The 55325-nt window shown below is 69.8% G+C and carries 58 protein-coding genes and 1 pseudogene (1 of these 59 running past the window's edge); 25 read left to right on the top strand and 34 right to left on the bottom strand.

The window, feature by feature from the left end; translation table 11 throughout:
- Positions 1-833: the 5' portion of a serine hydrolase domain-containing protein gene (locus C2865_RS35930; protein ID WP_232835999.1), read on the bottom strand. It extends 499 nt beyond the left edge of the window; the window shows 833 of its 1332 coding nt (coding positions 1-833); it begins with the start codon at positions 831-833; its stop codon lies beyond the left edge, outside the window.
- A 238-nt stretch (positions 834-1071) separates the two neighbouring features.
- Between C2865_RS35930 and C2865_RS39765 the strand changes: the two genes are divergently transcribed.
- A complete protein-coding gene (locus C2865_RS39765) occupies positions 1072-1299 on the top strand; it encodes a hypothetical protein (protein WP_157964043.1) in 228 nt (75 codons plus the stop codon).
- Between the two features lie 83 nt (positions 1300-1382).
- Here the strand turns inward: C2865_RS39765 and C2865_RS35920 are convergent, their stop codons facing one another.
- The 3 genes from C2865_RS35920 to C2865_RS35910 form a co-directional block, all read right to left on the bottom strand.
- Entirely contained in the window at positions 1383-2177 is a 795-nt protein-coding gene (locus C2865_RS35920) for an NADPH-dependent F420 reductase (protein WP_269802772.1), read from the bottom strand.
- 120 nt (positions 2178-2297) lie between these two features.
- Positions 2298-3044 carry an NADPH-dependent F420 reductase gene (locus C2865_RS35915; RefSeq protein ID WP_106403122.1) on the bottom strand — a complete coding sequence of 249 codons (747 nt, stop codon included), beginning with the start codon at positions 3042-3044 and terminating at the stop codon, positions 2298-2300.
- Between the two features lie 77 nt (positions 3045-3121).
- A complete protein-coding gene (locus tag C2865_RS35910; protein ID WP_106403121.1) occupies positions 3122-3403 on the bottom strand; it encodes a hypothetical protein in 282 nt (93 codons plus the stop codon).
- Positions 3404-3630: 227 nt separating this feature from the next.
- Here C2865_RS35910 and C2865_RS35905 point away from each other — a divergent pair, with 227 nt between their 5' ends.
- Complete coding sequence (locus tag C2865_RS35905; protein ID WP_106403120.1) at positions 3631-4236, top strand: TetR/AcrR family transcriptional regulator; 606 nt, start codon at positions 3631-3633, stop codon at positions 4234-4236.
- A gap of 288 nt (positions 4237-4524) precedes the next feature.
- Here C2865_RS35905 and C2865_RS35900 read toward each other — a convergent pair whose 3' ends face one another.
- Positions 4525-5130, bottom strand: coding sequence for a TetR/AcrR family transcriptional regulator (locus tag C2865_RS35900; protein WP_106403119.1), 606 nt, complete (start codon positions 5128-5130; stop codon positions 4525-4527).
- A gap of 118 nt (positions 5131-5248) precedes the next feature.
- Entirely contained in the window at positions 5249-5869 is a 621-nt protein-coding gene (locus C2865_RS35895) for a TetR family transcriptional regulator (RefSeq protein ID WP_106403118.1), read from the bottom strand.
- A 223-nt stretch (positions 5870-6092) separates the two neighbouring features.
- Here C2865_RS35895 and C2865_RS35890 point away from each other — a divergent pair, with 223 nt between their 5' ends.
- Together C2865_RS35890 and C2865_RS35880 are read left to right on the top strand one after the other, a co-directional pair.
- Positions 6093-7517 carry an aldehyde dehydrogenase family protein gene (locus C2865_RS35890; RefSeq protein WP_106403117.1) on the top strand — a complete coding sequence of 475 codons (1425 nt, stop codon included), beginning with the start codon at positions 6093-6095 and terminating at the stop codon, positions 7515-7517.
- A gap of 308 nt (positions 7518-7825) precedes the next feature.
- Positions 7826-8572, top strand: coding sequence for a Mut7-C RNAse domain-containing protein (locus C2865_RS35880; protein ID WP_198653842.1), 747 nt, complete (start codon positions 7826-7828; stop codon positions 8570-8572).
- 243 nt (positions 8573-8815) lie between these two features.
- On the opposite strand, the gene C2865_RS35875 is transcribed toward C2865_RS35880, so the two are convergent.
- Positions 8816-9382, bottom strand: a complete 567-nt coding sequence (locus C2865_RS35875) for an RBBP9/YdeN family alpha/beta hydrolase (RefSeq protein WP_198653841.1) — start codon at positions 9380-9382, stop codon at positions 8816-8818.
- 105 nt (positions 9383-9487) lie between these two features.
- Between C2865_RS35875 and C2865_RS35870 the strand changes: the two genes are divergently transcribed.
- Positions 9488-9943, top strand: a complete 456-nt coding sequence (locus tag C2865_RS35870) for an Lrp/AsnC family transcriptional regulator (protein WP_106403384.1) — start codon at positions 9488-9490, stop codon at positions 9941-9943.
- 117 nt (positions 9944-10060) lie between these two features.
- Here C2865_RS35870 and C2865_RS35865 read toward each other — a convergent pair whose 3' ends face one another.
- Positions 10061-10900: an SAM-dependent methyltransferase gene (locus tag C2865_RS35865; protein WP_106403114.1), complete on the bottom strand. Its 840-nt coding sequence runs from the start codon at positions 10898-10900 to the stop codon at positions 10061-10063.
- Positions 10901-11405: 505 nt separating this feature from the next.
- Here C2865_RS35865 and C2865_RS35860 point away from each other — a divergent pair.
- Complete coding sequence (locus tag C2865_RS35860) at positions 11406-12980, top strand: acyl-CoA carboxylase subunit beta (protein ID WP_106403113.1); 1575 nt, start codon at positions 11406-11408, stop codon at positions 12978-12980.
- 148 nt (positions 12981-13128) lie between these two features.
- On the opposite strand, the gene C2865_RS35855 is transcribed toward C2865_RS35860, so the two are convergent.
- Positions 13129-13587, bottom strand: a complete 459-nt coding sequence (locus tag C2865_RS35855) for a nucleoside triphosphate pyrophosphohydrolase family protein (RefSeq protein ID WP_157964042.1) — start codon at positions 13585-13587, stop codon at positions 13129-13131.
- A gap of 35 nt (positions 13588-13622) precedes the next feature.
- Here C2865_RS35855 and C2865_RS35850 point away from each other — a divergent pair, with 35 nt between their 5' ends.
- From C2865_RS35850 to C2865_RS35840, 3 genes are read left to right on the top strand one after another with little or no spacing between them, the layout of a single operon-like run.
- On the top strand, positions 13623-14159 hold the full coding sequence (locus C2865_RS35850; RefSeq protein WP_157964041.1) for a hypothetical protein: 537 nt from the start codon (positions 13623-13625) through the stop codon (positions 14157-14159).
- Between the two features lie 48 nt (positions 14160-14207).
- Positions 14208-14903, top strand: a complete 696-nt coding sequence (locus C2865_RS35845) for a serine/threonine-protein kinase (RefSeq protein ID WP_232835998.1) — start codon at positions 14208-14210, stop codon at positions 14901-14903.
- A 46-nt stretch (positions 14904-14949) separates the two neighbouring features.
- Positions 14950-15630 (top strand): hypothetical protein, encoded by a 681-nt coding sequence (locus tag C2865_RS35840; RefSeq protein WP_232835997.1) that lies wholly within the window; start codon positions 14950-14952, stop codon positions 15628-15630.
- A gap of 165 nt (positions 15631-15795) precedes the next feature.
- Here C2865_RS35840 and fxsT read toward each other — a convergent pair whose 3' ends face one another.
- The 4 genes from fxsT to C2865_RS35820 all read right to left on the bottom strand — a co-directional run bounded on the left by fxsT (position 15796) and on the right by C2865_RS35820 (position 22191).
- Positions 15796-18828: an FxSxx-COOH system tetratricopeptide repeat protein gene (gene fxsT, locus C2865_RS35835; RefSeq protein ID WP_198653840.1), complete on the bottom strand. Its 3033-nt coding sequence runs from the start codon at positions 18826-18828 to the stop codon at positions 15796-15798.
- 164 nt (positions 18829-18992) lie between these two features.
- Positions 18993-19631: a hypothetical protein gene (locus C2865_RS35830; RefSeq protein WP_106403109.1), complete on the bottom strand. Its 639-nt coding sequence runs from the start codon at positions 19629-19631 to the stop codon at positions 18993-18995.
- Complete coding sequence (locus tag C2865_RS35825) at positions 19628-20305, bottom strand: response regulator transcription factor (RefSeq protein ID WP_106403108.1); 678 nt, start codon at positions 20303-20305, stop codon at positions 19628-19630. The genes C2865_RS35830 and C2865_RS35825 overlap by 4 nt, the downstream gene beginning before the upstream one ends.
- On the bottom strand, positions 20296-22191 hold the full coding sequence (locus C2865_RS35820) for a sensor histidine kinase (RefSeq protein ID WP_106403107.1): 1896 nt from the start codon (positions 22189-22191) through the stop codon (positions 20296-20298). Before C2865_RS35820 ends, C2865_RS35825 begins: the two co-directional genes overlap by 10 nt.
- Before the next feature lie 744 nt (positions 22192-22935).
- On the opposite strand from C2865_RS35820, the gene C2865_RS35810 reads away from it, so the two are divergent.
- The 3 genes from C2865_RS35810 to C2865_RS35800 are packed head-to-tail and all read left to right on the top strand — an operon-like array spanning position 22936 to position 24941.
- Positions 22936-23766, top strand: coding sequence for a DUF6193 family natural product biosynthesis protein (locus C2865_RS35810; RefSeq protein WP_106403105.1), 831 nt, complete (start codon positions 22936-22938; stop codon positions 23764-23766).
- On the top strand, positions 23756-24307 hold the full coding sequence (locus tag C2865_RS35805; RefSeq protein ID WP_198653839.1) for a hypothetical protein: 552 nt from the start codon (positions 23756-23758) through the stop codon (positions 24305-24307). Before C2865_RS35810 ends, C2865_RS35805 begins: the two co-directional genes overlap by 11 nt.
- Positions 24297-24941, top strand: coding sequence for a hypothetical protein (locus C2865_RS35800; RefSeq protein ID WP_198653838.1), 645 nt, complete (start codon positions 24297-24299; stop codon positions 24939-24941). The genes C2865_RS35805 and C2865_RS35800 overlap by 11 nt, the downstream gene beginning before the upstream one ends.
- A 182-nt stretch (positions 24942-25123) precedes the next feature.
- Here the strand turns inward: C2865_RS35800 and C2865_RS35795 are convergent, their stop codons facing one another.
- Positions 25124-25693, bottom strand: a complete 570-nt coding sequence (locus tag C2865_RS35795) for a helix-turn-helix domain-containing protein (protein WP_106403104.1) — start codon at positions 25691-25693, stop codon at positions 25124-25126.
- Positions 25694-25740: 47 nt separating this feature from the next.
- Between C2865_RS35795 and C2865_RS35790 the strand changes: the two genes are divergently transcribed.
- Both C2865_RS35790 and C2865_RS35785 read left to right on the top strand, forming a co-directional pair.
- A complete protein-coding gene (locus C2865_RS35790) occupies positions 25741-26526 on the top strand; it encodes a class I SAM-dependent methyltransferase (RefSeq protein WP_106403103.1) in 786 nt (261 codons plus the stop codon).
- Positions 26527-26822: 296 nt separating this feature from the next.
- On the top strand, positions 26823-28172 hold the full coding sequence (locus tag C2865_RS35785; protein ID WP_106403102.1) for a WD40 repeat domain-containing protein: 1350 nt from the start codon (positions 26823-26825) through the stop codon (positions 28170-28172).
- Positions 28173-28828: 656 nt separating this feature from the next.
- Here C2865_RS35785 and C2865_RS35780 read toward each other — a convergent pair.
- The 7 genes from C2865_RS35780 to C2865_RS35755 form a co-directional block, all read right to left on the bottom strand.
- Positions 28829-30766: an ABC transporter ATP-binding protein gene (locus C2865_RS35780; RefSeq protein WP_106403101.1), complete on the bottom strand. Its 1938-nt coding sequence runs from the start codon at positions 30764-30766 to the stop codon at positions 28829-28831.
- A 595-nt stretch (positions 30767-31361) separates the two neighbouring features.
- Positions 31362-31874, bottom strand: a complete 513-nt coding sequence (locus C2865_RS35775; RefSeq protein ID WP_106403100.1) for a flavoprotein — start codon at positions 31872-31874, stop codon at positions 31362-31364.
- Positions 31875-32077: 203 nt separating this feature from the next.
- Entirely contained in the window at positions 32078-33301 is a 1224-nt protein-coding gene (locus C2865_RS35765) for a helix-turn-helix domain-containing protein (RefSeq protein WP_106403098.1), read from the bottom strand.
- Between the two features lie 183 nt (positions 33302-33484).
- Positions 33485-34114, bottom strand: a complete 630-nt coding sequence (locus C2865_RS35760; protein WP_232835996.1) for a M15 family metallopeptidase — start codon at positions 34112-34114, stop codon at positions 33485-33487.
- 14 nt (positions 34115-34128) lie between these two features.
- Positions 34129-34800: a hypothetical protein gene (locus tag C2865_RS39760; RefSeq protein ID WP_157964039.1), complete on the bottom strand. Its 672-nt coding sequence runs from the start codon at positions 34798-34800 to the stop codon at positions 34129-34131.
- 282 nt (positions 34801-35082) lie between these two features.
- Positions 35083-35229: a hypothetical protein gene (locus C2865_RS39755; RefSeq protein ID WP_157964038.1), complete on the bottom strand. Its 147-nt coding sequence runs from the start codon at positions 35227-35229 to the stop codon at positions 35083-35085.
- A gap of 195 nt (positions 35230-35424) precedes the next feature.
- Positions 35425-35640: a hypothetical protein gene (locus C2865_RS35755; RefSeq protein WP_106403096.1), complete on the bottom strand. Its 216-nt coding sequence runs from the start codon at positions 35638-35640 to the stop codon at positions 35425-35427.
- Positions 35641-36399: 759 nt separating this feature from the next.
- Here C2865_RS35755 and C2865_RS35750 point away from each other — a divergent pair.
- The gene (locus C2865_RS35750) at positions 36400-36618 is read left to right on the top strand and encodes a hypothetical protein (protein WP_106403095.1); all 219 of its coding nucleotides are present in this window, start codon (positions 36400-36402) and stop codon (positions 36616-36618) included.
- A gap of 114 nt (positions 36619-36732) precedes the next feature.
- Here the strand turns inward: C2865_RS35750 and C2865_RS35745 are convergent, their stop codons facing one another.
- Positions 36733-37116, bottom strand: a complete 384-nt coding sequence (locus C2865_RS35745; protein ID WP_232835995.1) for a BlaI/MecI/CopY family transcriptional regulator — start codon at positions 37114-37116, stop codon at positions 36733-36735.
- A gap of 537 nt (positions 37117-37653) precedes the next feature.
- Here C2865_RS35745 and C2865_RS35740 point away from each other — a divergent pair.
- Positions 37654-38208, top strand: coding sequence for an AAA family ATPase (locus C2865_RS35740; RefSeq protein WP_198653837.1), 555 nt, complete (start codon positions 37654-37656; stop codon positions 38206-38208).
- A 164-nt stretch (positions 38209-38372) separates the two neighbouring features.
- On the opposite strand, the gene C2865_RS35735 is transcribed toward C2865_RS35740, so the two are convergent.
- Entirely contained in the window at positions 38373-40499 is a 2127-nt protein-coding gene (locus C2865_RS35735) for an oxidoreductase (RefSeq protein WP_198653836.1), read from the bottom strand.
- Between the two features lie 351 nt (positions 40500-40850).
- Between C2865_RS35735 and C2865_RS35730 the strand changes: the two genes are divergently transcribed.
- Positions 40851-41141, top strand: coding sequence for a hypothetical protein (locus tag C2865_RS35730; RefSeq protein ID WP_106403091.1), 291 nt, complete (start codon positions 40851-40853; stop codon positions 41139-41141).
- Positions 41142-41179: 38 nt separating this feature from the next.
- On the opposite strand, the gene C2865_RS35725 is transcribed toward C2865_RS35730, so the two are convergent.
- The 4 genes from C2865_RS35725 to C2865_RS35710 form a co-directional block, all read right to left on the bottom strand.
- Positions 41180-41812 (bottom strand): hypothetical protein, encoded by a 633-nt coding sequence (locus C2865_RS35725; protein ID WP_157964037.1) that lies wholly within the window; start codon positions 41810-41812, stop codon positions 41180-41182.
- A 414-nt stretch (positions 41813-42226) separates the two neighbouring features.
- Positions 42227-42610: a VOC family protein gene (locus C2865_RS35720; RefSeq protein ID WP_106403089.1), complete on the bottom strand. Its 384-nt coding sequence runs from the start codon at positions 42608-42610 to the stop codon at positions 42227-42229.
- The gene (locus tag C2865_RS35715; protein ID WP_106403088.1) at positions 42607-42969 is read right to left on the bottom strand and encodes an ArsR/SmtB family transcription factor; all 363 of its coding nucleotides are present in this window, start codon (positions 42967-42969) and stop codon (positions 42607-42609) included. The genes C2865_RS35720 and C2865_RS35715 overlap by 4 nt, the downstream gene beginning before the upstream one ends.
- Positions 42956-43390: an SRPBCC domain-containing protein gene (locus tag C2865_RS35710; protein ID WP_106403376.1), complete on the bottom strand. Its 435-nt coding sequence runs from the start codon at positions 43388-43390 to the stop codon at positions 42956-42958. Before C2865_RS35710 ends, C2865_RS35715 begins: the two co-directional genes overlap by 14 nt.
- A gap of 158 nt (positions 43391-43548) precedes the next feature.
- Between C2865_RS35710 and C2865_RS35705 the strand changes: the two genes are divergently transcribed.
- Positions 43549-43884 (top strand): ArsR/SmtB family transcription factor, encoded by a 336-nt coding sequence (locus C2865_RS35705; RefSeq protein WP_106403087.1) that lies wholly within the window; start codon positions 43549-43551, stop codon positions 43882-43884.
- Positions 43884-44570 (top strand): cation efflux transmembrane domain-containing protein, encoded by a 687-nt coding sequence (locus C2865_RS35700; protein ID WP_198653835.1) that lies wholly within the window; start codon positions 43884-43886, stop codon positions 44568-44570. Before C2865_RS35705 ends, C2865_RS35700 begins: the two co-directional genes overlap by 1 nt.
- A gap of 263 nt (positions 44571-44833) precedes the next feature.
- On the opposite strand, the gene C2865_RS35695 is transcribed toward C2865_RS35700, so the two are convergent.
- Both C2865_RS35695 and C2865_RS35690 read right to left on the bottom strand, forming a co-directional pair.
- Entirely contained in the window at positions 44834-45769 is a 936-nt protein-coding gene (locus tag C2865_RS35695; RefSeq protein ID WP_106403086.1) for a M56 family metallopeptidase, read from the bottom strand.
- Positions 45769-46122, bottom strand: coding sequence for a BlaI/MecI/CopY family transcriptional regulator (locus C2865_RS35690; protein ID WP_106403085.1), 354 nt, complete (start codon positions 46120-46122; stop codon positions 45769-45771). The genes C2865_RS35695 and C2865_RS35690 overlap by 1 nt, the downstream gene beginning before the upstream one ends.
- Positions 46123-46437: 315 nt before the next feature.
- Here C2865_RS35690 and C2865_RS35685 point away from each other — a divergent pair, with 315 nt between their 5' ends.
- The 4 genes from C2865_RS35685 to C2865_RS35670 all read left to right on the top strand — a co-directional run bounded on the left by C2865_RS35685 (position 46438) and on the right by C2865_RS35670 (position 50182).
- A complete protein-coding gene (locus tag C2865_RS35685) occupies positions 46438-47619 on the top strand; it encodes a cytochrome P450 (RefSeq protein WP_106403084.1) in 1182 nt (393 codons plus the stop codon).
- 109 nt (positions 47620-47728) lie between these two features.
- Entirely contained in the window at positions 47729-48454 is a 726-nt protein-coding gene (locus C2865_RS35680) for a DsbA family protein (RefSeq protein ID WP_232835993.1), read from the top strand.
- The gene (locus tag C2865_RS35675) at positions 48435-49076 is read left to right on the top strand and encodes a vitamin K epoxide reductase family protein (RefSeq protein WP_106403083.1); all 642 of its coding nucleotides are present in this window, start codon (positions 48435-48437) and stop codon (positions 49074-49076) included. The genes C2865_RS35680 and C2865_RS35675 overlap by 20 nt, the downstream gene beginning before the upstream one ends.
- Positions 49077-49174: 98 nt before the next feature.
- Complete coding sequence (locus tag C2865_RS35670; RefSeq protein WP_106403082.1) at positions 49175-50182, top strand: RNA polymerase subunit sigma-70; 1008 nt, start codon at positions 49175-49177, stop codon at positions 50180-50182.
- A 207-nt stretch (positions 50183-50389) separates the two neighbouring features.
- Here C2865_RS35670 and C2865_RS35665 read toward each other — a convergent pair whose 3' ends face one another.
- The 3 genes from C2865_RS35665 to C2865_RS35655 all read right to left on the bottom strand — a co-directional run bounded on the left by C2865_RS35665 (position 50390) and on the right by C2865_RS35655 (position 52804).
- Complete coding sequence (locus tag C2865_RS35665) at positions 50390-50974, bottom strand: dihydrofolate reductase family protein (protein ID WP_106403081.1); 585 nt, start codon at positions 50972-50974, stop codon at positions 50390-50392.
- Between the two features lie 695 nt (positions 50975-51669).
- The gene (locus tag C2865_RS35660) at positions 51670-52305 is read right to left on the bottom strand and encodes a hemerythrin domain-containing protein (RefSeq protein ID WP_198653834.1); all 636 of its coding nucleotides are present in this window, start codon (positions 52303-52305) and stop codon (positions 51670-51672) included.
- Between the two features lie 37 nt (positions 52306-52342).
- A complete protein-coding gene (locus C2865_RS35655; RefSeq protein ID WP_106403080.1) occupies positions 52343-52804 on the bottom strand; it encodes a carboxymuconolactone decarboxylase family protein in 462 nt (153 codons plus the stop codon).
- Positions 52805-52964: 160 nt separating this feature from the next.
- Between C2865_RS35655 and C2865_RS35650 the strand changes: the two genes are divergently transcribed.
- A complete protein-coding gene (locus C2865_RS35650) occupies positions 52965-53909 on the top strand; it encodes a LysR family transcriptional regulator (RefSeq protein WP_232835992.1) in 945 nt (314 codons plus the stop codon).
- A gap of 72 nt (positions 53910-53981) precedes the next feature.
- Positions 53982-54260 carry a hypothetical protein gene (locus tag C2865_RS39750; RefSeq protein WP_157964036.1) on the top strand — a complete coding sequence of 93 codons (279 nt, stop codon included), beginning with the start codon at positions 53982-53984 and terminating at the stop codon, positions 54258-54260.
- 334 nt (positions 54261-54594) lie between these two features.
- Here C2865_RS39750 and C2865_RS35645 read toward each other — a convergent pair whose 3' ends face one another.
- Both C2865_RS35645 and C2865_RS35640 read right to left on the bottom strand, forming a co-directional pair.
- Complete coding sequence (locus tag C2865_RS35645; RefSeq protein WP_106403079.1) at positions 54595-54840, bottom strand: ferredoxin; 246 nt, start codon at positions 54838-54840, stop codon at positions 54595-54597.
- Positions 54837-55325, bottom strand: a pseudogene (locus C2865_RS35640) (3-ketosteroid-9-alpha-hydroxylase); the annotation flags it as partial. The gene C2865_RS35645 and the pseudogene C2865_RS35640, both read right to left, overlap by 4 nt.

Here is a 55325-nt window from a genome sequence, read left to right as displayed (position 1 = left end):
CCGAACACCGGACCGCCCGGCAGGTCGTAAAGCGCCCAACCCAGGCCCCAGGCCGTCCCCCAGCCGATGTCCGGCAGGGCGACCTGCGGCTCGCGCATGGCCCGCAGCTTCTCCTCGGCCAGATGCGCCCGAGCGAAGGTCAGCAGGTCGCGCGCCGTCATGGCGAGCATCGACCCGGCGGGCGCGTTCGAGCGCGCCATCGCCCAGACCGGGACGGGCCGCCCGCCCAGGTGCCCCACCGCCGCGCGATGCAAGATCGCCTCGTACGGGTCGTTCGCCGCGTGCGTCATGCCCAGGGGCGTGAACAGGTAGTCCCGCATGCACCGGTCGAACGGCTCGCCCCGTACGACCTCGACGATCCGCCCGAGCACGCTGTAACCGGCGTTGTTGTAGGAGAACATCTGTCCGGGCTCGAAGGTCTGCGACACGTCGGCCAGCAGTTCCACGTACCTCTCCAGGCAGTCGTCCCCCTTGCCCGTGTCGGTGAACACATCCCCCTCGAACCCGGCCGTGTGGCACAGCAACTGCCGGACGGTCGCCTCCCGGAACCCGGGAAGGTACCTGGCCACCGGCGCGTCGAGCTCCACCAGCCCGTCGGCGACGAGCCCCATCACCAGCGTCGCCGTCAGCACCTTGGTGACCGACCCGATCTGGAACACCGAGTCGACCGTCGCCTCCACCCCCGTCGCCGTGCTCAGCACTCCCGCCGCCGCCTCGACCACCCGCCCCCCGGTTCCGACGGCGACCGCCGCCCCCGGCACCCCGTGCTCCTCCGCCAACCCCGGCAGCCGCTCCCGCAGCCACCCCTCGAGCTCGTCGATCTCCATCCTCATCCGCCCCAACGTAGACGGCTGAGTGCGGTTTGCGGCCTTCCGGCCAAGTGCGCCGATCCTGGACTACGAACGCGGCGATCAGACCGCGAGCTGCGGACGATCGCTCCGGCGCTCCACGAAGGCCACCAGGTGCCGCCACGCGAAGTCCCGGTCGAACACCCGCCCAGGCTTGACCACGCCGCCCTCAGAGCAATGACCACAGTCCTTATAACCGCATATCCAACAAACAGGACCACCGTTGGCGACGCCCGACTCGATCTTCGCGGCCTGGAGCGGCGGCATCACCGCTCCCCCGTACGGCGCCACCATCGATGCCGAGCGTTTCCACGGCCTGGACGGTGGTGGTCCCGAACCCCGCGTAGTCCACGATCAGCTGGAGGCCCTCGCCGACGAACCCGGTGATCGGCTCGGCCATGCCCACCGGCCCGATCTCGGCGGGCATGGCCGCCACCCGCTCCGCACTTGATCTCGCGGCGTTCGGATGTGCTCGAAAGGATGCCGCCGACGGCACCCGCGCGTGTTCGTCGTGCGGGCGTGGTGGCCCGGGTGTCAGCGGTGGGCGGCGCGGTTCATCTCGACGACGTCCTCCAGCGAGGGGGCGTCACCGAGGGCGGCGAAGCGCTCCATCATGCTGTCGCGGACGCGCACGTCTTTGTCCCGGTCGGCGGCGGCCAGCGCCAGCCCCATCTCCTCCAAGGTCAACTCGGTGCAGTAGGCCGGGCTCATGGGCTGCTGGCGCCAGGAGTCGGCGAGCACACCGGCATCGAAGGGGTCGAAGCCCGTATCGTCCACCAGCTGCATGGCCACTCGCCGCGCCCGCGGCGAATCGGCTGCGACGGGGATGGCGATGCGCCCCGGGGTTCCCGCCGGGACGCCCTTGGTCCGCTGTGTTTCGGCCAGGGCGGCGTTCCATGCCTTGACCAGCGGCCTGCCCAGCAGCTCGGCGTTCCGCACGCTCTCCACCTGCCCGTTGTCCACCGCCTCGATACGGCCGCCGAGATGGGGGTAGTAGTTGGAGGTGTCGATGACCACCGTCTCATCAGAAACCGAGGACAGCGGTGCGGCCAGCTCCGGGACCCGGTCGAACGGAATCGACAGGATGATCACGTCCCTGTCCCGCGCGGCATCGTCCAGGGCCACAGCGCGGGCGCCGGAGTCCAGCACGTCGGCCGGGACGCTCTCCGGCCCCCGGGCGTCGGCGATCTGCACGTCGTGACCGACCGCGCTGAGCTTGCGGGCCAGATTCCCCCCGATCGCCCCCGCACCGATGACCGTGATCTTCATGTTGTTCCCTTTCTGAGTCGTGCCGGCGGGCCCGTCCTTCTTGGCAGCCCGTTCCTCGATGCCCGCCGAGCTCGGGCGTCCCGGGTCGGTTGCGGCGGTTGCTCGGCCTGCCGCGCGTCGCGGTCCTCCTTGACCGTGCAGCGCGGCGATCGGGATGCTGCGTCATCGTGGGTCTTGTGCTCACATGAACAGGGCACGACTCAGGCGGACGCCGTATTCCGCATCCGGATTCGTTGTGGCGTCCCCGACTCTTTCCTGGATCGCAGCGACCGCCAGATCCCGTCGCTTCGGCGATCGCGTCGCGTCCGCCGCCGCCAGTGCGCCCGGCAGCTCCTCGCGAGTGAGGTCTGTGCCGTAGCAGGGTGTGCCGGGTTGCTGCCGCCACGATTCCGCGAGCGTCCCGGCGTCGAATGCGTCGAACCCGGTGTCCTCGACGAGCGCCATCGCCAGGTCGCGATCTCTTGGGCTGTCGGCTGCAACGGGCAGAGCGATGCGATCCGTGCTTCCCGCGGGTTTGCCTTTGTTCGCGAGCGAGTCGGAACCGATGGTGTTCCATGCCTTGGCGACAGGCCGGCCCAGCTGTTCGGCGACCCACAGGCTCTCGACCTGGCCGGCGTCGACGGCCTCGTTCCTGCTGTCTCGCATCGGATAGTAGTTCGACGTGTCGATGACGACTGTGTCGGCCGGCACGCCGGTGATCAGCGGCGCGACCTGCGGGAGATTACTGAAGGGGATCGAGAGGATCACGGCGTCGACGTCCGCCACGACCTCAGCCGCCGTGACCGCTCGTCCGCCCGAGGCCAGCACATCGGCCCCGATCGTCTCCGGGCCGCGCGAGTTGGCCACCTTCACCTCATGTCCGGCCGCGCTCAACCGCTGAGCCAAGGTTTTGCCGATATGCCCGACACCCAGAATGCCGATCTTCATTGGAGTCTCCTTGTACTGGTAAGGGCGCACTCGACTGCAGGGTGCGCGCGTGCGACGGAGGCCGTCCGGATCCTGATCTACAGCCGGTATTCGAACTTGATCTTGTCGGTGATGTCCCGGTTCTCGGATTCGAGAGCGCAGCCACGAGGTGTCAGGTCCGCCAGCGCCCATCGCTCGTCCGCAGGATCAAGGTCCGCGTGGCCATCCGGCGCGTCCAGCCGCTTGAAAGCTGCGTGATCGTACTTGGATCCATGCCCAGGCGTGCATCGAGGCATGCCGACCGCCGACGCCACGGCCGTGACCAGCTCCATCATCCGACCGTGGCGGGCGGCGGGGAACAGGCGCATGGCCGCGGTCATCAGCAGAGGTGTGAAGACGGCGGTCCGTTGGCGATCTGGATGGCCAGGAGCATTTGTGGGGTGGTCACGACACGTCCTTCGACTGATGGGGACCTGGACGCCGCTTTCCCGACTGCGGGACGGCAGTGCGGCGGGTAGCCGCGCGACTGAATCCGGAGGTAGCATCCGTTTAGGCATCGCCAATATACGGAGGCTGCCTCCGTTTTGTCAAAGAGGGGTGGTCGGACGTGCCCGAGACGACAGGCGCCCGCGCGCGCAGGCCGCGGACGGACGCGCAGCGGAACCGGACGCACATCCTCGGCGTCGCCGAGCAGTACTTCTCCGAGCACGGCATCACCGGTTCCCTGGAAGCCATCGCCAAACGGGCCGGCGTCGGTCCCGGCACCCTCTACCGGCACTTCCCGAACCGGGAGGCGCTGCTCGCCGCACTGCTCAAGGCGCGCGAGGACGAGCTGGTGTCCCGTCGCGACGCCATCCGAAAGGAGGCGCGCGACTCCACCGAAGCGCTGGCCCAGTGGCTGGACGCGCTGGAATGGTGGGCCACGGCCTTCGACGGACTGCCCGAGCCCTTGCGGATGGCGCTCACCGAGGACACATCCCCGCTGGCCCTGACATGCCAGGGCTACATCACCACCACCGATGAGTTCCTCCACGCGGCCCAACGTGACGGCGGCGCCCGCCCCGAGGTGCGCGGCCGGGACCTGTTCCTGAGCGTGCTCGCCACAAGCTGGGTGCGCGGAGCCGCCATGGCCGACGAATCCTCGCCCCCGGCGCTCAACGCCCTGATGCGAAACGGCTGGGCGACCCCGGGGATCGTGCCTCCCGACCGGTGAGCCGCCCCGCTGCCACGCACTCCTTCGCCGTGGTGACGTCCACGCGATCCGGCTCATCGCCCGTGCCACGGCGACCACGGACAACGACGAGAGACTCGGCCATGTCCACGCCGCGCTGAGCGGAGAGCTCCTCCCCGACGGCCCCGTCGACCGCATCCTGGATGCCTGTCGCCGACCCGATCGGGATTCTCAACCCGCCGTTCGCGAGGGCGCTCGGACGCCGCCCGCCCGGATCACGCCGTGGACCGGACTCCGATCAGGAATCGGTCTCCTCCCGTTTCGGCTCGGCTACCGGCCCCGGCCGTCGGACAGGCCTGAAGGGCGACGATGCAGCGCGGCGTGCCATTGGTGTGCCAGGACGTCGAGGAGCGCGGCGTCCGCGGGGGCGACGCGTTGCACCGTTGTGAAGTACATGGTCCTGTCGAGCTGGGCCATCAAGGTGATGATACGGAGCCGTTCGGCGTCGCGTTCGGCGGAGGAGAAGGCCGAGAGGTGGCGCGTCATGCTCTCGGCGGCGCGGACGAAGCTGGAGTACCAGCGTTCGGCGACCCTGGGTTCGACGGCGAGCGCCTGCTCGAACGCCTCGAAGCGGAGCCTGTCGCGTTCCCACCAGGCGACGGTGTCGGCCACCCAGTCGCGGACGTCCTGAAGGGACGGGTGCTCCAACTCGTCCAGCCGCTCGTAGATCTCCAGGACCGAGGGCTCGATCCGTTCCAGCAGTTCGATGACGATCTCGGCCTTGCTGGAGAAATGCAGGTAGAAGGTGGCGCGGCTGGCGCCTGCGGCTTTGGCTATGACGCTCGCGTTGGTCGCCTGATAGCCGTGCCGGTGGAATGCCTCGAATGCAGCGTCGATGAGCCGCTCTCGGGTCAGGCACTTCTGCGCGTCGCGCAACGACTCGGCGGGCGGAGCCTCCTCGACCGCACGGCGCCGCCCTGGACCAGGGCGGCGCCCGCGTAAGGAAGCCGTCCACCGGCCATTGGCGAGCCCGGGCGGCCCGTGGCCTCACCGGTCAGTCGTCGCGGTCGGAGGCGGTCTGGTCCGGTACCGGGATCACGTGCGGGCGGCGGGTGGTACCGGGCCGGTTATCGGCGGTGAGCCGGTAGACGGTGCGTTCCAGCAGGGGAAGGATCTCGGTGATCGGGATCTCGCCGGCGGCGAAGCGGGCGACGACGCCGTGGGCGATGTGGGTGAGGATGAGCGCGAGGTCGGCCACGTAGGCGGGCTCGTAGTCGTCGAGCATGGCCCAGGCGGTGGGTTCGATCACCTGGTAGGCCTGCTTGATCAGCCGCTCCGCCCCCGCGCCGGCCTGGGCGGCCCGATAGTAGACCTCCAGCATCCGCGGGTTGCGTTCCCACGGCTCGAACACATGCCGCAGCAGCCGCATGAGGCAGCCGTACAGGCTCTCTCCGGGAGGGGGCGGTCCCGGTTGGGCGCAGCCGTTGACGGCCATCCACTGCTCCACCGCCGTCGCGATGAGTTCGTCGCGGGTGGGGAACAGCTTGTAGACCGTGGTCAGTGACACCTGGGCCTGCCGGGCGACCTCGCGCAGATGGACGGCGTCGTAGCCGCCCTCCTCCAGCAGCCCGATCACCGTGCGCACGATGACGTCGGCCGGCTGCGGCTCGGACATCTCCACCTCCGGCCCCGCAGAAGTCGCCCTACTCTTCAACCCCTTGAGAGAGTAACCTCATTACTCGAATAACGCGGTTACTCGGCGAGGGAATCCGGCGGGTGCGTCCCACCGCGCCGTTCTGCTGGTAGGGAGAGACTTTGGCACTCCGCACCGACCGCGGCGGCCGCCTTGGGCGCCGCTGCTCCCCGTGGCGGCCTTCGGGTCCGGACATGGAGGGCCGATGAGGGATCAGGGACGTCTGTGGGTGGGCGGAGCGTGGACCGCGCCAAGCGACGGCGGGACGATCGAGGTGGTGTCCCCGCACACCGAGCAGGTCGTGGCCAGGGTCGCCGCGGCGGGTCCCGAGGACGTCGACCGGGCCGTGGACGTCGCCCGTGAGGCGTTCGAGGACGGACCGTGGCCGCGCCTGGAACCAGCGGAACGCGCCGCGGTGATCCGCGCAGCGGCACATCGGTACGGGCTGCTCCGCGAGGACATCGCCCAGACGGTCACTGCGCAGATGGGCGCTCCCATCACCTTCGCCCGCTCCGGCCACACCGACCTGCCGTGGGCGATGATGCGCTCTCTCGCCGACGTCGCCGAGGGATACCAGTGGGAGGAGAGCAGCCGCGGCCTACACGGCGAAGACCTCATCCTGCGGCACGAACCCCTGGGGGTCGTCGCCGCGATCATCCCGTGGAACATGCCGATGCTCGTGGCGGTCTCCCGGCTTGTGCCGGCCCTGCTGGCGGGCTGCCCGGTCATCCTCAAGCCCTCCCCGCGCACCCCGCTGGACGCCTACCTGCTCGCGGAGGCCCTGGACCAGGCGGGCCTGCCGCCCGGCCTGGTCAGCGTCCTGCCCGCAGGTCCCGAGACCGGCGAGTACCTGGTGTCCCACCTCGGCGTCGACAAGGTGTTCTTCACCGGCTCCTCTGAATCCTGCTGGAAGGTCGCCGCGATCAGTGGCGCCGCCGACAAGCAGATCAGTCTCGGGCTCGGCGGCCGTTCCGCCGCCATCGTGCTCGACGACGCCGATCCCGCCGCGGTCGCCGCCGGGATCAAGACCGCAGGCCTGATGAACAACGGGCAGATCCGCATCGCCCAGACCCGGATCCTCCTGCCCCGCAGCCGCTACGCACACCACCTCGACGCCCTCGCCTCGATGGTCGGCGGCCTCGCCGTCGGGGACCCCGCCGAGCCCTCGACCGACATCGGCCCCCTGGCCACCCGCCGCCAGCAGCAGCGGGTCCACGACCACATCGAACGCGCCCTGCGGCGGGGGGCCCGCGCCCTCGTCGGCGGCACCGGGCTCCCCAGCGGGATCGACCGCGGCTGGTACGTGCGCCCCACCCTCCTGGCCGATACCGACCCCGGCTTCCGCCCCTCCCACGAACAGGCCTTCGGACCCGTTCTCACCGTGATCCCCTACGACGACGAGGAGGAAGCCGTCCGTCTCGCCGAGGACGCCCACGACGGCCTGTCGGGCTCGGTCTGGACTCCCGACATCGACCGCGGCCTGGCCCTCGCCCGCCGCGTCCACAGCGACACCTTCGGCATCAACCAGGCCCACAGCATGCACCCCGACCACCTCATCAGTACGACCCGCGACGCGAACGGCATCGGCAGCTGCCTCACCACCAGATCGATCACCATCACACCCGCGTGACCCCTCCGGCAGGCCGCCCGAGCCGGCGCCTCCTTGCTTGGAGTCCGATCCCGAGGCGGCCCGAAGGGATCCCGGTGGCAGCACAGGAGGCGCAGATCGTCTACAACGCCGCGGCGGGGAACACGTGGTACCGCATACGCGTGCTTCCCGCCATCGTCGCGCACCTCCTATCGCTCATGGAGGTGATCTCCGGCCGGCACGGTCGGTCGGGCGGACGAGCAGTCCACATATCGTTGTTCGAGGAAGAGGCTCACCGTGTGTGCGGGCCGAGATAAGCGTTGGTCATGGAAGTGAACGGATGGCATCCTATGGCGGTGATCCGACCGGAAATACAGCTCAGTTTCGCCCCCGAACTGCACATTTTCGTGGACGCCCGTCGCCGGACCGGACGTACCGCCGTGGTCACCGACGGCGTCTCCACGCTCGGTCATGTCGTCGAATCCCTCGGTGTTCCCCTCACCGAGGTGGGCGGGCTCGTGGTGGACGGTCGGACGGTGTCGACCGCTCATGTTCCGGCGGCCGGTGAGAGCGTGGAAGTCCGCCCGGTTTCCCGCCCGCAGCGGATCGAAGGCGCCCCCCTGCGCTTCCTGCTCGACGTCCATCTGGGCACCCTGGCCCGGCGGATGCGGCTGCTGGGCATCGACACCGCATACGAGAGCACGGACATCGGCGACCCCGCGCTGGCGGCCCGTTCGGCCGCCGAGCGTCGCGTCCTGCTCTCCCGAGACCGCGGGCTCCTGCGCCGACGCGAACTCTGGGCCGGCGCCTACGTCTACAGCACCCGCCCCGAGCAGCAGCTGCGCGAGACACTCGAACGCTTCGCGCCGGAACTCGCCCCCTGGGAACGCTGTGTCTCCTGCAACGGCGACCTCGTCAAAACGACCAAGGACTCGATCCGCGCCGAGCTCAAGGACGGCACGGAACACGCCTACGACGCCTTCGCCAAGTGCGCCGACTGCGGCCAGGTCTACTGGCAGGGCGCCCACCATGCCCGCCTGGAACTGATCGTCGAGCAGGCCCAGCAGATCACCGCGGCGGCGAACGTCCGGCGCTGAGGCCGCGCGACCGCATCACCGGAATGCACTGCGCACCGAGATGGGCCGACCCGACTCACGAATGGTCGGCGGCAGTTCCTCCGCGATCACTGCGGAAATCCCGCCTGACGATTCCTGAAGCGGTCTTCATGGCTCGGATGCGTCCCTTCCTCCGCGTTTCATCAGACAGCGGCGCATTCTTGTGCGTCGACGGGCGGGCCTCCTTACCCGAAGGGCGGTACCAGGAGGCTATGCGGTGGTTGATCACTGCTGGGTCAGCGAGTCCAGGAGTTCACGGCCGTGCCGCCACGGGCCCAGGCCGCTGGCGGAGTTGATGTGTCCGTACGCGCCCGCCAGGTGCCATCGCGCATCCCACCGCGCCGCGAAGCCTGCGGCCGTCTCGGGGGTGCAGTACGGGTCGTTGGCGCTGCCCACCACCAGGGCCGGGCACGGCAACGGTTGTGCCGACGCCTCCATGAACGTCGCAGCCGCCTGGCGTGGGAAGGCCGGCCCGTGCGGGTCGGGCGGCGCGACCAGGAATGCGCCGCCTGCCGGGTCGGCGGGATTCCGGTTCAGCCAGGTGGACGCGGCCCAGCAGCCCAGGCTGTGGGCCACCAGCACAACGCGGTTGTCCCGCCGGGAAGCGTCGTCGTACGCCGCCTGGACGGCTCCGACCCAGTCGTCCAGATCGGGGGCGGACCACGAGGCTGGGGAGATCCTCACCGCTGAGGTGCCCCACTGGTGCTCCCACAAGGTCTGCCAGTGCTGCCCGTCCGAGCCGTCGATACCCGGGACGATGACATACGCGACCACTGCCCACCACCGTTTCACTCGCCGCTCCCTACGATCCTGGGGGCGCCTGGCGCAGATTCTGCTGGATGCATCAGGGCAATGGCGGTGCCGCAAGTGATCTCAAAGAAAGTGGTGCGGACAACGATGGAACCACTCGACCGGATAGACCGGGACATCCTCGCCCTGCTCCAGACCGACGGCCGGTTGACCGGCGCGGAGGTAGGGCGCCGCGTCGGACTCTCGCAGCCCGCGGCCAGCGCGCGCATCCAACGGCTGGAGAAGAACGGCGTCATCACCGGCTACCGAGCCGTGGTCGCCCCGGCGGCCCTCGGCCTGAACATTCACGCGGTCATCCGGCTGCGCACCACGCACGCCCAGCTCTCACGCGCTCTGGACTTCGCCTCCCGGACCCCCGAGATCGCCTCCACGCTCAGAGTCACCGGGGAGGACTGCCTCATCTTCGAGGTTCACTGCCCGCAGGCAGGACGACTCGAAGAAGTCGTCGACGCGCTCGCCCGTTACGGCCCCGTCACCACATCCCTCGTGCTCCGCGCCTACCCCCCGAAGCCTCTGACCGACGCCACGTCAACAACGTCATGACCCACGACAGCCAGAGATCTGTGCGGCTGAACACCAGGCGGCCGAGAAGGGCCTTGCACTGCCTGTCGTCAAAGGATTGAAGCGCACCACGGCTACGGACGTACCCCGCGGCGGGCGTCACTCCTTGCGGGCGACGCCTCCGACGATGAGCGACTCGATGGGGCCGACCTCCGTCTCGTGGCCGGAACGCGTGGTGATGTCGGGGAAGAGCGCGCGGTCGTAGGCGGGGTCAGGCCGCCACAGGGTGGCCGGAACGACGCCGGGCTCCAGAAGCCGGAGGTCGCCGAAGTACGCGGTGATCTCTTCGGCGGTGCGGAACCAGCCGCTGCCGAGGCTCGCGACGAACTTGCGCTCCAGTTCCGCGGCCTCGGGCACGCCCCGGTGGAAGTGGCTGATCAGCAGATGGCTTCCGGACGCGGCCGGTGCCAGGTAGGCGGCGGCGATTCCGGCAGGGTCGTCGGACGCGGGAAAATGGTGGAGGATCCCGCTCATCAGAACGCCCAGCGGCTCATCGAAGTCGAGGAGCCGCACGACGTCCGGATGCGCCAGGACCGCCTCGGTGTCACGCAGGTCGGCGGTGACCACCGCCGTCCGGCCGTCCTCCGACAGCAGCGCGGCGGCGTGCGCCCGGACCGCCGGGTCGTCGTCGACGTAGACGACCCGGACGTCCGGCGCCTCCCGTCCCGCCACCTGGTGGGTGTTGTCCCGCGTGGGAAGCCCCGAGCCGAGGTCGAGGAACTGCCGGACGCCGGCCTCGCCCGCCAGGTACCGGACGGCCCGCCGCAGCAGCGCCCGGTTCAGCACCGCGACCTTCCGCGTCTCCGGCATCACCGTGCCGACCCGGTCGCTGATCTCCCGGTCCACGGGGTGGTTGTCGGTCCCGCCCAGCCCGTAGTCGTAGATCCGCGCCATGCTCGGCACCGTCGGATCCACGCCTTCCAGTGCCTTCTCCGCCATGCGGCCCCTCGTCTCCGGTTCATCCCGCCGACAGGCCCCGGGGGCCGTCCTCACCGTCCCGGTGCCGCGCCCCCGCGCGGGATCACGCCGTGGACGTCCGCGTGCGGCCGCCGCTTCGCCGCCGAGGAGATGTCGGTCGCGGGTCGGTCTCCGTCGTTCACTATATATACATGATTGTCTTAATGGCCAGGAGAAGCCGATCCGCCGAGGAGGCCCGGCGCCGTGCACGTCCATGAGGGTGCAGGCCTCGATCGCGCCCTGCGGTCGGACGGTTCAGATCGGTCTTCAGCACCTGGCGTGCGGCCGATGCCAGGGCCGCCACGTGCTCATGATCCGGATGGCCGCGGCCTCCGCCGCCTGCGCGCCCGATGGGGATTTCCACCCCTCGCCGCCGGCATCATCCGCCCGGGAGAAACTGCGATCACATTGCATATCGCCAGACTCTGGACATTCCCCCACCGATTGGCGATACGCTCCACCGGATCGGCTGACGGCGGGAGACGGAATGCTCGGTGACTTCGCAGGAGCGACGGCGGAGAAACTGGAGGAACTGCGACGGCGCAGAGCCCGTCTCGCCGAGCCGCAGGACCCCCGCGCGGTCGAACGCCAGCACGCGAAGGGCAAGCTGACGGCCCGCGAGCGGATCGAGGGCCTGCTCGATCCGGGATCCTTCCATGAGCTCGACGCGCTGGCCCGCCACCGCAGCCCCGCCCTCGGCCTGGACGAGGACCGCCCCTTCGGCGACGGCGTGATCACCGGCTACGGCACCATCGACGGCCGGCGGGTCTGCGTGTTCTCCCAGGACTTCACCGTCTTCGGGGGTTCGCTGGGCGAGGTGTACGGCGAGAAGGTCGTCAAGGTGATGGACCTGGCCCTGCGCACCGGATGCCCGATCATCAGCATCAACGACTCCGGCGGCGCCCGCATCCAGGAGGGAGTGGTCTCCCTCGCCTACTACGCGGAGCTGGTCAAGCGGCACGTCCGGGCGTCCGGGGTGATCCCGCAGATCTCTCTCATGGCCGGGCCCTGCGCCGGCGGCGCCGTGTACGCCCCGGCGATCACCGACTTCATCGTGATGGTCGACGGCCTCTCGCACATGTTCGTCACCGGGCCCGAGGTCCTCAAGACGGTCACCGGGCACGAGGTAGACCGCGAGGAGCTCGGCGGCGCGCACAGCCACAGCACGGTCTCCGGCGTCGCCCACCATCTGGCGCCCGACGAGAAGTCGGCCTTCGAGTACGTGCGTCTGCTCCTGGGCTACCTGCCGTCGAACAACCTGGACGAGCCGCCCGTCTACGCCGCCACCGAGCCGCGCGAGTTCACCGAGGAGGACCTGGCCCTCGACTCGCTGATCCCCGACAGGCGCAACCAGCCCTACGACATGCGCAAGGTCGTCCACACCATCCTGGACGAGGGCGAGCTGCTCGAGGTCCAGCCCCTCTTCGCGCCCAACATGATCTGCGGCTTCGGGCGGATCGACGGCCGCAGCGTGGGCGTGGTGGCCAACCAGCCCATGCACATGGCCGGCGCCCTCGACATCGACGCCAGCGAGAAGGCCGCCCGCTTCATCCGCACCTGCGACGCCTTCAACATCCCCATCCTCAGCGTCGTGGACGTGCCGGGCTTCCTCCCGAGCCTCGACCAGGAGCGCGAGGGCATCATCCGCCGCGGAGCCAAGCTGATCTACGCCTACGCCGACGCCACCGTCCCGATGGTCACCGTCGTCACCCGCAAGGCCTACGGGGGCGGCTACGGGGTGATGGGCTCCAAGCACCTGGGCACCGACATCAACTTCGCCTGGCCGACGGCCGAGATCGCCGTCATGGGCGCCGAGAGCGCCGTCACCGTCCTGCACCACCGGACCGTGAAGGCCGCCGCGGACCCGGCGGCCGAGCGCAGCCGCCTCCTGGCCGAGTACACCCGGGACTTCTGCAACCCCTACGTCTCCGCCGAACGCGGCTACATCGACGAAGTGATCCTCCCCCACGAGACCCGCACGGTGGTCGCCGAAGCCTTCGCCGCCCTCCAGAACAAGCGCCTGGACACTCCCCCGCGCAAACACGGCAACATCCCCCTCTGAGCCTCCCGAGCACCCACCACCGACGACACGCTCGGAAACGGCTGGCCGAGGCCCGGATCCCCTGCTCGACGTGCCGCATACGGACGGTTCGCGGCCGTCCGGCAGCATCAGGTGCTCGCGACCGGTTTCGGTGGCGGCCGACTTCTCCTTACGGGCTCTGCGGATCTCCCGCCGTCCGTTCGATGCCGGGGGTGTCGGCGCCCGCGTGGACGATGCACGTGTTGCCGTCCACCGGGTCCGCCTGCACCGCGGACACCTTGATCGAGTCGGCCGGGGCGTGCACGGTCACCTGGGCCCGGTAGCGCAGGAGCGCCGTGTCCACACTGGCCAGAGCAACCTGATCCTGCGACGGCGAGGAAAAGACCGCCTTGGCGACCGAGGCGAGCAGGATCAGCACATCGACACACTCACCCGGGGCCTGACCGGGGTCGCTGACGGCGGCGGCCACCAGCTCACCGACCTCCTCGCCGAGCTTCAAACACTGCGACTCCAGACCCAACCCCGTCAGACCGCGCTCGACCTCCATGTCGAAGGAGCGGCACCGCCTGAGCATGGTGGCTCTTGGCTGGGTGTGGTGGCTTGTTCGGCGTACGATCGAGGGCGTCATGCCCGAATGATCACCTCTTTCCCCTAGGGGAATTCATGCGTGCTGTGATGTCCCTGCCGTTGGCGACCGGGCGGATGTATCTGGAGTTCCGGCCCGGCACCAGCGGCCCGTGGAAGAGGGTCCGGCGTTTCCCCGTCCACGCCTACGCCCCGGACTTCGGCGCCTTCCGCCATGACGAGCCCGGTTACTGGCGGCTGCACTATCCGGGAGACGAGTACTGGGGCGACAGTTCCAGCCCCGTCTACCACCGGTACAAGAGCAGCCGGTTCACCGGCATGAAGGTGTCGAAGAAGAGGGCTGGGACAGGCGAGCGGCTGACGTTCAGCGGCCGTCTGCTGCAGGTGGGCGCCACCGGCGGCAAAAGCCCCTACAAGCGGGTGCGCGTCCTGCTCGGATACACCTGCGACAGGAACAAGAAGCTGAAGATCTACCCGATCGCCTATGTGCGGACCGACCGCAAGGGCCGCTTCAAGCGCAAGGTGGCCTTCCAGTGCGCCGGGACGTTCGCCGCCGCCCGCTTCGGCACCGCGTATGAGGCGTATTCGCCCTTCATCAAGGTCAAACGGCGCTGAGCGGCTGATCGGTCCCATCCCGTGACGGGCGGATTCCAAGGAGGCGGTGTGGAGGGTCTGCGCCCGGAGGACCCTCGCCGGGTCGGGGTGTACCAGCTGGTGGGGCGGCTGGGTGGCGGCGGGATGGGGCAGGTGTTCCTGGGGCGTTCGCCGGGAGGACGCCCGGTCGCGGTGAAGGTGGTCAGGCCCGAGTACGGGCGGAACAGCGAGTTCCGGCGGCGGTTCGCGGTCGAGGTGGAGGCGGCTCGGCGGGTGGGCGGCTTCCACACCGCCCCGGTGGTCGACGCCGACCCGCAGGCGCTGACGCCGTGGCTGGTCACGGCCTATGTCCCCGGCCCCTCGCTGCGGGAGGCGGTGGAGGCGCACGGGCCGCTGCCGGAGCCGTCGGTCCAGGTCCTGGGCGCCGGGCTCGCCGAGGGGCTGGCCGCGATCCACGCCTGCGACCTGGTGCACCGCGACCTCAAGCCGGGCAACGTGCTCTTGGCCGAGGACGGCCCGCGGGTCATCGACTTCGGCATCGCCCGCGCTCTGGAGGCCACCAGCGAGACGGCGACCGGCCTCACGCCCGGCACACCGGCGTTCATGGCGCCGGAACAGGCCCGCGGCGACCGGACGATCACCCTGCGGCCGACGTCTTCGCTCTGGGCGCCGTCCTGGCTTTCGCCGCCGCCGGCGAGCCTCCCTTCGGCCGCGGCCCTGCGCCTGCGTTGCTGTACCGCGTCCTGCGCGAGGAACCCGACCTGACCGCGCTGCCCGCCGGGCCGAGGCCGTTGCGGCGGGACCGGGCAGAATGCGGCTGCTGGCCGGAGCAGCCGCGACGACCGTGGCCGTCCTGGCAGCGGCAGTCGTGCTCTGGACGCAGACGGACCGCTCGCAGCCACAGACTCCGCAGACCGCCGCGAGTTCGAGCACGACCCCGACCGCCTCCGCCGAAACGGCCACCTCCACCGCACTCGGCCTGATCGAAGACGTGAGAGCCGACCTGGTCTACCCGCGCCTTGCCGCTCCCTGGACACCGATCGGCCAGGAGTGGAAGCAGTCGTTCACCGCGGGCCAGATCGCAGCCGTCCAAGCCCCGACCAACGGGGCCAGCTTCAACGCCCTGTGCGTCTCCGGCGTCCCCAGAACGAACGAAACCCAGGGCTACACCCGGCAGGACGGCCTGCGAACCGTCGCGGCCAGAGTCAAGACCCGCATCCTGAACGAACTGTTCACCGTCCTCCATACCCAGACCGCTCTCGCCTCAGGCCCGTCCTCCCGCCCCCGAGCCGCAGCCGCATGGACAGAACGCTTCCGGCTGGACTTCCCCGACGCCCGCGCCAACGGCTGGCAGGTCACCTCCATCACCGCCGCCCTGCTCCTGACCGACCCCGGCACCGGCCGTCTCGGCCTGCTCCTGGTGGCCATCCCGAACTCCTTCACCACCCCGGGAGACCTCGACACCCTCCTGTCCTCGACCCGCTCCATCTGACCGGAGCGCGGAGCCAGGACGGTCAAAAAAATCGGCATTGCTGAAGAGGGGCGGAAGAGAGACCTTTCCCTCAAACCTGCGTCCTGGCAGGCGGAGTCCTCCTGCTGGGCCTGCGGGACGCGCTGGTCACAAGCGAACGCCCGCCGCCCCTCCGTGCACAAAGGGTCATTCCTGTTTGGCGTCTTCCAGGTTCTCGCGCACGGTGCGTGTGAGGGGGTGGTCTTCGCCCAGTACCCGTATACAGGTGGCAAGGGTCTGCTCGTACAAGGAGATGGCCTGATCCAGGTTCCCCATCGACTCGTGGGCGGCCGCCAGGTTGTTGCAGGAGGTCAGTGTGTCGGGGTGGTCTTCGCCCAGTATCCGCAGCCGGTCGGCGAGGTTCTGCTCCAACAAGGGAAGGGCCTTGTCCAGGTCCTCTGCTGCCCAGTAGGCGTAGGCGAGGTTGCCGCGGTAGGTCAGAGTCTCAGGGTGGTCTTCGCCCAGCAGGCGCATGCAGGCGTCGAGGTTCTGCTCGTACAGAGGCAGGGCCCGGTTCAGATCCCCGGCGTCTTGGTAGGCGCTGGCGAGGTTGTTGCGGGAGGCCAGGGTGTCGGGATGGTCTTCACCCAGTATCCGCAGCCGGTCGGCGAGGGTCTGCTCGTGCAAGAAGATGGCCCTGTCCGGATCTCCGGCTTCCCGGTAGGCGCTGGCGAGATTGTTGCGAGAGGCCAGGGTCTCGGGGTGGTCTTCACCCAGCAGGCGCAGGGAGTCGGAAAGGTTCTGCTCGTACAGGGAGATGGCCTGATCCAGGTTCCCCATCGACTCGTGAGCGTAGGCGAGGTTGTTGCGATAGGCCAGAGTGCTGGGATGGTCGTGGCCCAGCACTTGCAGTGAGTCGGTGAGGATCTGTTCCAGCAAGGAGATCGCCTGGTCCGGCCTCCCTGCCTTCTCATAGGCGAGGGCGAGGTTGCTGCGGCAGGCCAGGGTGTCGGGATGGTCTTCACCCAACAGGTGCAGGGAGTCGGCCAAGGCCTGCTCGTACAGAGGCAGAGCCCGGTCCAGGTCTCCGGCGTCCTGGTAGGCGCTGGCGAGGTTGTTGCGGGAGACCATGACATCGGGGTGACCATCGCCCAGCACCCGCAGCCGGTCCGCGAGGGTCTGCTCGTACAGGGAGATGGCTCGGTTCAGGTCTCCGGCGTTCTTGCAGGTGAGGGCGAGGTTGTTGCGGGAGGCCAGGGTGTCGGGATGGTCTTCGCCCAGCACCCGCAGGCAGACCGCGAGGGTCTGCTCGTACAGGGAGACGGCCTGATCCAGGTCTCCCGCCGACTCGCGGGCGTAGGCGAGGTCGCTGCGGCAGGCCAGGGTGTCGGGATGGTCTTCGCCCAGCACCCGCAGGGAGTCGGAAAGGTTCTGCTCCAGCAGGGGGATGGCCCGCTCCAGGCTCCCGACCGTTCGATAAGCGTTGGCGAGGCCGGTGCGGGCGGCCAGGGTCTCAGGATCGAGCGGGCCGCAGAGCCGCTGGATGGTCGCAAGGCTGCGTTCGTAGTAGGGGATGGCGCGGTGGACGGCGCCTTGGTTTTCCAGGAACGCTGCGGCCCCGCTGAGGAGGGAGGCCGTGGTCAGGGTGTCGGTGGCCACCGTGGTGCGGCTCGCCAAGGCGTCGAGGTGAGGAGCCAGAGCCCGCCAGGCCGGCCAGTCGGCGGGATCGCTGATGGTGGAGGGGAAGGTTTGGCGCAGCAGTTGAGTGGCGTGGTCGCGGGCTGCGGTGACGGCCTCGGGGAGGCGGTGGGGATCGCCTGCGTCGGGAGTGCGCGCGACGGCCTGGACGAGGCGGTGCACAGTGATCGTGTCCTGGGTGAGGGTGATCATGTTGTAGGCGGCCAGCAGGCCCAGGGCTTCGGTCAGGTTCGCGGTGTCGGTGAACGGCCGGGAAGGCGACCAGCCTGCGGCATCGGCGGTGCGGCCGCGCCGACGCCACCGTCGGCGGGGAGCACCGATGGTGAGGAGAGGGCGGGTCAGCTCTTCCAGCAGGGAGCGGGGGACGTCTTCAGGAGCCAGCCAGGCCAGGATGCGCAGCAGATCGGCGGCCAGCGGACTTGCGGCGCTCAAGGAGTCGAGGGTGATCCGCCAGATGCGGGCGATCGTGCGTTCGGCGGGCGCTCCTCGGGCTGCCCGGTCGTACATCACCTGGGGTTGCTCGGTCAGCAGGGCCAGGTAAGCGGCCGGAGTCAGGCGGGTCTGGGCCAGGTAGGCGCCGGCCTGGTCGATGGCCAGCGGCAGATGGCCCAGCTCTTCGACGAGGTCCGCGGCACCGGGCCAATCTGCCGAATCCCTTGGCCGGGCCAGGCGGGTGAGCAGGTCGACCGCCTCGGCCTCGTCCAGCACGTCCACATGCAGCACCCAGGCGTCCAGGCGATGCCAGCCCTGGGCCAGGCGGCTGGTCACCACCACGCGGCCGGATCTCAGACGGGCCAGCAGCGGGGCGATGTCGGCCGGGTCCGCGACGTTGTCCAGCACCAGCAACCAGCCTGTGTGGGAAGCCAGCCACACCACCGCCTGCTCGGCCAGTGCCTCCAACTCCTGTCCGGCGGCGGCTTCGCTCTGCAGTGCGCTCGCCAGGTCGGCCAGGCCGGCCTGCAGCGCGGCGGAGGCGTCAGCGGTGATCCACCAGATGGGGTGGAAGCGGTCGGCGTGGTCGGCGGCGTAGCGGGCGACCAGCGTGGACTTGCCGATCCCACCCATCCCGTGCACCGCGGCCACCACCACCTGGCCGGAGCCGCTCAACGCCGCTTCCAGCCGGGCGAGCTCATCACCACGGCCCACGAACACCCCCGAGGCAGCGGGCAGGTGCACCAGCCCCGGGGCCGCCTCCACTTGCGCCGGAGGCCTGAGCACAGGCGGCTGAACGCCTTGGATGATCGTGGCGCCATCACCGGTGGCGATAACCCCCGACACCGATCCGCTCACGTTCACCGACCGGGACTCCAACGGCACCGGCACCTGCGCCGAAGGCTGCGGCTCAGACCTGATCACATCCCGGCGGGCCAGCCACTGGTTCACCGCCTCAGCCGCAACCGCGATCGTCGCAGCCACCCCCAGCGCCCACCAGTTCCACTCACCTCCGTTCAGCACCTGGTTGATCGCCACCCCGACCGCCACCGTGCCCGCAGCCACCACCACGACCCGCGCCACGACCTGTCCTGCACGTCTGAGCGACACCCGGCCTCCGCCTCTCAGCTCTCCCCCGGGACCGACACCTAAGACCGATCAAACCGCCCAGGCCCATGCCTGTCAGCCCCACCCGGCCAACCGTTGCGTGCTCTGAACCGACCCGGCTCGGGACCACGGGGCGTCTCTCCTGTGAGCCCGTTCTCTTTGTTCGTTCAGTGGCGCGCGTAGGCGGTTCCTGCTGCGGCGAAGCCTGCGGCCAGGAGGAGCCAGCCGAGGGCGTTGATGAGGGTGGAGGCGTATCCGCCGATCATGATCACGGGGAAGGAGGCGAGCATTGCGGCCGATGCCCAGCGGGGGATGGTGCGGCCTCGCCAGAAGGCGATTCCCATGAGGATCACACCGAGGGCCATCAGCGGGACGAACACGGTTCCGGCGAGCATCGGCGCGCTGAAAGCCTCCATCTCGTCGAGGATCTTCTCGGTGGCGGTGATGTCGTTGACGGTCTTGTAGGAGGCGACTGCGGCGGCGTCGTAGCCGGATGCGCCGAAGGACACCGCGCTGAACCCGAGGAAGGTCAGGATGAAGCCGGTGGTGCCGAGCTTCTTTGAAGCCTCGCGAGCCATAAGGCCGGTGACGAGGGCGCCGGCGAGGGAGGTGAGCGCGAACAGCAGCAGCATGGCCATGGTGAGCTGAAGCCTGCCGGTGGCGGCTGCGGCCTTGGGGATCCAGGCTTCGGGCTCGTCGGCCGGCTGGTAGGGGAGGGCGAGGGCCCAGCCCGCCATGGCGAGCGGTCCGAGCGGAGCGAGGCGGCCCAGGATGCGCGGGGGCGCGGCCGCGTGTGTCGTGGTCATGCCTGTGACGGTAGGTTCCCGCCGCCTGGGGGCACATCGGTGCTGGCACCGGTCCCGCGGAGCCAGAGCAGGGCGGCGCGGACCCTGCGGTTGTGGTCGGCGTCCTGCGGCAGTCCGATTTTGACGAAGATCGATGCGAGATGGGAGTCCACGGTGCGCTCGGAGACGACCAGGCTGCGGGCGATCGCCAGGTTGCTGAGGCCTTGGGCCAGCAGGCCGAGCACTTCGCGTTCGCGTGGGCTGAGCCCGCTCCCGACGAGGTAGTGGTCGATGACCTGCCGGTCGACGGCCGTGCCGCCGGCCGCGACGCGCCGTACGACGGCCACGAAGTCGTCCAGGTCCAGGACACGGTCCTTCAGCAGGTAGCCGAACCTGGCGGGACGGTCGGCGGCCAGCCGCATGGCCAGGGCCGGTTCGACGATGTGCGAGAGCATCACCACCGCGATCGCGGGAAACCGGTCGCGGAGCAGGAGGGCTGCTTTGGCCCCTTCGTCGGTGAAGGTGGGCGGCATACGGACGTCGGCTATCACCAGGTCGGGCCGGTGCGCGACGACCGCGTCGATGAGTCCGGCGGCATCGCCCGTCTCGGCGACCACCTCCATACCGTTCTGGGTGAGCAGGCGGGCGATGCTCTGGCGCAACAGAACGAGATCCTCGGCGATCGCTACCCGCATGGGAGGATCACCTCGAGCACGGTGCCGTGCGGTCTGGCGTCACTGACGACCATGCTGCCGCCGGCCGTCCTGACTCGTTCGGACAGGCCGCGCAGGCCCGTGCCCGCTCGCAGGTCCGTGCCGCCCCGGCCGTCGTCACGGACGGTGAGGGCCGCTCGGCCGTCGCTGACGGTCAGCGCAATGGCGATCTGCTCGGCCTCGGCGTGTTTGAGGACGTTGGTGACGGCCTCGCACACCACCAGGTAGGCGACGGTCTCGACCGGCGCCGGAAGGCGCTGCTCGGGGATCTCCAGGTGGATGCGGGTGGGCATGCGTCCGGTGAGGTCGGTCAGGGCGGCTTTGAGCCCGCGGCGGCTCAGCAGGTCGGGCGTGGTCCCGCCGGCCAGTGCCCGCAGCTCGTCGATCGCGGTGGCGAGGCCTTCGGCGGCGTCGGTGAGCACGAGCTGCGCCTGCGCGTCCAGCTCTCGCTGGGCCATCTTCAGGTCGAGCGCGAGGGCCAGGAGCCGGCCCTGGACGCCGTCGTGAAGGTCGCGTTCCAAGCGTTTGCGTTCTTCGGAGACCGCCTCCTCGACGCGTGCCGCCTGGTCTCGTACGGCCATCTCCAGGACGGCCCGCTCGATCAGTGGCCCCACTTCGGGCAGGCAACCGTCCACGTCAGCGGCGTCTTGGAGCCCTACCAGCCGGGCCGACGGACCGGTCTCCACACCTTCCTCCGGCACGGGAACCCCCTCGGCCGTGACCCATCCGCGCTCGTCGGGAAGGCGTAGCAGCAGCAGCAGATCAGGCGCGTCCAGTGCGGTCCTCAAGATCTCTTGGACGGTTTCAGCCGGACGCGTCCCCGCTTCCGCCACCCGGACGAGCCGCGCCGTGCGCGCCCTGACCGGATCGGTGCGCAGGCTCAGAAACCGGACCGACCTGCGGCGCAGCGGAGCCAGGACCGCGGCGACGGCCAGTGTCCCGAGCACCACGGGCAGCACTCCGCTCAGCCCGCTGCCGAGGATCGTGCTCACCGCCACCACGACGATCGAGAACAGAGCGGTGACCAGCACCGACAACACCCTGGTGACGTCCCCCGGCGGAGGCTTCGGCCCGAGCGCCCGGCGCAGCCCGGCCGTGCAGACCAGGAACGGCGCGCAGAACGCCACGGCGAGCACGGCCTCTCCCAACCCGACAGACATCACATCAAACGCGAAAGCCATGAAACCGGCCAGAACGCAGACAAGGATCGTCGCGACAGGCGTCAGCGCGAGCACCGCGATCATCAGCGCCCTGGGCCGAGCCCCCCGGCGCGCCCGGGACAGCGCTCGCCACGCCACCGCCGGTCCGGCGAAGACCCCGGCCATCCACGGCAGCGGCAGCACCATCGCAGCGCCCTCGGGCACCTCGAGCACCGGCTGAATGTGCGCGAAAGGCGGGCCGACCGGCAGAGCCAGCATCCCGGCGACGGCGAAAGCCAGTCCGTAGCCTCCCACCGCGGCGGCCAGCCTCCGGCCTGCCGCCCCTACCAGCCCAAGCCGCACTCCCGCGATGACGAAGCAGACCTGGAGCAGCGCCACCGGCACGATATAGCCGGCGGCGTGCAGCACCACCACGAAGGAGGCGGCCGGATCGTCGTTCCACCGGCCGTACCCGACCGCGGCGGCCGTGGACACCAGGTAGACGACCAGCGAACCGCAAACGGCGAGCACCCACCGCCCGACCATCCGCTCCCCCGACCGGACCAGCCCGAGCCCCGCCTCCAGGCTCACCAGCGCCGAAACCGCCAAGAGCACGACGAACACCGGAGCACTACCGCCATAGCGGAATCCCGAGGCCCAAGCGGCCATCACCACACCGGCGGTGCCCACGACGATGCCGCCTACAGCCGCCCGGGCCCACCGGTTCATGCTCTGATGATGGCAGCGCGACCGTTCCACGGGAATAGGTGCCAGCACCTACTCAGGACTCTGGGCCTGGGACGACGATTCCCGATTCGTAGGCGTGGACGACCAGGTGGATTCTGCTGGGGGGTGGGCCGCTTCGACGCAGACGTGCACCGGCGTGCCGGGGGCGTGCTTGCGGGCGTCTGTCGGAGCCTCTTGGACCAGCCGGTAGACCGTCAGGTGCAGGCTCTCGGGGGCAGTCGAAATGTCCGGGTCGATCTCGAGCGGGACGGGGGAGCAACGGGGACCTGCCGGAGTGCTCCGGATCGGCTCCTGCCTGCGGTGGGTCGGACCAGCACTCCGAGCATCCGCCGCAGGGCCTTCGGTACGCTCGGCCTCGATCGCCCGGGCGAGGGCCGCGGCCTGACCGCGCCGCCAGCGGCGGACGTTGACGCCGAGCACCCGTACGACGGCGTAGAGGGCGAGCATGCAGAGCAGCGACGTCTGCCGGGACCTCCATACGGCGACGGTGTACAAGAATGCAGACCCCGATGAGGTCCGGGGCCCAGCCGCGCCATTCGACCGCGGTGCTGATCGCCATCGCCTGGGCCGCCCGCACCGCCCGCTGACATCCCGTCCCTGGCGCCCGGAACACCGGGCTCAGGACGTTCGCAGGACACGGACCAGTGCCGGCACCGATGCCCCGCCCACGAGCGCGGACCTAGCGTGCGGACGAAGACCGTGAGCGACACACCGAAGGAGGCGGCCGTGGCCGTCCGCGTGATGATCCGACAGCCGGGCCGTCTCCGGCCGACTGCGGGCACAGTGCTGACCGTGCCGGTGGCGCTGTCGGTCGCGGCGTGCGGACTGGTCGGCGTTGACGGCCCGAAACGGGCCGAGGAGGGGGCGCCGGCGGCACAGGTGCGGGCCGGCGCGTTCGGGGACCGGCAGGTGGAGTCGGTGGCAGAGCTGCTCGAACGGGCAGGTGCCGGTGTGGTCGACGGTTTCGGTGAGCGAGGGTCGCGACCGGTGCGGTTGACGAGATGGCAGGTGCGCGGGCTCCTGGCCGAGGCCGTCTCGTACCATCAGCCCCAAGACGAAGGAGCGCCCTTGGCCTCGCGACCCATCGGCCCCGACACGGATGAGCACGAAGTCATCAGGAAGCCGCGGCTTCCTGATCTCTCCGCCGCCCGCGATCTCGGCTCTGCGGAGACCGTGCGGGCTCGCTGGCGGCAGCTGCTGCTCGTCTGGCGGTGGCATCATGAGCGGCACGAGGCCTCGTACCCGGGTAGCGCCTACCCGGACATCGTTTCTCTGATCGAGGCCGCCGAAGCGGAACCCGAACTCCGGCAGCTCTACCCCTTCACCAGCCATTTCAGCCTGAACTTCAGCAGCTGTACGACTTACCCGTGGTCGGTCCAGGCACCGTCGATCACTCCCTTTCATGACGGTCGGTTCCGCGTCCGCCGTCCTCGAAGTTCTGATGTCATCGGGTTCGCCCAGACCGCGGACGCCGCGGCGGCCCTCGCCGTCGACGGTCTCCCTGCCGGGCTCGGCCCAGCCGTCGGCTCTGAAGGAGAGGGCGCTCGTGATCGGTGAAGAGGATACGGCGAAGCAGCGGTTCCTGATCTTGCATGACTACGGCATGGGCGGTTCGTGGTGGTGGGTCCGCGCACGTTCGGCCCGCGAAGTGCTGGAGACGTTCGCGGAAGTCGAGGTGATCGAAGCCCCGGAAGTGATCGGGCGGGCTGCGGGATGGAACCTGGAAGAATCCGATGTCGATGCGCCGACGATGCCTGCGGGCTTGGACGACCTGCGTGCAAAGCGGCAAGCGCACCGGCATCTGCCCGGTTTCGGGGCGCTGGCCGATCGAACCGTCGTCTACCTTCGGCGCCGCTGGGACGGAGACGACGGAGTCGACCCGGCCGACTACCTGATGGAGATCGGGTCCGACGGACGCCGGCTGAGGCAGGTGGAGCTGACCGAGAACGGAGACGTCCTCAAGAGCGGTCCAGACGATTGGCCGTTCAACCCGCCCGTCGTGGACCTCTTCGACCCAGAGCTGAAGGACCTGGAGATCAGCAGGGAAGAATTCGAGGCGGCCTGGCACCGCGCCCGCAAGGACGACCGTGACCTCTGATCACCTGCCCGGCCCCTCAGAAGCGCAGAGGTACAGCGCGGCCGATATCACCGTGCTCGAGTTCGACGCCTCCGTCCTGAAATGCCCCGGCATGTACTTCGGTGGAGGACTGGAAAACCCCAGGCTGCCGGCCTTGCTGCTGTCGGCCGCGGCTCGGCACGCACTACACCCGGCTGCGCGAGTCGCAGAAGATCACTCGCTGGCCGCAGAGATCGCCGTCCTCGGCGACCTCTGCTTCAACATGACCATCAGCCAGCAGCACGTTTGGCCAGACTCCCCTTCCCGCGGCTACTTCGACTCCCTTCTCGGCCCCGAGTGGTGGCTCCTGGCGGCGATCGCGACGCTCTGCACGACGACGACCGTCGAAATGTGGAGCGACGGCCGAGGCTTCAGCCAAGAACTCGCCGGCCTTCGCCCCCTCGGCACCGTGCAGAGCTTCGATCCGCAGGCCAGAAGCGGGACTTCCATCACTTTCACCATCGACGGCCGCAACCTCCCGTCCAGCGCCGCCTTTCCCGCAGACCTCGGCACCATCGACGCCCACGGCCCGGACTGCACCGCAGCGGACGGACCCGGCTACGTCGTCATCCGCGACCACAGGCCGGGCGGCCAGAGCAGCATCCGCCTGGCCTAGGTGTCCCCTCTTCGCCCCTGATGCGTCGATCCGAGTCCTTGATTCCAAGACCGCGCCTTACGTGGCTTTTGGGTGGTCTGAGTGCGAGCTCCCGGTGAGCCGGTTCTGCCTGACGACGTGGCTTCTCCATGCTCAGGCGTCGGGTTCTCGACGTGTGGCGGACAGGTCTGCTGGGTCGTCCGTCAGCCGGAGGAGGGCCCCAGGTGGGTGCGTTCGCCGTCGTGGTCGAGGATGCACAGGATCTCGGCGGCCTCGCCGTGCGCGCCGAACGCGTGCGGCACCATCGTGGAGAACTCCGCGGCCTCGCCGGCCTCGACCAGGATCGTGCGCTCGCCGAGCCGCAGCACCACGGTCCCGGACAGCACGGTGAACCAGTCCCGGCCGGGGTGCACCCGCAGCTCGTCCGGCACCGGCCGGGTGACCCTGATCTTGGCGACCGTCACGCCGTGCGCCGCGCCCTCCCGGGTCAGCAGCCAGGTGGTGGTGCCGCGCTCCTCGTCGCGGTGCGGCCGGATCACCACGTCGTCGTCGGAGCCCGACTCGACCAGCTGGTCGAGCGTGGTGCCCAGCGCCCGGGCCAGCGGCGCGAGCTGGTCGAGGGCGATCCGCCGGTGGCCGGTCTCGATCCGGCTGAGCGTGGACGGGCTCAGGTAGCTGCGGGCCGCCAGTTCGTCGAGCGACCAGCCGCGGGCCAGCCGCAGGCCGCGCAGGCGTTGCCGGACCAGGGTGTCCAACTCACTGTCTTGCGTCATACGCAAGATGGTATGCCAGTGGCGCAAGCCGCGGGTAGGGTCGGGGCATGGCACATCTGACCGAGATGCTCGACCTCGACGCCGAGGTCCTGCACGAATACCACCGCGAAGTCATCAGCTGGGTCGGCTCGCTGACCCCCGGCCGGCCCCACGTCGTCGACATCGGCGCGGGCACCGGCACCGGCAGCCTCGCGCTGGCTGGGCAGCTGCCGGACGCCCGGATCACCGCGGTGGACGTGGACGAGACGCTGCTCGAGCACCTGCGGAGCCGGGCCGCCGAGCGCGGCGTCGCCGACCGGATCCGCACCGTCCGGGCCGACCTCGACCACGCCTGGCCCGAGCTCGACCCGGCCGACCTGGTGTGGGCGTCCGCCTCGATGCACCACATGGCCGACCCCGGGCAGATCGTGGCCCGGGTGCGCGAGACGCTCCGGCCGGGCGGCCTGTTCGCGATCACCGAACTCGACTCGTTCCCGCGCTTCCTGCCCGACCCGGCCGGAGCCGCGCTGGAGGAGCGCTGCCACGCCGCGCTCGCCGCACACCGCGCCGAGGCCGGCCTGCACATGCACGAGGACTGGGGCACGCTTCTGGCGAAAACGGGCTTCACCGTCGAGGCGGAACGCCACTTCGACATCGACCTGCGGCCGCCGCTGCCGCCCGCCGCCGCCCGGTACGCGCAGATCTCGCTGCAACGCGCCCGGCACGGCCTGGCCGGTGCCCTCAGCCCCGAGGACCTGGCCGCGCTCGACGAGATCACCGCCGCGATCCCCGAGCGCACCGACCTCACCGTCCGCGCGGCCCGGTCGGTCTGGCTGGCCCGCCGCCCGGTCTGACGCCGCCGGGACGATCCCCGTGATCGCGGAGCCCGCCCCGGCTCGTCGACGTTCGCAGGCCTTCAAGATCGCATACTGGCTCTCGATTTCAGTCCAGCCGGAACCCGGTGGGCCTGGAGGCCGACGGCGACCGTGAACATTGCGGGCGGGCCGCTCGAGCTCGTCACGGTGAACCGGCATGAGCAGCAGCCGAACGATCAGCCACGATAGGAGGCCCGGCGAGTGCCTCTTATCGTGGCTGACTGTTCTGATGGCGGACCGCGGGCCGGCTCGCTCTGGTTTTGAGAGGGGCACGGATGGTGCGGTGGGAGAACGATCCGGCCTATCAGGCGATCGCGCAGGCGTTCATGGACGGAGACCTGGAGGCGCACGCGGGCGGCCCGCTTGACGTCCGCGCCGTGATGGCGTCGATCTCCCAGGAGACCAAGGACGCTTTCGACTACGACCATCTCCCGTGGGACCGCTTCCCCCGCGGCCCCGAGACCCGGGACGATGTGGCGCGCCTGCGCTCCGACGACGCCGAAATGGTGCACCAGGCGCTGCGCGGCGTGAACGGGGAGCTGGCCAACGGCGCCTGTTCGGTGGCGGCGCTGGCCGTGCCGTTCCTCCTGCGCGTCGCGGCCAACCCGCGCGGCCATTGCCGTGCCTATGCGTTGGAGTTGGTGGCGGGCATCGTGCAGTGGGCGCCGGGACCCGGCCGATGCACCCGCGAGAGCGCCGGTGACGGTCCGACGAAGGCGTCGGGCACGCCCCCGCCGTCGCAGTGGTCGCGGACTCCGGTGAAGGTCGGCGCGCCCCTGACCGGGCACCGCGATGCCGTCACCGGCGTGTCCTTCAGCCCGGACGGGCGGATGCTGGCCACCGGAAGCCTCGATCGCAGCGTGATCCTGTGGGACGTCGCCACGGGCAGGCCGAAGGGCGATCCTCTGCGTATGGACGAGCGCGTCGACGCCGTCGCGTTCAGCCCGGACGGGCAGGCGCTGGCCGTGGGGACGGCCGCCGGTGTCGTCGTCTTCGACGAGCCCCTGAACGGCCCGAGCGCGAGACCGCTTCCCGGAGCCGACTCGTCCGTGAGGTCCGTCGCGTTCGCCCCGGACGGCGGACTCCTGGCGGCCACGGGCCTGGACGGCAAGCTGTGGCTTTGGGATGCCGTTGCCGGCGGGCTGAGCGGCGATCCCCTCGACGCCATGAAATCCCCCTCCGAGGTGCGGTTCAGCCCGGACGGCTCGGTTCTGGCGATCGCGGGCGGTGAACTGTTCCGGCTGGTGGACACCGCCTCCCGGCGCGACCTCCTGCGGCTCGACACCGGCGTCCTGTCCATGTCCGTCGCGTTCGGCCCGGACGGGCGGACGCTGGCCTTGCCCGGTGCGGACAAGGTCCGGATCCTGAACGTCCCCGACGGCCGCGAGCTGCGCTCCCTCGAGTCCGACGGCCCCAGCGCGCTGGCCTTCAGCCCCGGCGGGAGGACGCTTGCGGTCACCGGCATCAACGGGTACCTGAGCCTCTGGGACACGGCGACCGGATCGCCCGTCGCGGACCCGGCCGATGTGGGCTTCGGACTCCTGCTCGACGTGGCGTTCAGCCCGGACGGGAACCGCCTGGCGGTCGCCGGCACCGGCGGCCGCGTGCAGCTGTGGCAGCCCTGACCCGACGACTCTCGAAGTGGCGTGCTGTTTCGTTCCGGTCGCCGTGAGCCTGCCCGAGCCCCCGCCGAAGGACCGATGCACCGCCCCGGGCTGGTGCTACCGCGACTGAAGCAACCCCGGGGACGGCTCTCCGTTCCCGGGAGTGTTCCCAGCCGTCAGGCAATTGACCAAGGACTATCCAGTGGAGGGCTTGTCGCGTGGCAGGGCCTCTTCACGTCAGTGTCTGCGACCGGCCGAGGCTTTTCGGGGATGGACGCCGACGGGCGGTAGGCCGCCTCGCTTGATCTTTTCGGAGGCGCTGATGTTCGCTCGTGTGCTGCTCTGGCTGGGACTCTGCTCGGTCTCTTCGTCGGCCTCGCCATGATGGCGAATTCCGTCGCTGGTGGGAGTGGGATGTCGGCGCCGGTCCGGGTCGGACAAGGCTTGATCGGCATCCGCGCCGGGAGGCCGATGACGGTGGCCTCTCCTCGCTGCCGCTGTCGCATCGGCTTGGAGATCGCCGGAATGCGCTTGCTCACGTTAGCGAGAACCGGCATCGTCTCGTGCCGGATGGGTTCATGGCGCAGCACGAAGTCGTTTCTGCGCAGAAGCGGCCTTTCGCAGGCACTCGTCGGCCCCGCTCCTTTCCTGAGCGGGGCCGCAATGCAGGAGCCGGGTCAGGAGACGGCGGCGTCCGCGCTGTACTGGCTTGCCTGCAGTGTCCACAGTTCCGCGTACTCCCCGCCCAGGGTGAGGAGTTCGGAGTGGGTGCCGCTCTCGGTGACGGCTCCGTCCTGAAGGACGAAGATCCGATCGGCGTGCTGGACGGAGTTGAGGCGGTGGGTGATGAGCAGAACGGTGCGGCCACCGGCGATTGCCCGTACGCCCGCGAAGGTCTCGGCTTCGGCCCGGGGGTCCAGTGCGGCGGTGGGTTCGTCCAGCACCAGCACGGGTGCGTCGCGGAAGTAGGCGCGGGTGAGCGCGATGCGCTGCCACTGCCCGCCGGACAAATCGACGCCTCCCTGGTATTCCGGTGCCAGCAGCGTGTTCCAGCCGTCCTTCAGCGAGGTGATGAGCTCGCCTGCTCCTGAGGCTGCGGCGGCGCGGGCGAGGGCTTCGCTGGTGGGTTCGGTCTCGTGGCGGCCGACGGCGACGTTGGCGCGCAGGGTGAACGGCCACCTCTCGAAGCCCTGGGACAGCAGTGCCACCTGGGAGAAGAGCTGGGCCCGGTCGATGTCGGCCGTGTCGGTGCCGTCCCAGGCGACCGTCCCGGAATCGGGCAGGTAGAGGCCGGTGAGGAGTTTGGCCAGGGTGGTCTTGCCTGATCCGTTGTGGCCGACGAGGGCGACGACCTCGCCGCGGCGGATGGTGAGGTCGACGCCGTTGAGGGCGGGCTTGTCGGCGTTGGGGTAGGCGAAGCGCAGATCCCGTGCCTCGATCACCTCGGGGCCGTCGGAGTGGGAGAGGCCGGTGCCGCTCAGGGGGATGGCCATCTGTTCGGCTTGGCGGCAGGCGTCCCGCCAGTCGGCGGTGTAGAGGCCGTACTCGAACATGTAGTTGATGGAGTTGATCAGGTTGTTGAGCTGTCCGGTGCCGGTCCGGATGGCCAGGACGGCGGTGCCGGCGGCGGCCAGTTCCATATGGCCGGTGGCCAGGAGCCAGCCGAGCAGGACGTAGGTCGCTGCGGTGGTCAGGCCGCTGAGCGCCCTGGCAAGCAGGCCCGCGACGGCGTCGGCGCGGGCGAGCCGTGCCTGTTCGGCTGCGGAGTGGGAGGCGAGCCGGTCGTAGTGGCCGAGCAGGAAGGCTCCGGCGGCGTGCGCGCGGATCTCCTCGGCGGGGGCCTTGCTGGTCAGCAGGGAGGTGAGGCTGCTCTGCTGGCGCATGTGCGTCAGCCAGGTGAGGCGGGAGATGTTGTGGCGGCGGGTGGAGCGGACCATCGCCCAGCCCTGCGGGAGCACGATCAGAGGCAGCAGCGGAAGCAGCAGCGGATGCAGCACCCCCAGCACCCCCGCGGCGGCGGCGATGCTCATCATCGCGGTCAGGGTCTTGATGAGCTGCTCGATCACCACGTCGATCCAGCCCGCCCCGAACTGCGCGGCTTCCATCAGGTCGTGGAAGTCCGCCCGCTGGAAATGCAGGAGTTCGACCTTGGCGGACCGGTCCAGCAGCTCCGAGTAGGCCAGGCGCTCCACTTTGGGTTTGAGCCGGCCGGACACTGCGTTGGACCAGGCCGTCATCAGCGCGACGCTGATGCCTGCGGCCGCCACGAGCAGCAGCGCGGGCAGGGCGTTGCGGACCCGCTCGGGAGTGGGTCCGGCGGCCAGGAGCTGCTGTAGGACCTGGTTGGTGGCCAGCAGCCCGAAGGCCGTCGCCCCGCCGACGATGAGCTGGCAGCCGACGACGATCACCAGCGCCCGCGGGTCGGCGCGCCAGGAGAGCTTGAGGCAGATGCCGATGAGCTCGGGCAGCTTGCGCATGATCTGCAGGAACCCGGCGGCGGTCTCCTGTTCATGACGGGCCCAGCCCATGTTGTATCTGATCCCGGATCCGAACAGCGGATCCGGGGATGCCTCCTGGGCGGCACCGGGGGCGGGAGGATCGGACTTGGCACTCACTGGCGAAACTCCGTTCCGTGGGGGCGGGGCGGCGTGGGAGATCGGCTTCGGGTGAGGCGGGAGAGGGCTACGTCGCAGGCGGCCAGGTGATCACAACACGGCTGTGCCGCTTGTCGAGCACTCGCCCTTCGGGAAGGTCCGCGTCGAGGGTGCCGGCCGGGTGGGGTCGGCCGGTCGGGACCGTCGGGATACCGAAGCCGACGGGAGCTCAGGAGCCTCGCGCCGGCCACCCGCCGGGTGAGTGCAGGCAGTCAGCCTCCCCGATGCACCTGCCGCTGACAGATGGCGGCTCGCCAACGCCGAGCCACGGCAGGAGCCGTTCTCTCCAACGAGAGTGAAGGCGAAGACGGCCCGGCTGCCGCAATGCGTGTTCACGGACTTGGCGAGCGGTTCTCCGTTGGCGACCTCACCGGACGCGAGGGGGTCGGCTGAAGCCCGCGAATCATGAGTGCCACAGGTGTCCTCCAGCGTCGTCGGCCTGGGCTCGCTTGGACCGTATCGAGCTGAGCCGCCGGGACATCAGCGTGATTGATATCGCGGTGATTGGCCGGATCCCGCCACAGCGCGGGTCGTCGTCGGCCTCGGCGGGGACGGATCAGCGCAACCGTCGGCTGACACGATCCAAAGCCCTCTCCCAGGGGAAGGTTTGCGAGGTGACGGCCGCGTCCGGGAGCAGGAGTTCGACCCCCGCGTCTTCAAGAGCGGCCAGGCTCCGGCGATAGGCCGGGTGGGCCTGCAGCGCCCCCTTGGAGTGGGGAACGGCGAGGACGGGGATCTCCAGGCCGATCGCTTCGTTGATGAGGCCGAGCGCAAGGGTGTCGCTGATTCCGGCGGCCCACTTGTTGATCGTGTTGAACGACGCGGGCGCCACCAGGACCGCATGGGCCTGGGGAAGCACGTCCGGATCGGCAGGACGCTTGTAGGCGGACCGTACGGGGTGTCCGGTGAGCTCTTCGAGTTCCGCACGGCTGTCGGCGAGCCAGTCCGCGGCGGTCGGCGTCAGGATCACGCACACGTCGAAGTCCCGGGCGTGCGCGGCACTGACCAGGCGGCGGACGTGGTGAACGGGCGGCGCGGCGCACATCACCGCATACAGGACATGCCTCATGCGCTGATCCTCTCAGCCGCCCTCGGTTGCGAGGATCTCCCCGGTCTCGACCGGGGTTCCCACCTCGTCGCTCCGGTAGGCGCGGGCGGCGTCCAGGTCGACGCCGCGCATCCCGGTGATCGACATCCGGTCGGTGAACCTTGTCAGGCTGCGCGCGGGGACCTCGAACGTCTCCGCCGACTCAGCGCCATCCGCCCGGCAGGTCACAGAGCGTTCATGCGCACGGCGAGCCGCCGCAGCCGGTCCTTGTACGTGCGGTGTTCGGCGTTCAGCAGGGCCCGGACGGTCTTGTGCGCGAGCGGATGGTTGCGGACCAGGGCAGGAGTCGTCCTCTCGGCCTTCTCCAGGACGGCGAGGGAGCGGGCCCGGTCGCCGCACCACAGCCAGCCGCGCGCCATGTCGAGGTAGTGGTGCCCCACACGAGAGCGCGGAAGATCCGCGGAGAGCCGCAGGCCGGCTCCCCGCATGACGGCCTCAGCACCGTCGCCGAGCTCGACCGCGACGGACACTTCATGGATGGCGACGTTCCCCGAGGTGAACACGAGTTTGTCGGGGTCGGCCGCCCGGTCGGCGGCGGACAGCCGACCGAGCGCCTCGTGAGCCAGCCCCAGCCTGGCGTAGGCCTCGTCTGCGTCGAGGTCGCGGGCGGCGGTGATCGCCGCCCGCAGCTGGATCGCGCCGCATACGGCGACGGCTCTGGGTTCACCGCGGCGGTAGGCCTCGCCCAGGCTGGTGGCGGTCTGGTCCAGAACGCAGAGGGCGTCGCTCCAGGACGCTGACATCCATAGTTGCCGTACCCGTAGATAGTCGCCCACCGCGACGAGGTACGGATCCCCGGAGCAGGACGCCGTCCAGCGGGCCTTGTCGACGAGCAGCACCGACAGGTCACCGTAGCCGAGCCGGTAAGCCACGGCGTCGGACGCGCGGTAGACGATCGACAGCAACCCGAAGCAACGCTCGCGGGCAGCGCCGGTGGTGGTGTGGACGGCGGCATGGAGTTCGGCGAGAACGGCGGGAATCATCTCGGCGAGCTTCAGATACGCGGCCTTCTGCCGCAGCACGGTCATCGCCGCGACCACAGCGGTGAGTTCCCCGACGCTCCGGATCGGGGCATCCCAGTCCGGAGCGAGGTCCAGGCGCATGGCTTGGCGGCGGATCTCGCCGATCGAGGCGTGCCCGCGGTCTTCGACGGGGTTGCGGCCCAGCCTGACGGGGCGGGTGAGCAGTTCGTTCGGATCGACCTTGAGCGCCTTGGCGAGGGTGGTGACGAGGCTGATGGAGTCCAGGACGACCTGGTCGTTCTCCAGCATCGACACCCAGCCCTGAGTGCGGCCGATCCGCTGGCCGAGCTGAGTCTGGTTCAACCCGGCCCGGTGCCGGAACCGGCGGATGCGCTGACCGTCGCTCTCCCGCTGCAGATCCCCCATCCGGCCATCGTCGTCCAGGCCTGTAAGGCTACGGAAGAGAAGCCGAGCTTAGCCGCGGGAGCTGTGACGCCGGAGGGAGCCGATTGTCGCGGACAGGCTCCTTGCACAGGCCGTCGAGCTCGTAGTCGAAACAGCACGACGCCCTCCCAGCAGACCACCCGAAAAGCCACGTAAGACGTGGTCTTAGGCGGTGGGTCCGTACAGTGCGGCGGGGCTGCCGGTGGCCAGCGCCCAGTACCGGTCGCCATAGGACCAGTGCCACCACTCGGTCGGGTAGTTCACCAGCCCGGCCTCCCGCAGGGCCGTCGATAGGACTTTCCGGTTGGCGCGCGCTTCGGCCGACAGGCCGTCGGCGTCGGTGTAGCAGCGGCCCGAACTCTCCTCCGGGCTGGCGTTGACGGGCGTGCCCATGTCCAGTTCCCGGCCGTCGGTCGTGACCAGGGTGAGATCGACCGCGGCGCCGGCGCTGTGGGGGGCGATGTCCGGGGGAGAGACATACCGGCTGGCCGCCCGGTGCAGTTGCTCGGCGAACCAATCAGGGTGGGCGGCGGCCAACGAATCCCGGTACTCCTCGAAGTACCGGGACTGCAGCGCCGGTGGCCGGTACCCCTCCACCACCAGTAGCAGCAACCCCTCAGGCAGCGCCTGCTGGGCATGCAGCAACCGCTCCAGCACACCCGAGCGCAGACGGGCATAGGAGCCATCGGTGTCGGCACGGCTGTCATCCAGCCGCAACACCGACTCCGGTCGCAGATCGGCGAGCGGCTCCCCGCACTCCACCACGGGAACTGCGGCCACAGCGGGGTCGGACATCAACACGATCGAACTCATCCCGCGACCCTACCCACCCTCCCGAACACCCCGAATCCCTCCAGCCACGCAGCAGGGCCGCCGGGCGGGATGGGTCGTGACCCTTGGCGTCCGCCGCTGAAAGACGGGCCAGACAGCCTAGGGGGAAGTGCAGAAGAAACACGTCCGAGCACGAGACGGTCGCCGAAGAACATCGCCTCCCTCCGGACGTCGACCGGGGAGGAGCGATGAACTGCAAGTAGCTGTGGGTGGTGATGCTGACGGGTCTGACCGCTGCTGCCCGGTCCACCACCGTATGGATTCCCTAAAGCCCAGGCGGCGATAAAGACGCCGCGGCCACACTGCCCGAGGGCGACTTCGGCGGTGCGTCGGTCGGCAGAGACGGCCCCGGTCTGGAACGGGCCGGTCGCCTCGGCGACCTGCGGCGCCGCAACCACCTCCCGTACCGCTTTCTGGATGCGGGTCCGGTGGGCCGGGTCGTCGACGGTCTCGCCGGACGGGGCGGCGAACACCAGCTGCGCCGTCACCCCGGTCGCCTCCGGCAGGGACCGTTCCAGCAGGTCGATGCCCTGCTGGGATTGCGAGCCCGGGATGGTGGCCTCGCCGTCCAGGTGGGAGCCGAAGGCGGCGAAGCCGCCCCGACCAGGAACAGCAGCACCAACCAACCGGACCGACAGCGGAGCGATCACCGTGACAGGCGATTGACCCGAGCCCTGAACGGCCCCGGCGCTTTCGCGTCGGGGCCAGGAACCCGGCGGGTCAGGATCAGCCGAGCAGGGCGTGCAGGAGGACTCGGTTGACCTCCACGCCATGGCCGAGCCGGATCGGCCGGCAGGGCAGTGCATCGAGCAGCTCCGGCATCGGCTGATCAGCGGCAGTGGTCGACGGGGCGAGACCGAACACGTCGGGGTAGCGGTCCTCGAATGCGGCACTGAACAGGTCACCCGGCCTCGCGGCCCGCCGTTCGTCCCTCAGCCCGGGGCCGTGCCGGGGGTGGTGCGGGTGGCCTGGCCTCCGGTGGCCAGGGGCAGGCCGAGCCGGTCACGCATCTGGTCGAGCCTGAACTGGGGTTTGAGCTCATGGCCGTTGGGCTTGCGCAGCGGGGGTCGGCAGGGCATCGGTCACCCCCTCTGGTGTTGGGCGGGTGTATCTGCCGGCCGTCGGTGTCGGTGACGGAGCAGCCCGCGGTGGCGATACGGGTGGCGTGCCTCACGCGATGGCTCCTCCGGTCGGGCGGGGATGTGCAAGCCACATGTCGGGGGATGCGCACGAGCTTCGGAAGACCCGTGCTCCGGGCGGGCTTCAAGTGGCGGTTACCGGGAGGCCGTCCGTCCGTGATGGAGCCAGTCGAGCATGTCCTCCGGTGCCAGGGACCGCACGAGCGCGTCGTAACGCTCCAGGTCGGTCGCGGTGAGCACCGTGTCGGGGGTGCGGGTGGGGCCGTGAGCGAAGAACAGCCGGTGGTCTTTGAAGAGGCCGAGGCCTTCGTCCGGAACGAACGAGGCGTCGATGACGGCCGCATACGGCACGCTCGGCTTCGGCGGCCGAGTGCCCTTCTGATCGGGACGCGGCCGATGCCGCCGCCGAGCCTGCGACAAGTGATGTAGAAGAACGGACCGACCCCGGCCAGCGCTGTCGGGAGCAACACCGACACCCATCCTGTGATCCGCCATGGACGTGAGGTGATGCGGGTGAGTGGCTCTCCCATGGGTTCCGGCCGTGGTTCGTCCGGAAGTCGGCCACCGGGAGGCATCCGAGCTATTACTCTTGTAGTTTTATGGGATGGACTCCGCCTGCCAAGCCTCGACACGCGGATGCGAAGCACCCATGGCGGTCGGCGCGGGCGGAGTCCGGCCCCGCGGCGCTCGTCGACCGACAGGCGGCCGGGCCACTGATCCGCGACCCGGACCCCAGGGCCCGCGCCGACCGCCCGGTGCAGAGGCGGCGGCCGAACGCCGGGGAGGCCGCCCCGTTCGGCCACTTGGCGGCTTTTGCCCTTTCCTTCAGGTAGGACGCAAATGATTCACAACACGCCCCCTCTCCCCTTATGCTTCTACACGCGTGTAGAAGATGCGACGGCGAGGCGGATGCTTCCGGCCGCTCTCGCGTCTGGCATCCGGCTGAAAGGCAGGGACGGGGCGATGGACGGGATTCGCCGGACCACTCCCCTCGCTGCCTGCTCCAGGGTGTCGTGCCCGGCTGCTCCCAGCCCGCCGGGCACCGCACACGCAGGCACGGCCGGCTCGGCCGTGCGCATCGTCAGCGACTCACATCGTCCGGGAGGACACGTGGCTTCGATCGATCTGGAAAAGGTGCTGGACAAGGCGTGGGCGGACAAGGGCCTGCCGGAGATCCTGGCCGCCCCCGTCTCCGCACTGAAGGGCGTCTCCGACCGTGACGGCGAACTGCTCAAGGAGGCGTTCGGCATCACCACGGTCGCGGAACTGGGTGAGCTGAAGTACGCCCGCTGGGCTCAGGCACTGGCCGCTCTGGGCGCTGCCAGGTAACCCGCTGCGCATGTGTGGTGTGGTCGCTTCACCGGCCGCACCACACGTGGGAGGCGACCATGCCGTGACCGAAGAATCGAACGCCGGAGAGATATTCCGGGCGGCTGCCCGCCGCTACTCCTCCGCCGCCTCCGCCTGATCCAACAACTCGCGCAACACCCGCTCGTCCCGTGGCGGCAGCCCGGTCACGAAACGGGCCAGCACCGCCTTGCGGTCGCTCTCCGCGTCCAGGACCCTGCGCATCCTCAGGGCCGCCAGGTCGGCCTCGTCGGCCGTCGGGGTCCACACGAAGAACCGGCCGGACTTCTCACGCGTCACCGCGCCCTTGGCCAGCAGCCGCGTCAGGATGGTGATCACCGTGGTGTAGGCGAGGGAGCCGCCGAGCCGCTCCTGCACCCATGCCGTGCTCACCGGTCGCGGCGCCTCGTGCAGGGCGGCCAGCACCTCCACCTCCAGCTGCCCCTGGCCGCGCCGTCGGCCGCGCTCCTGGTCCCTCACCTCGTCCCCCTTCCGCCGCGTGCCCGACCCCTCCGGGGTAAACGGTTCATCGTAGCCAGCGGACGAGGCGCTTCGCCCCGTACTTTTCCGCTCGTGTTCACCGGACGGCATCGCGCCGGCATCCGCGCGTACGTTCCGGCGGAGACGGTCGCCCCGCCGAAGGACTCGCCGCGGCGAGATCAGCGTGCGGCCGGACGGGTGCGGCCCGGCTCGCACAGGACCCCGAACCCGGGATGAACATGACAGGCTTCCACGCTACGGACTACTACAAAAGTAGTCGAAGCGATGGGCGATCCCGCGCTACCGGTGGCACCGCAGCCGTAGAGGGGCCACCACTGCACCCCGGCGCGTCAGGCCTGGTGGGGCGGGCCGATGGCCGGTAGCCGAAACAGAGGGTCAAGGGACCATCGCGGGTGCGCGGCCCACGGCGCGCCGGACGGCCTGGATCCGTGGACCGGTGCGGTCACGGTGCGCCCGCAAGGCGGTGCGGTGATCGTGGACCTGCGTGGGTGCGGTGGCGATCCGGGATGTGCGGGCGTGAAGCAGCTGCGCTTCGCCGTCGGCGACGTGGTGGTGCTCTCAGGGCTGCCCGGCAGCGGCAAGAGCACGCTGATCACACAGTCGGTGGCGGCCTTGGACGAGGCGGGCCGGACAGTGAAGCGGGTGGATTCGCACGAGGTCCGCCGGCGATGGGAGCAGCGGCTGCCGGCCTGGGTGCCGTACGCGGTATACCGGCCGGGAGTCCGGATCGCTCACTATCTGCGGTTGGGACGTGCGCTGCGCTCGGGCGGCAGCGTGGTGGTGCATGACTGCGGCAGTCACGGCTGGGTACGGCGGTGGGCGGCATGGACAAGACGCAACGGCTCGGGACGGGTGCACCTGGTGGTGCTGGACGTGGCTCCCGAGCATGCGGCAGAAGGACAGGTATCGCGCGGGCGCACCGTCTCCCGGCGCGCCTTCGTGCGGCACCGTCACGCGATCGAGCAGCTGCTCTCCCGGCTGGAAAGCGGCCGGCTACCGGAAGGCTGCGCTTCGATAGTGCTCCTGGACCGCCGTTCGGCCAGCGGACTGCACGCAATCGATTTCGACTGACCCCACGGTGTTGCTTCGGGACGAGAGGGGCACCTCCATCGCGGCCCTCGCCCGCGGAGTGAGCCGGGCCGTGCTTGCGATCGACGGTGGATCCATGACGCGCAGAGCGGTATGCAACGAAAGGCGGACCCCGGATGTGCTTCGGGGTCCGCCTTCGGCTGCGATCAGATCGCGGTGGCCACCTTCCACGCCGAGTGCATCGCGCCCTCGATGTAGTCGACCTCGGCGGCGTCGCCGACGATGTGGACGTCGACGCCGGCCTTGGCCAGTTCGTCGGCGAGCGGCGCCGATGCCGAGACGCCCGACGCCACGACGACCATTCTCGCCGGCACGGACTGCGGCTTGCCGTCGACGGTGAACTCGACGGTCTTGCGGGTGATGCGCTCGACGGTCGCGTTGCGCTGGATGTTCACGCCCAGCTCCTTGGCGTGCTTGACGGCGGTCCAGCGGCGGGGCATCGCCATCGGCACACCGAGCTGCCGGCCTTCCTCGATCAGGGTCACCCGGCTGCCGCGCTCGGCGAGGAACTCCGCGAGCTCGAGTCCCACGAGCGATCCGCCGATGACGACGACGTACTTGCTCATCGGCAGGAACCTGAGGTACTTGCGGCTCAGGTCGCGAATCCTGGCGGGGGTCTTCGTGACACCGACGAGACCGCCGAGCCTGGCGGCGACCCGCAGGAACGGCGCCTGGTCCGAGACGTCGCCGGTGCCGGTCATCAGGCCGCGCAGGCTGTCACCGGTGTGCACGTGGGGCAGGTCGCCGCCCGGAACGCTCGGACGCGCACGCACGGCTCCCGTGGCGATGACGACGGCGTCGGGCGCGAGGTCCTTGATCGTCGCGGCGGTGGCCTCGGTCTTCAGCCGGACGTCGACACCGGCCCGCCGCACCTCCTGGCTGAGCCAGTTCAGCAGGCGCTCGTTGTCGGGGGTGGTCAGCGTCGAGAACCACAACGTTCCGCCGAGACGGTCGGTCTTGTCCAGCAGGGTGACGCGGTGGCCGCGTTCGGTGGCGACGCGGGCGGCCTCCATGCCGCCCGGTCCGGCACCGACGACGACGACGTGCTTGCGGGTCGCGGTGCGCGGGAACGGCAGCAGCTTCTCGTTGCCCAGTGCGGGGTTGACCGCGCACAGCGGGGTGGCGTCCCAGAAGTTCTCCTGCACGCACACGTAGCAGTTGATGCACGGGCGGACCTGCTCGCTGCGGCCGGCCTTCAGCTTGTTGACCAGGTCGGGGTCGGCCAGCAGCTGGCGGCCCATCGCGACGAAGTCGGTGCGGCCCTCGGCGATCATCTCTTCGCCGACCTCGGGCAGCATGCGGCCGACGGTGATGACCGGAATCGACACCGCGCGCTTCACGACCGCGGCGTTGTCGGTGTAGAAGCCGACCTTGTCGGGCAGCGGGCCGTCGGTGAAGTTCGCGAACGCGTTCAGCGCGGTGCCGGTGACGTGGATGGCGTCGGCGCCGGCCTGCTCGAACAGGGCGGCGGCGCGGGCGGCCTCGTCGGGCGTCAGCCCCTCGGACTCGCCGTACTCCTGGCCTGCCAGACGCACGATGACGGCGAGGCTGTCACCGACCTCTTCCTTGACCGCGCGGATCACCTCGCACGACAGCCGCGCCCGGTTCTCGAGCGACCCGCCGTACTCGTCGGTGCGCTGGTTCGAGTAGCGGCTCAGGAAGCCGCCGAGCACGTAGTTGTGGGCGCAGTGGATCTCGACGGCGTCGCCGCCGGCGGCCTTCACGCGGCCTGCCGCCTCCGCGAACATCCGGACCAGCCACTGGAGGTCCTCGTGGGTGGCCTCACGGTGGGTGGGCCTCTTGCCCTCCTGGATGGCGGCCATCTTCCCGAGTTCCTCGGGGGTGCAGTCGATCATCGCGCTCATGTCGCCGGGAGGCTTCGGGACGGACGGCACCAGCTGCGGGCGGCCGTCGAGCGTGTCGATCCGGGCGACCTTGCCGTGGTGCACCATCTGCACGCACAGCTTGCTGCCCGCCTCGTGGACCGCGTCGGCCAGCGCCTTGAGGCCGGGGATGAACCGGTCCTCCGACAGGCCCGGCTCCTTGCGGCTGGTGCAGCCGGCCGGGTACGCGACCGCGCAGCAGCCCGTAATGATCATTCCGGTGCCGCCCTCGGCGCGGGCCACGAAGTGATCTATATCGCCCTGCTCGATCTCGCCGTCCTCGCAGAGGTTCATGTCCATCGCGGGGAGAACCACTCGGTTGGCCAACGTGATCGGCCCGATCTTGCCGGGCGAGAGAAGGTTCGGGAACGTCTGCTGTCGGTTTACCACCAGCCGAAACTATTTCGCGACGCAGATCGCTTGTGACGCCTTCCCGCTCAGCGGGACCCCCCGGGGCAGGGTCCGGGTGTCACGACGAGGTGATCCACCGCGGAGGCAGGGGCTGCGGATCAGGCGTGTTCGTTCGAGGTTCGCGGGGCGGTGTGTATCGGCCTGCTCCGAGATACGTGGAGGACAGGCCATCCGGCCCACCGACCTGGTCTACAGATCAGCGGCTCAGGAGACGACTCGCCCGTACCAACGCATGACATCGCTATGCCGGGGAACCCCAGGCCGCTTCAGGGAAATGTCCGATGGGGCATGCATCATAGCGGTACGGCCATCCCTCGCCGAAGGAGCATCATGGACTCCACCCGCGCGGCCCTCGCCACCATCGCCCAGACCGCTCGCGACGCCTACGGCCCCCACGACCACATGCAGGTCCGCTCATCCGGCGTCGTCCACAACGTGGTCCTCACCCGCTGGCTCGCCGGCGAACTCCTCCCCGGACCCGCCTGCATGGTCGGCGTGTCCGGATGGGACCCCTACGCCGCCCACCCGGTCCAGGGCGCCGTCACCTGCCTGCGGTGCCTGCGACTCGCAGCACCCGCCCCACCCGGTATCGAACAGCTCGAACTGTTCGACGTCGCCTGAGTCTCGGATTCGTATCTCGTCCGGCACGGGGACCTTGATCAGGGTAGATCAAGGTCCATCCACCACCAGTCCTGCTGCGGCTGATGCGTCAAGACGACCTCCGTCTCCCCGTGACCGCCTCCAGGAAGCGGGCCCACGATCGTCGCGGCCGTTCCTCTCGGGAAGTCCTTGTGACCGTGCTGGAACCTGATGACCTTCCAGACCTTGTCGTCATCAAGGCTGCGGATACCGGTGAAATGCCACCCGTCATCGTCCGCCCCGTCGATCCAGACCCTCCGGCCCCGCTCACGCAACGGCACCGGGAAGTCCTCGTGACCGTCCATCCAGCGGACGAGCCGCTCGGCCAAAGTGAACTTCTCGGGATAGACGTAACCCTCGTCCTCACCCCACAAACGGCCCTCAGGGGTCCGCCAGTCCACATGCGTCCACACCGAGCAGCCCCAGAACCGCAGCGGCACCACACCGGCCGGACCTTGAACACAGGCATCGGGGACCTCGTCCGGCAGATCCTTCCAGTCCGCGGCCCCATGGCTGCGGATAACGGCGCCACGCAACGACAGAGCACTGGCCCGGTCATCGAACCGGCCGTCGGCGACCTCCAGATAGATCCGCTTCAACAGCATGGGCATCGGATATCCCACCAGCACCTCCGCCGAGGCGACGGCCTCCATCGTCGCCGGTGGTGGGAGCCGCCTGCCCCCGTGGTAGCCCCGGATACGCGCGATGACCTCGTCATCGGACGGCACAACCGAAAGACGTGACGCGTCACCCGGCCCGTGCGGCAACGCGCCATCGCATCCTGCTTGCAAAGAGGCAGAAGGATCCTGCGCGTCCCACTCGAGATCGTCGCCCTGGTCCAGGGCGAACTCGTGCTCCGGCCCGGGAGGGCCTCATCGCTGTCCACGGACCCTTGGTACCAGTCGCCGCAGACGAAACAACCAGAGCATCCATGCATCGGACGGCCGCAAGTACTACACGGTTGTACCGGCCCCGCCGCGCTGTTGTGCCGCTCGACCGCGTGAGAGGCGACCGGGCCACGGGCGCCCTCGTGTCAGGGTGCTGTTCGGCTCACCGGCGCAGGTGGATCAGCCGGACTCGGCGAGCAGGTGCACGATGCCGGCCGGGTTCTTGATCCAGTGGGTTCTGGCGTCGAGGTCCTCCAAGGGCTCGACCTCGTCGCACGGGTGAATGCCGATGGCGGCCAGTCTGCTCGTTGCCGCGTCCAGGTCGTCGGTGTGGAGCTGCAGCCACAGGTCGGGACGGCTGTAGTTGTCGACACGATCGAGCCAAAGCGTGTTGGGGCCGAATCGGACCGCATGGGTTCTCGAGACGGTCGGAGCGTAGGAGACGTCCTCCTCCCTGACGTCGAAGCCCAAGGTGTCGCGGTAGAAGGCCACGGTGGCCTCGTACTGCGCCTTGGGGATCTTCATGGCGATGTTCAGGCCGGCGACGAATTCGGGCTTGCTCATTGTTCCGTGGCTCCTTGGTCCGGGTCGGTGGCGTCCAGTGCGAGCTCGAGCGCGGCCAGCCGGTCGTCCCATCTGTTGGCGAGCATGGCCAGCCACACCTGGGCCGTGCGGATGGCAGCCGGTTCCAACCGGTACGGATGGCGGCGGCCGGCCGGTTCACCGGAGCTGATCAGGCCTGCCTCGGCGAGCTGCCCGAGGTGCTTGGCCACCGCTTGACGGCTGACCGGCAACTGCCGCGCCAGGTCGGTGACGGTCGCGGGCCCGGAGCGGGCGAGCGCCTCCAGCAGCGCCCGCCGCGTCGGATCGGTGAGCGCCGCGAACACCGCGACGGCCTGCTCCTCCGCATCAGGCGGCCGCATCGAGGTAGGTCTCTAGGTCATCGAGCTCCGCGTCCCATCCCTGGCTGTTGGCCCGGTGGGCGGACCGGGCCACGTCGATGGCGGCCTGGGCGAAGCCGCTCTCCACGAGCCGTAGCCGAGTGCCCTCCGGTGTCCGCTCCAGAGTGAAGTCCACGAGCGTCTGCGGGGCGTCTTCCTTTGGCAGGCCCTCGATTCCCCATCTGAAGGAGAACCGGCGCGGCGGGTCGACCACCACGATCGTGGCGACGGATTCGATCTCGAGGTCGTCCCAACGGAAGAACGCCCGCCCGCCGGGCCGCAGATCTATCTCCGCCTTCGAACCGAACCACCGCGAGAGTCCTTCCGCGGTGGTCAGCGCCGCCCACACCCGCTCGACCGGGTGGGGCAGGACCACCACACGCTCGATCACGTCCGCGACCATCGCCGCCCCCTTCACGAAGCTCGATCAATGGCAACCTATAGGTTGCCATACACGAACGGCAAGCCCGTCGACGACGGACGGCCCCCAACGCACCCGCAGAGCACAACGCTTGAAAGTACAGGATTCCCTGAATTCAGGATTACATGTACTTTGTGGGTATGTTGACGATCGCTTCCGAGGTCGAGGTTCTCGTCCGGTTCGGCCGGGCCTTGGCCGACCCGATCCGCTGCCGGATCCTGCTCGCGCTGCGCGAGGCGCCGGCGCATCCGGCCGAGCTGGCCGAGGCGTTGGGCGTCTCCCGCACCCGGCTGTCCAACCATCTGGCCTGCCTGCGTGACTGCGGCCTGGTGGTGACCGTGCCCGTGGGCCGGCGTGTCCGCTACGAGCTGGCCGATGAGCGGCTGGCCCACGCGCTGGACGATCTGCGCACGGCGGTGGTCGCCGTGGCGGCCGAGCGCACGTGCGTCGAGGCGGAAGAGAAGGGCTGCTGCTGATGGGCCTGCTTTCTCTGGGGCCTTCGCCCGCGCGCCGCGCGGTGCTGGCCCGCCGGGTGCGGTGGCTGGTGGCCGCCACCATCGCCTACAACGTCGTCGAGGCCGCCGTCGCCCTGACCGCGGGCACCCTGGCGTCCTCGACCGCGTTGATCGGTTTCGGTCTGGACTCCATCGTGGAGGTCGCCTCAGCCACCGCGGTCGCCTGGCAGTTCTCCGCCGCCGACCACGAGAAGCGGGAGAAGACCGCGCTGCGCGTCATCGCGGTCTCGTTCTTCGCCCTGGCCGCCTACGTCGGCTTCGACGCCGTGCGCGCGCTGACCGGCGCCGGTGAGGCCGAGCACTCCACCGTCGGCCTCGTTCTGGCCGCCCTGTCGCTGATGATCATGCCGGGGCTGTCGTACGCCCAGCGCCGCGCCGGCCGGGAGCTGGGGTCGGCCTCGGCGGTGGCCGACTCCAAGCAGACCCTGCTGTGCACCTACCTGTCGGCCGTGCTGCTGGTGGGCTTGGCGCTCAACAGCCTCTTCGGCTGGTCCTGGGCCGATCCGATCGCCGCGCTGGTCATCGCCGCCGTCGCGGTCAAGGAAGGCCGCGAGGCCTGGCGCGGGGACGCCTGCTGCGCCCTGCCCGCCGCCGCTCCCCCTGCGGGCTGCGCCGACTGCGGCTCCGGTTGCTCCTGCTGCTCCTGAGCCCTACGGCTTCGAGGAGGGGATCCCTTGACGGTCGTGGCGATCGAGCTGCAGGTCTGCGCGGTCGAGGAGCCTTGTCTCCAGTGCGTTCACGGCCCCGGATACGCCCGCCACCGTGGACCGCTTCCCGCCCGGCGTCAGCTGCACTCCCGAGCCTGCCGAAGGACGGCTTCCATGATGATCGGCCGGCTCCACGGGCGAGTTCGCCCAGAGCCTCAGGTGAGCGAACCCGGCGGCGGAATCAGAGGTCTCGAGGCTTCATGTCAGGTCATGCACGGGATCAGCACGGCGAGGGGCCCGGCGGGCAGGGCGAGCGCCGCGCCGTAGACCAGGGCGCGCTGCCAGGGCGCGATCGGGGACGCCTGCCGGGTCAGCCGCCTCACCCGCGCCGTCAGTGCCCCTTCCGCGGCTCCCAGCACCGAGGTCGGAAGCGGTCCTGCCTGCGCGCGCCCTTCGGCCACGCGCACCAGGGCGCGGGCCACTGCCGCTCCGCCGTGGCGTTCGCGCGCGGCGTCATCGGCGAGCATCTCCACCAGCCGGGCCGCGCCGGTGTGGGCCGCCCGAGCGGCGGGCAGGTGCGGCAGGGCTGAGGCGAGCGCGCTGAAGGGCAGAAGGAGAAGGTGGTGGCGGCCGCGGGCGTGGGCGCGCTCGTGGTCGATGACGGCGGCCAGTTCCCGGGTGTCGAGCAGGCCGACCAGACCCGAGGTGATCACGATGCGGGGCCGCAGGCCGGGCAGGCAGTAGGCGGCGGGCACGGCATGGTCGATGAGGTGCACGCCGTCCTCGTTGCGAGTGGCCAGCAGGTCGACCTGGCGGCGGTGGCCGCGGCGTCGGCGCGCCTGGCGGACGAAGGCGCAGGCGGTGATCGAGGCCGACCACCCCACCACGGCGATCGCCCCCGCCAGACAGGCGAGCTGGACGCCGCCCAGATCGCGCAGCGGCTCACCGGCCAGCACCTGGCGCGTGAACACATGAAGACCATGGGGAACGGGGCTGGCCAAGGGGGCCACGGCCAGCGTGAGCAGGGCCGCCACCAGGCAGGAGAAGGCGGCGGCCAGGAGCGTCTGCCACAGCACGAGCGCCGTGCGGGGGCTGCGCTCGACCCAGCGGGCCTGCGACAGCCGTCCCGCGGCCGGGCCCAGCAGGACGACGGTCACCGCCACCAGGCAGACGGCGGCGGCCAGCGCGGCCGACGGCATCAGTCCTCGCCCTCGATGCCCTGCAGGAGCCGGCGCAGCGCGGCGACGTCCTCCGGATCGACCACGTCCAGGAAATGCGTCAGCGCCAGTTCGCGGTCACCGGCCTGGCCGAGCGCCAGACGCATCGCGTCGGCGGCGTGGGCTTCCTTGCTGTGCACGGCGAAGTAGCGGTGGGCCCGGCCCGTCCGTTCCCTCCGCACCAGCTCCTTGCGGGCCAACCGGTCCAGGATGGTCAGCACCGTGGTCACCGCCGGCTGCGAGGGCAGCGCTTCGGCGAGCTCGCGGGCCAGCGCCCCCTGCGGGCGGGTCCACAGCTCGTTCATGACCGCCCGCTCCAGCTCGCCCAGCCGCACCGTCCGCCACCTTCCTCCGTCGCTGCCCGCAGCGTAGTGCGCTGCGGGCACCACCCCCGAACCCGGAAGGCGCCCCTGGGCCTTCGCGCCGATGCGTCAGCTGCCGCGACAGCCGGACCGGCACCCCGCCGTACACACTCCGCGAACGCGGCATGCCTGCCGGGCTGATCACATTTCGGCTTCCACGCCGCATCGTGTGGCCGTCCACCAGCGAAGACGGATATTTTACGCGGCGTAGAAGAAACGTCCCGGGATCCGCCGGCTGCCCGGGACACGCCCCCCTCGTTCGGCTGCCGCCGGCGCGCCTGGAAGACCATGACCTCTGATACCGAGCTGACGCTCGTGCAGTTCCTGCGCCAGGGATTCGACCCCGTGGCCGACCTCGCCCGCATCCGCGACCGGCAGCCGGTCTTCCCCCTGCCGCTGCCCGGCGACCAGACCGCCTGGCTGGTCACCCGCTACGAGGACGTGCGCGCCGTCCTGGGGGACACCGAGCGCTTCAGTAACGACTTCGGCAACGTGATCGGGCTCGGCTCCGCCCAGGAGGACCCCGGCGGGCTCGGCTTCCGCGACCCGCCCGAGCACACCCGGCTGCGCCGCCTGCTCACGCCGGAGTTCACCGCCCGCAGGCTGCAGCGGCTGGAGGTGCGCATCCGGCAGATCACCGATGAGCTGCTGGACGATCTGGAGCAGGCCGGGCCCGGCGCCGACCTCCTGGAGCACTTCGCCTTCCCCCTGCCCGCCCTGGTGGTGTGCGAGCTGCTGGGAGTGCCCTACGCCCAGCGGGAGGAGTTCCTGAAGCTCAGCACCGACCGGTTCGACCTGTCGGCCGGGCCGGAGGCCTCCATCCAGGCGATCAACGAGTCCATGGCCTTCCTCACCGACCTCGTCGCCCGCCAGCGCGAGGACCCGGGAGAGGGGCTGCTGGGACGGCTGCTGCGCGAGCACGGCCAGGAGGTCACCGACCGGGAGCTGGCGAGCCTGGCCGACGGGATCCTCACCGGCGGCCACGACACCAGCACCAGCATGCTCGCCCTGGGCGCCCTGTGGCTCACCCAGCACCCCGACCAGGCCGCCGCCGTGCGCGAGGACGCCGACGGTACGCACACCGCGCGCCTGGTCGAGGAGCTTCTGCGCTACCTGAGCGTTGTCCAGGCCGCCTTCCCCCGCTTCGCCCGCCACGACCTCACCCTGGCCGGACAGCCCATCGGCAAGGGCCAGATGGTCCTGTGCTCCCTGACCGCCGCCAACCGCGACCCGGCCCGCGGCCCCGGCCTTGACGAGGTCCATCCCGGCCGCGCCTTCTCCCATCTGGCCTTCGGTCACGGCATCCACCGCTGCGTCGGAGCACCCCTGGCCCAGCTGGAGCTGTGCGTCGCCCTGCCCGCCCTGCTGCGCCGCCTGCCCCGCCTGCGGCCCGCGATCCCCCTGGCCGAGCTGCCCTTCCGCAGGCTGGCCATCGTCTACGGCCTGGACGCCCTGCCCGTCACCTGGTGAACCGCACCGACGCCGCCCCCGGTCCGCGATCGCGGACCGGGGGGCGATCCGGCCCATCTTCTACGACTTGTAGAATCTGCTGGCCGAGGACGCTACGGGAGGAGAGCCGGTGTCGAAGACCCGAGAGCAGGGCGACCGCAGAGAGCGGCTGCAGGTCCAGCGCGAGCAGGAGCGCCGCCAGGCCGCCCGCCGCAGGAACATCACGCTCTCCCTGTCGGTGATCGCGGTGTTCGTGGTGATCGCCGCCGGGTTCTTCGCGTTCGACAAGTGGGGCAAGGACACCCCGAAGGTCGCCGCGGGCGAGTCCCTCCACGTTCGCTCGGACAGCCACCGGCTCTCGACCGCGGCCGACGGCAAGGTGACCCTGGTGGAGTTCCTGGACTTCGAGTGCGAGGCCTGCCGTGCCTACTTCCCGGCCGTGGAGGAGCTGCGCGAGGAGTACGACGGCAAGGTGACCTTCGTCGCCCGGTACTTCCCGCTGCCGGGGCACTTCAACGCCGAACGCGCCGCGCGCGCCGTCGAGGCCTCCGCCCAGCAGGGAAAGTTCGAGGCGATGTACAAGAAGATGTACGAGACCCAGATGTCCTGGGGAGAGCAGCGGGTTCCCGCCGATGAGGTGTTCCGCGGCTTCGCCCAGGGGCTCGGCCTGGACATGGCCGCCTGGGAGAAGGCCTACAACGCCCCCGAGACCCTGGAGCGGATCAAGAAGGACATCGCCGACGGCCGCGCCCTGGGCGTCCAGGGCACCCCCTCCTTCTTCCTCAACGGCGAGAAGATCCAGCCCCGGTCCGTCGAGGAGTTCAGGAAGGCCATCGATGCGGCTCTCACCAGCTGACCTCCCGGAGCAGGACGAGGAGACGGCCGGAGCGGCGCAAGCCGCACCGTTCGCCCGGATGCTCCCGTGGCTGCTGCTGGTCGCAGGCTCCATCGGCCTGCTGGCGGCGTTCACCCTGGCCGTCGAGAAGATCGCCCTGCTCAAGGACCCCGCCTACGTTCCCGGCTGCAGCCTGAACCCGGTCCTGTCCTGCGGCTCGGTGATGAGCACCGGGCAGGCCGAGGCGTTCGGCTTCCCCAACCCGCTGCTGGGCATCGCCGCCTTCGCCATGGTCGCCGCCGCCGGCGCGGCCCTGCTCGCCGGCACGGTCACCGCCCGCTGGTTCTGGCTCGCCCTCCAGACCGGCGTCACCTTCGGCGTCGTCTTCGTCCACTGGCTGATCTACCAGAGCCTGTACGTCATCGGTGCGCTCTGCCCGTACTGCATGATCGTCTGGGCGGTCACCATCCCCCTCTTCTGGTACGTCACCCTCCGCAACCTCCACCACGGGCACCTGCCCGGACCACGCCGGGCCGTCCAGGCCGTCACCGGCCTGCACACCCTTCCGCTCGTCCTGTGGTTCCTGACCATCACCACCCTGATCGGCATCGAGTTCTGGTCCTACTGGAGCACCCTGCTGTAGGACGAACGTCCTGACGTCAGCGGCTTCACCGATCAGAAAACCTCCGCCACGTCGTCAGTTCTGGTAGCCCCTCGCCACCCGCGGAAGGATTGACGACCATGACCGACGTCAGACTGCCAGGCGCCGACAAGGCCGCGTTCATCGCGGCGGCCCGCTCGAATGACGCAACACAGCTCGCGCTCATCACGGAGCGCTACCGGCGTGAGCTACAGGTGCACTGCTACCGGATGCTCGCGAACTACGAGGACGCCCAGGACATGACGCAGGAGACGTTCCTGCGGGCGTGGAACAAGCGGGAGTCGTTCAAGGGCCACGCCGCGCTGCGGACCTGGCTGTACCGGATCGCGACGAACGCCTGCCTCGACTTCCTGGACAAGCGCAACGACCGCACACCCGTGCCTGCCGAGCTGCCGGACGCGGGCTCGGAAGTGCACTACCTGCAGCCCTACCCGGACCGGATGCTCCCGGAGGACCCGCAGGAATCGGTGGTGGCGCGGGAGACGATCGAGCTGGCGTTCATCGTCGCCGTCCAGCACCTGCCGCCCCGGCAGCGGGCGGTGTTCATCCTGCGCGACGTCCTCGGCTGGCCGGCGTCGAAGGCCGCCGACGCCCTCGAGCTGACCGTCGCATCGGTGACCAGCGCACTGCAGCGGGCGCGCGTGACGATACGCAGGCAGCTGCCCGACCGCCGCCTCGACTGGCGGAGCCCCGCCACGCACGAGCTGTCGAAGGACGAGCGCGGCGTGGTGAAGTCGTATATCGACGCCCATGAGCGCAACGACCTCGACAAGCTGACGGCCCTGCTGCGCGACGACCTGCGCTTCACGATGCTGCCCGATCCGGGCACCTTGGTCGTCACGGCCGAGGACGCGGTGGACGGCTGGGTCTCCAGCGGGCTCTTCCAACGCGGCTACGACGACTGGCGCTGCATCACCACGACGGTCAACCGCATGCCTACCGCCGTGCTGTACCTCCGCGCCCCCGACGACCCGGAATACCGTCTGTTCACCATCGCGGTCCTGCACATCGTCAATGGGAAGATCGCCGAGCTCACCGGATTCGACGCCACCGACAAACCATGGCTGGGCCTGCCCGCGACGTTGTGATCGGACAAGTCACCGTGGAATGAGCACTCCGACCAGCTGAACACCCATGCGGCGACGCCGACACCACCGCCCCGCCGGCGTCACCGGCGGGGCGTCTTCATGCCCGAAGAACATCGACTCGCTGAAGACGAGGACGACGGCCTCGTCTTCAGCGAGTCGGTCAACAGCTCACTCGGAACGCGAGGAGGGGCCCGGGGAAGGGCTCCCTCATCGCCTCGTCTCGTACCGGGTCAGCACCACACCGCCGGGAAACGTCCGCGTCTCGACCAGGTTCAGGTTCACCCAGCTGTCCAGCGCGGTGAAGAACGGCGTGCCGCCGCCCACCAGGACCGGCGCGGTGACCAGCACGTACTCGTCGATCAGCCCGGCCCGCATGGCCGACCCGGCGAGCGTCGCGCCGACCATGTCCATCGGGCCGCCCTCCTCGGCCCTGAGCCGGGCGATCTCGGCGACCGCGTCGCCGGTGACCAGGCGGGCGTTCCAGTCGACCGCGCTGATCGTCGAGGAGAACACCACCTTCGGCATGTCCCGCCATCGGCGGGCGAACTCGATCTCCGCCGGGGTGGCGCCGGGCTGCCGGTCGGCGGTCGGCCAGTGGGAGCTCATCGACTCCCACAGCCTGCGCCCGTACAGCGCCAGGTCCGTCTCCCCCACCCGGTCGGACCACCACTGGAACAGCTCGTCGCTCTGCGACGAGTCCGGTCCCTCCCCTCCACTCCAGCCGAGGTCGCCGCCGGGCGCGGCGATGTAGCCGTCCAGGGTCACGTTCATGGCGAAGATCAGTTTCCGCATCGTGCCAGCCTCTCTTGAGTCGATCTCGCACATACAGACGGGCGCGGAGTGGAAACCTCATCGGTGCGCGATCTGCGTCCGCAGGCAGTCCTCGCGTTCCGGCGTCCTGCTCCCGAACGCGGCCCCACCCGAAGTAGATCGGTTCCCGCCGTTCAGGGCTCGGCCACCGGACCCGGTTTCAGCGGTCGTCGCCGGTCCGCAGACAAGGACCGGATCGGTGACTCGCCGAGCTCCGGATGCGCTGACCTGCGAAGGCCGTAAGAAGCCCCAGGTAATGGAGACTCCGACCGGCGGGCGGCCGAAGCCCGATCCTTTGAATCTCAACGACGATGGAGCGTAAAGGCGGAGGGCTTGGAAGTATTTCCAGGCCCCCCGCCTTTACGTAGCAAAGTAAGGACTCTTACCGCCTACTACGCGACCACTCCCGTCAACGGCTCACGGTGGCCAGCCCACGCCCGGACGGTCGCTGCATGCGGCATGCCAGCCGATTGAGCACTGGCGGCACCGGTGGTCGTAGAGGACTCGGCCGGTGCCGTCGGCTCCGGTGAACCGGTCGGTGTACTCCTCGATCGCCTCCCCTCCCGGCATCGGTGGCGTCTCCGGATACCAGCGTCCTCGCTGCACCTGGGATGCCGGGGTTGGGCAGCGGCCGAGCGGCCAGCCACGTCAAGGAGCCCGGCGGGATGCTGGAAGCGCTACACGACGGCGTTCCAGCGGTCCAGGGCGGCGTAGGCGGGCTGCCACTGGGCGGTGTAGGCGGCGCGGGCGGGTTCGGGCAGCGGGGCGAGCATGGTCGTCACGGTCTGCTCGGTGGCGCCCTCCAGTAGCCACGGGATGAGCCTTGGGGCGTCGGGGCCGATGCGCTGCCCGTGGACCTGGCCGAAGTGCGCCCACTGCTGCGGGGTGGCGACCGCCTGGATCAGCGGCAGCGCCTGGTCCTCCTCGTGCTTGAGATGGCCGGTCAGGCCGGTGACCAGCGAGTCGGTCAGGTCCCCGAGACGGTCGAGCGGAGCGCCGGGGTCGGCCAGCACCGCGTCGATGGCCGTGATCACCTCGTCGATGGCGGCGTGCTCGGCCTCCATCGCCTCCAGCAGTGCCAGATCGTCCGGCCGGTCGGCCAGCGCGGCGCTCAGCACGGGCCACAACGCGTCGTCCTCGGCGGTGTGGTGGACGTGCAGGGACTTGGTGAACAGCTCCCAGCCCACGGCGGTACGCAGCACGGTCCGGGGGTCGTCGTCGAGGCGGGCGGTGACCTTGGCCAGGTGCTCCAGTTCCCGCTGCAGCGCGTGGTGCATGGCGTACATCGGCGTCATGTCGAGCGTGTCGCTCACGGCGTGCTCCTTTCGGCTTGGTTGAGTTCGGCCCCGGTCAGGTCCAGCTGGCGCCGGCGGGTTCCTTGATGGAGGCGTTGAGGCGGTTGAACATGTTGGTGACGCCGATCAGCATGATCAGTGCGGCGATCTGCTTCTCGTCGAAGTGGTCGGTGACCTGGTCCCACAGCTGGTCGTCCACCGCCTCGTCGGAGCGATCGGCCAGCCGGGTGACCGCCTCGGCCAGCGCCAGTGCGGCCCGTTCGGAGTCGTCGAAGAACGGCGCCTCCCGCCACGCGGCGACCGTCGCGATCCGCTCGCCGCTCTGGTCGGCCTTGACCAGGTTGGCGTGGTGGGCGTGCACGCACGCCGAGCAGCCGTTGATCTGGCTGATGCGCAGCCCCACGATCTCCTGCAGCTCATGCGAGATGCCGCCGGCATTGACGGCCTTGAAGATCGCTCCGATGCCCTTCATCCCGTCGGGCAGCACGAAGGCGGGATTGGTCATACGCGCTTGCATCATCGTTTCCTTTCGCAGTGCGGGTGTCACATCGGGGTGTTCGGACCCGTCGATGCCGTGACGGCCGCCGGTGTGACCAGCACCAACCTTCGCCCCGGCCCGCATCTGGATCAACGTAAACTTCGCGCACGTAGTGATAACGCACGGCTTATGACCGCAGATGGGAGCGCCGGTGGAGCTGCGGGACATCGAGATCTTCCTGACGCTGGCCGAGGAGCTGCACTTCGCCCGGACCGCCGCCCGGCTGCGCGTCTCGCAGGCGCGGGTCAGTCAGGCGATCAGCCAGCAGGAACGCCGCCTCGGCGGCCTGTTGTTCGACCGCTCCAACCGCCGGCAGGTCCGCCTCACCCCGCTCGGCCGCCAGCTCCGCGACGACCTCGGCCCGGTCTACGTGGGGCTGCGCGACAGCCTGGAACGCGCCCGCCAGGCCGCCCAGGGCATCACCGCCACCTTGCGCGTCGGCATGCTGCCGTTCAACATCGCCGACCTGCACCCCTACTGGAAGACCTTCCGTTCACGGCACCCGCAGTGGCACTTGCAGATCCGCCGCGCCCCGTTCATCGACCCGTTCGCCGGACTCCGCAACGGCGGGCTCGACGTTCTGGTCGTATGGCTTCCCGTGGAAGAACCCGACCTCACCACGGGACCGGTCCTGTTCACCGACCCGCGCCTGCTCGCAGTGTCCGTAGAGGACGAGTTGGCCGGACGGACCTCGGTATCACTGGAAGTGCTCGCCCACCGCCCGCATGCCATGGCCCCTGGAATGCCGGACTACTGGGAGGACCGGTACCTGCCCTTCAGGACCCCGCGAGGCCACGCCATCGAACGCAGCCAGACCATCAGCAACGGCGACGACCTCATCAACCTTGTAGGCACGGGGGAGATCGTCCACAGCTTTCCCGCCCACGTCACCCAGTACTGGGCGATGCCGCACATCCGATGGCTGCCCATCCGCGACATGGCACCCCTGGCCTACGCCTTGGTGTGGCGCACGGAAAACGAGAACGATCCCATCCGAGCACTCGCTCGCATCGTGAAGGACCTCGGACCAATGCACCCGCACGACATGGGATCTTGGGACTATCCGGCGGGAATTGAACGCTGAGACCACGTCTTACACAGCTTTGGGTGGTCTGCTGGCTTGATGTCGCCCGTGTGCACGCCGAGCGGGCGACTCATGCGCGAGGCCGATATCCAGGGCATCTACCGGCATCGCGGCCGCAAGCAGGCGGTCTCCGGCCCGGCCACGGAGAACGACCTGGTCCACCGCGGCTTCGACATCGACGCGCCCGGCATCCCGATCACGGCTCTAAATTCACATCTTGGCCATTCGGTCGTCGACCGTGCGATGCTGGCCTTCGATGAAACCGGCCCTTCTGAACCATCGCGCAGCCCCCCGCCGGCAGAGACGCGTGGTCATACAGGTGTTGGATCCATGGGGGTCAGCTGTCCGTAAGAGCGGTGCCATGGAGTGCACCCGTAACCCGATGCGCCGAACAAGGGGCCGTTATCGCGCGCATGACGCCCGGCGGCTGGTGCTGACCTGCGGTGGATGCAGCAGCACCCCCGCACCGAACCCCGGCCCGCGTCCCCAGGGACGGCCATTTCGGCCAGCCTCTCTGTGCCCAGGTGTGGGCGCGCTCCGGAGCAGCCGGCGCAGGCCGGTTCCAACACCGCGGCGGTCTGCAACGCGGCTGCTGCGGAGCAGGACGTCGAGCGCCACCGGCAGGCCGTCGAGCCTGCCCACCGGCAGTGGCGGCGGGCGGCGGCTCGGTCGGGGCCCTCTCCCGTCATTCCGCGGCGACGACCTCCAAGGTGCCGTCCAAGGCCGCCTGCTGGATCGTCATGCGCAGATCCGGGCAGGTCTCGTACCGGTCGGTGCGCAGGTTGGGGCAGTCGGCCATGGCCTGCTCGCTCCACTGGATGGAGGTCTGCTCCCAGCTGGACTTGCGCACCAGGACGGCGCCGTCGCACCGGGCGCACCGCAGGGACCGCATGGGGCAGTCGGTCAGGCGCTCGTCGGGGCGGACGCTCATGACGGCCGCCCCTCGGCGACGCGCCGGGCAAGATTCTCCTCGCACTCCCTGACCCAGGACTCGACCGGGCGGGTGGTGTCGATCTCGAACTCGAACCGGTCGACCATCTCCGGCTTGACGTCCGCGGCGTCGACGTAGAACTGCTCGTACCAGCGGCGCAGCTGGTAGACGGGCCCGTCCTCCTCGCACAGCAGCGGGTTGTCGATACGGCCCTTGCTACGCCAGATGGCGACGTCCTGCTCGAAGCCGTAGAGGACGAATTTCGACATCTTCCGGGCCATGAGTTCGACCGAGTCCGCGGGGATGTCGGGGTTGTACTTGGTGAGGACGCCTGACTGCAGGACGAAGGAGTTCTCGTCGATCGGGTAGTGGCAGTTGATGAGCACCGACTCCAGGTCGAAACCGTCATAGTGGTAGGTCAGCTCGTCGATCATGAAGGACGGGCCGTGGTAGGTCGCCACCGAGGTGTTGCCGATCATCTTGTT

Origin of the sequence: Actinocorallia populi (assembly GCF_002995495.1) — a bacterium.
In the GTDB taxonomy this organism is placed as follows: Bacteria; Actinomycetota; Actinomycetes; order Streptosporangiales; family Streptosporangiaceae; genus Actinocorallia; species Actinocorallia populi.
Note: the sequence above shows the minus strand (reverse complement) of the source record. Positions and strands in the feature narration are given on the sequence as shown.

Coding starts and splice junctions, on each gene's coding strand:
- C2865_RS35670 (WP_106403082.1), top strand. CDS start 49,175: ATGACCGACGTCAGACTGCCAGGCGCCGACAAGGCCGCGTTCATCGCG.
- C2865_RS35705 (WP_106403087.1), top strand. CDS start 43,549: ATGTTGACGATCGCTTCCGAGGTCGAGGTTCTCGTCCGGTTCGGCCGG.
- C2865_RS35890 (WP_106403117.1), top strand. CDS start 6,093: ATGAGGGATCAGGGACGTCTGTGGGTGGGCGGAGCGTGGACCGCGCCA.
- C2865_RS35725 (WP_157964037.1), bottom strand. CDS start 41,812: ATGGAGGCCGTCGCCTCGGCGGAGGTGCTGGTGGGATATCCGATGCCC.
- C2865_RS35865 (WP_106403114.1), bottom strand. CDS start 10,900: ATGGCGGAGAAGGCACTGGAAGGCGTGGATCCGACGGTGCCGAGCATG.
- C2865_RS35710 (WP_106403376.1), bottom strand. CDS start 43,390: ATGGTCGCGGACGTGATCGAGCGTGTGGTGGTCCTGCCCCACCCGGTC.
- C2865_RS35870 (WP_106403384.1), top strand. CDS start 9,488: ATGGAACCACTCGACCGGATAGACCGGGACATCCTCGCCCTGCTCCAG.
- C2865_RS35655 (WP_106403080.1), bottom strand. CDS start 52,804: ATGCAAGCGCGTATGACCAATCCCGCCTTCGTGCTGCCCGACGGGATG.
- C2865_RS35910 (WP_106403121.1), bottom strand. CDS start 3,403: ATGACCGCGGCCATGCGCCTGTTCCCCGCCGCCCGCCACGGTCGGATG.
- C2865_RS35675 (WP_106403083.1), top strand. CDS start 48,435: ATGCGGCTCTCACCAGCTGACCTCCCGGAGCAGGACGAGGAGACGGCC.
- C2865_RS35795 (WP_106403104.1), bottom strand. CDS start 25,693: ATGACGCAAGACAGTGAGTTGGACACCCTGGTCCGGCAACGCCTGCGC.
- C2865_RS35915 (WP_106403122.1), bottom strand. CDS start 3,044: ATGAAGATCGGCATTCTGGGTGTCGGGCATATCGGCAAAACCTTGGCT.
- C2865_RS35645 (WP_106403079.1), bottom strand. CDS start 54,840: ATGAGCGTCCGCCCCGACGAGCGCCTGACCGACTGCCCCATGCGGTCC.
- C2865_RS35860 (WP_106403113.1), top strand. CDS start 11,406: ATGCTCGGTGACTTCGCAGGAGCGACGGCGGAGAAACTGGAGGAACTG.
- C2865_RS35785 (WP_106403102.1), top strand. CDS start 26,823: ATGGTGCGGTGGGAGAACGATCCGGCCTATCAGGCGATCGCGCAGGCG.
- C2865_RS35895 (WP_106403118.1), bottom strand. CDS start 5,869: ATGTCCGAGCCGCAGCCGGCCGACGTCATCGTGCGCACGGTGATCGGG.
- C2865_RS35665 (WP_106403081.1), bottom strand. CDS start 50,974: ATGCGGAAACTGATCTTCGCCATGAACGTGACCCTGGACGGCTACATC.
- C2865_RS35765 (WP_106403098.1), bottom strand. CDS start 33,301: ATGGGGGATCTGCAGCGGGAGAGCGACGGTCAGCGCATCCGCCGGTTC.
- C2865_RS35790 (WP_106403103.1), top strand. CDS start 25,741: ATGGCACATCTGACCGAGATGCTCGACCTCGACGCCGAGGTCCTGCAC.
- C2865_RS39755 (WP_157964038.1), bottom strand. CDS start 35,229: ATGCCCTGCCGACCCCCGCTGCGCAAGCCCAACGGCCATGAGCTCAAA.
- C2865_RS35760 (WP_232835996.1), bottom strand. CDS start 34,114: ATGTCCGACCCCGCTGTGGCCGCAGTTCCCGTGGTGGAGTGCGGGGAG.
- C2865_RS35685 (WP_106403084.1), top strand. CDS start 46,438: ATGACCTCTGATACCGAGCTGACGCTCGTGCAGTTCCTGCGCCAGGGA.
- C2865_RS39750 (WP_157964036.1), top strand. CDS start 53,982: ATGCGCGAGGCCGATATCCAGGGCATCTACCGGCATCGCGGCCGCAAG.
- C2865_RS35850 (WP_157964041.1), top strand. CDS start 13,623: ATGCGTGCTGTGATGTCCCTGCCGTTGGCGACCGGGCGGATGTATCTG.
- C2865_RS35855 (WP_157964042.1), bottom strand. CDS start 13,587: ATGACGCCCTCGATCGTACGCCGAACAAGCCACCACACCCAGCCAAGA.
- C2865_RS35650 (WP_232835992.1), top strand. CDS start 52,965: ATGGGAGCGCCGGTGGAGCTGCGGGACATCGAGATCTTCCTGACGCTG.
- C2865_RS35775 (WP_106403100.1), bottom strand. CDS start 31,874: ATGAGGCATGTCCTGTATGCGGTGATGTGCGCCGCGCCGCCCGTTCAC.
- C2865_RS35820 (WP_106403107.1), bottom strand. CDS start 22,191: ATGAACCGGTGGGCCCGGGCGGCTGTAGGCGGCATCGTCGTGGGCACC.
- C2865_RS35830 (WP_106403109.1), bottom strand. CDS start 19,631: ATGACCACGACACACGCGGCCGCGCCCCCGCGCATCCTGGGCCGCCTC.
- C2865_RS35825 (WP_106403108.1), bottom strand. CDS start 20,305: ATGCGGGTAGCGATCGCCGAGGATCTCGTTCTGTTGCGCCAGAGCATC.
- C2865_RS35700 (WP_198653835.1), top strand. CDS start 43,884: ATGGGCCTGCTTTCTCTGGGGCCTTCGCCCGCGCGCCGCGCGGTGCTG.
- C2865_RS35730 (WP_106403091.1), top strand. CDS start 40,851: ATGGACTCCACCCGCGCGGCCCTCGCCACCATCGCCCAGACCGCTCGC.
- C2865_RS35840 (WP_232835997.1), top strand. CDS start 14,950: ATGCGGCTGCTGGCCGGAGCAGCCGCGACGACCGTGGCCGTCCTGGCA.
- C2865_RS35715 (WP_106403088.1), bottom strand. CDS start 42,969: ATGCGGCCGCCTGATGCGGAGGAGCAGGCCGTCGCGGTGTTCGCGGCG.
- C2865_RS35695 (WP_106403086.1), bottom strand. CDS start 45,769: ATGCCGTCGGCCGCGCTGGCCGCCGCCGTCTGCCTGGTGGCGGTGACC.
- C2865_RS35880 (WP_198653842.1), top strand. CDS start 7,826: ATGGCGGTGATCCGACCGGAAATACAGCTCAGTTTCGCCCCCGAACTG.
- C2865_RS35720 (WP_106403089.1), bottom strand. CDS start 42,610: ATGAGCAAGCCCGAATTCGTCGCCGGCCTGAACATCGCCATGAAGATC.